At 47.2% G+C, this 57,081-nt stretch carries 54 protein-coding genes, 1 tRNA gene and 1 other RNA gene (1 of these 56 only partly in view); 44 read left to right on the top strand and 12 right to left on the bottom strand.

Annotation, left to right across the window (positions count from 1 at the left end):
* The 3 genes in view from thrA to thrC are tightly spaced (at most 18 nt apart) and all read left to right on the top strand, a layout consistent with a single transcriptional unit that may run on beyond the window.
* On the top strand, positions 1–1,019 hold the 3' portion of the coding sequence (gene thrA / locus LZU85_RS13330) for a bifunctional aspartate kinase/homoserine dehydrogenase I (RefSeq protein ID WP_176298462.1). The gene continues 1,441 nt to the left of window position 1, outside the view; the window shows 1,019 of its 2,460 coding nt (coding positions 1,442–2,460); the start codon falls outside the window, past its left edge; it ends in the stop codon at positions 1,017–1,019.
* A gap of 18 nt (positions 1,020–1,037) precedes the next feature.
* Positions 1,038–1,994 (top strand): homoserine kinase, encoded by a 957-nt coding sequence (thrB, locus tag LZU85_RS13325; RefSeq protein WP_237287295.1) that lies wholly within the window; start codon positions 1,038–1,040, stop codon positions 1,992–1,994.
* On the top strand, positions 1,991–3,280 hold the full coding sequence (thrC, locus tag LZU85_RS13320; protein ID WP_237287254.1) for a threonine synthase: 1,290 nt from the start codon (positions 1,991–1,993) through the stop codon (positions 3,278–3,280). Before thrB ends, thrC begins: the two co-directional genes overlap by 4 nt.
* 78 nt (positions 3,281–3,358) lie before the next feature.
* On the opposite strand, the gene LZU85_RS13315 is transcribed toward thrC, so the two are convergent.
* A complete protein-coding gene (locus LZU85_RS13315; RefSeq protein WP_237287293.1) occupies positions 3,359–3,979 on the bottom strand; it encodes a LysE family transporter in 621 nt (206 codons plus the stop codon).
* A gap of 126 nt (positions 3,980–4,105) precedes the next feature.
* Here LZU85_RS13315 and LZU85_RS13310 point away from each other — a divergent pair, with 126 nt between their 5' ends.
* On the top strand, positions 4,106–5,002 hold the full coding sequence (locus LZU85_RS13310; RefSeq protein WP_237287253.1) for a LysR family transcriptional regulator ArgP: 897 nt from the start codon (positions 4,106–4,108) through the stop codon (positions 5,000–5,002).
* A gap of 110 nt (positions 5,003–5,112) precedes the next feature.
* A complete protein-coding gene (locus tag LZU85_RS13305) occupies positions 5,113–5,805 on the top strand; it encodes an oxidative stress defense protein (RefSeq protein WP_237287252.1) in 693 nt (230 codons plus the stop codon).
* 58 nt (positions 5,806–5,863) lie between these two features.
* Here the strand turns inward: LZU85_RS13305 and serA are convergent, their stop codons facing one another.
* From serA to zapA, 5 genes are all read right to left on the bottom strand, one after another.
* Positions 5,864–7,093 carry a phosphoglycerate dehydrogenase gene (serA, locus tag LZU85_RS13300; protein WP_176298467.1) on the bottom strand — a complete coding sequence of 410 codons (1,230 nt, stop codon included), beginning with the start codon at positions 7,091–7,093 and terminating at the stop codon, positions 5,864–5,866.
* A 259-nt stretch (positions 7,094–7,352) separates the two neighbouring features.
* A complete protein-coding gene (rpiA, locus tag LZU85_RS13295) occupies positions 7,353–8,009 on the bottom strand; it encodes a ribose-5-phosphate isomerase RpiA (protein ID WP_011079483.1) in 657 nt (218 codons plus the stop codon).
* A 52-nt stretch (positions 8,010–8,061) separates the two neighbouring features.
* Complete coding sequence (locus tag LZU85_RS13290) at positions 8,062–8,661, bottom strand: 5-formyltetrahydrofolate cyclo-ligase (RefSeq protein ID WP_011079484.1); 600 nt, start codon at positions 8,659–8,661, stop codon at positions 8,062–8,064.
* 3 nt (positions 8,662–8,664) lie between these two features.
* Positions 8,665–8,849, bottom strand: a non-coding RNA gene (gene ssrS, locus LZU85_RS13285) — 6S RNA.
* Between the two features lie 5 nt (positions 8,850–8,854).
* Positions 8,855–9,166, bottom strand: a complete 312-nt coding sequence (gene zapA, locus LZU85_RS13280) for a cell division protein ZapA (protein WP_176298469.1) — start codon at positions 9,164–9,166, stop codon at positions 8,855–8,857.
* 246 nt (positions 9,167–9,412) lie between these two features.
* On the opposite strand from zapA, the gene LZU85_RS13275 reads away from it, so the two are divergent.
* Genes LZU85_RS13275 through LZU85_RS13265 form a run of 3 tightly spaced genes read left to right on the top strand, consistent with a single transcriptional unit; the run spans position 9,413 to position 12,424 of the window.
* On the top strand, positions 9,413–9,988 hold the full coding sequence (locus LZU85_RS13275) for a YecA/YgfB family protein (protein ID WP_237287251.1): 576 nt from the start codon (positions 9,413–9,415) through the stop codon (positions 9,986–9,988).
* 14 nt (positions 9,989–10,002) lie between these two features.
* Complete coding sequence (gene ubiH, locus LZU85_RS13270) at positions 10,003–11,178, top strand: 2-octaprenyl-6-methoxyphenyl hydroxylase (RefSeq protein WP_237287250.1); 1,176 nt, start codon at positions 10,003–10,005, stop codon at positions 11,176–11,178.
* A gap of 13 nt (positions 11,179–11,191) precedes the next feature.
* The gene (locus LZU85_RS13265) at positions 11,192–12,424 is read left to right on the top strand and encodes an FAD-dependent 2-octaprenylphenol hydroxylase (protein WP_176298472.1); all 1,233 of its coding nucleotides are present in this window, start codon (positions 11,192–11,194) and stop codon (positions 12,422–12,424) included.
* Between the two features lie 80 nt (positions 12,425–12,504).
* On the opposite strand, the gene LZU85_RS13260 is transcribed toward LZU85_RS13265, so the two are convergent.
* The 3 genes from LZU85_RS13260 to ygfZ all read right to left on the bottom strand — a co-directional run bounded on the left by LZU85_RS13260 (position 12,505) and on the right by ygfZ (position 14,776).
* A complete protein-coding gene (locus LZU85_RS13260) occupies positions 12,505–12,711 on the bottom strand; it encodes a DUF1107 domain-containing protein (protein WP_011079489.1) in 207 nt (68 codons plus the stop codon).
* Between the two features lie 588 nt (positions 12,712–13,299).
* Positions 13,300–13,812, bottom strand: a complete 513-nt coding sequence (locus LZU85_RS13255) for an aminoacyl-tRNA deacylase (protein ID WP_053542048.1) — start codon at positions 13,810–13,812, stop codon at positions 13,300–13,302.
* Entirely contained in the window at positions 13,802–14,776 is a 975-nt protein-coding gene (gene ygfZ / locus LZU85_RS13250) for a tRNA-modifying protein YgfZ (protein WP_176298473.1), read from the bottom strand. Before ygfZ ends, LZU85_RS13255 begins: the two co-directional genes overlap by 11 nt.
* 196 nt (positions 14,777–14,972) lie before the next feature.
* Here ygfZ and LZU85_RS13245 point away from each other — a divergent pair, with 196 nt between their 5' ends.
* Both LZU85_RS13245 and LZU85_RS20995 read left to right on the top strand, forming a co-directional pair.
* Positions 14,973–15,233: an FAD assembly factor SdhE gene (locus tag LZU85_RS13245; RefSeq protein WP_011151170.1), complete on the top strand. Its 261-nt coding sequence runs from the start codon at positions 14,973–14,975 to the stop codon at positions 15,231–15,233.
* Positions 15,234–15,276: 43 nt separating this feature from the next.
* Complete coding sequence (locus LZU85_RS20995; protein ID WP_336886310.1) at positions 15,277–15,627, top strand: hypothetical protein; 351 nt, start codon at positions 15,277–15,279, stop codon at positions 15,625–15,627.
* A gap of 12 nt (positions 15,628–15,639) precedes the next feature.
* Here the strand turns inward: LZU85_RS20995 and nadB are convergent, their stop codons facing one another.
* A complete protein-coding gene (gene nadB, locus LZU85_RS13240; RefSeq protein ID WP_176298474.1) occupies positions 15,640–17,247 on the bottom strand; it encodes an L-aspartate oxidase in 1,608 nt (535 codons plus the stop codon).
* A gap of 351 nt (positions 17,248–17,598) precedes the next feature.
* Between nadB and rpoE the strand changes: the two genes are divergently transcribed.
* The 14 genes from rpoE (at position 17,599) to LZU85_RS13170 (ending at position 30,003) form a co-directional block, all read left to right on the top strand.
* A complete protein-coding gene (rpoE, locus tag LZU85_RS13235; RefSeq protein ID WP_038941456.1) occupies positions 17,599–18,177 on the top strand; it encodes an RNA polymerase sigma factor RpoE in 579 nt (192 codons plus the stop codon).
* A 27-nt stretch (positions 18,178–18,204) separates the two neighbouring features.
* On the top strand, positions 18,205–18,825 hold the full coding sequence (locus LZU85_RS13230; RefSeq protein WP_237287249.1) for a sigma-E factor negative regulatory protein: 621 nt from the start codon (positions 18,205–18,207) through the stop codon (positions 18,823–18,825).
* Positions 18,822–19,799, top strand: coding sequence for a sigma-E factor regulatory protein RseB (gene rseB, locus LZU85_RS13225; RefSeq protein ID WP_176298476.1), 978 nt, complete (start codon positions 18,822–18,824; stop codon positions 19,797–19,799). The genes LZU85_RS13230 and rseB overlap by 4 nt, the downstream gene beginning before the upstream one ends.
* The gene (locus LZU85_RS13220; protein ID WP_237287248.1) at positions 19,796–20,266 is read left to right on the top strand and encodes a SoxR reducing system RseC family protein; all 471 of its coding nucleotides are present in this window, start codon (positions 19,796–19,798) and stop codon (positions 20,264–20,266) included. Before rseB ends, LZU85_RS13220 begins: the two co-directional genes overlap by 4 nt.
* 113 nt (positions 20,267–20,379) lie before the next feature.
* Positions 20,380–22,173 carry a translation elongation factor 4 gene (gene lepA, locus LZU85_RS13215; protein ID WP_176298478.1) on the top strand — a complete coding sequence of 598 codons (1,794 nt, stop codon included), beginning with the start codon at positions 20,380–20,382 and terminating at the stop codon, positions 22,171–22,173.
* A gap of 105 nt (positions 22,174–22,278) precedes the next feature.
* Entirely contained in the window at positions 22,279–23,178 is a 900-nt protein-coding gene (lepB, locus tag LZU85_RS13210) for a signal peptidase I (protein ID WP_038969401.1), read from the top strand.
* Between the two features lie 22 nt (positions 23,179–23,200).
* A complete protein-coding gene (gene rnc / locus LZU85_RS13205) occupies positions 23,201–23,878 on the top strand; it encodes a ribonuclease III (protein ID WP_237287247.1) in 678 nt (225 codons plus the stop codon).
* Entirely contained in the window at positions 23,871–24,833 is a 963-nt protein-coding gene (era, locus tag LZU85_RS13200) for a GTPase Era (protein ID WP_176298480.1), read from the top strand. Before rnc ends, era begins: the two co-directional genes overlap by 8 nt.
* An 85-nt stretch (positions 24,834–24,918) precedes the next feature.
* Positions 24,919–25,650, top strand: a complete 732-nt coding sequence (gene recO, locus LZU85_RS13195; RefSeq protein WP_176298481.1) for a DNA repair protein RecO — start codon at positions 24,919–24,921, stop codon at positions 25,648–25,650.
* On the top strand, positions 25,647–26,378 hold the full coding sequence (gene pdxJ, locus LZU85_RS13190; RefSeq protein ID WP_176298482.1) for a pyridoxine 5'-phosphate synthase: 732 nt from the start codon (positions 25,647–25,649) through the stop codon (positions 26,376–26,378). Before recO ends, pdxJ begins: the two co-directional genes overlap by 4 nt.
* 1 nt (position 26,379) lies before the next feature.
* Positions 26,380–26,760 (top strand): holo-ACP synthase, encoded by a 381-nt coding sequence (gene acpS, locus LZU85_RS13185; RefSeq protein WP_176298483.1) that lies wholly within the window; start codon positions 26,380–26,382, stop codon positions 26,758–26,760.
* Positions 26,761–27,053: 293 nt separating this feature from the next.
* Entirely contained in the window at positions 27,054–28,334 is a 1,281-nt protein-coding gene (locus tag LZU85_RS13180) for a hypothetical protein (protein ID WP_176298484.1), read from the top strand.
* A gap of 9 nt (positions 28,335–28,343) precedes the next feature.
* Positions 28,344–28,751, top strand: coding sequence for a type 2 periplasmic-binding domain-containing protein (locus tag LZU85_RS13175; protein ID WP_176298485.1), 408 nt, complete (start codon positions 28,344–28,346; stop codon positions 28,749–28,751).
* Complete coding sequence (locus tag LZU85_RS13170; protein ID WP_176298486.1) at positions 28,744–30,003, top strand: GGDEF domain-containing protein; 1,260 nt, start codon at positions 28,744–28,746, stop codon at positions 30,001–30,003. Before LZU85_RS13175 ends, LZU85_RS13170 begins: the two co-directional genes overlap by 8 nt.
* Positions 30,004–30,058: 55 nt before the next feature.
* Here the strand turns inward: LZU85_RS13170 and barA are convergent, their stop codons facing one another.
* Positions 30,059–32,845 (bottom strand): two-component sensor histidine kinase BarA, encoded by a 2,787-nt coding sequence (gene barA / locus LZU85_RS13165; RefSeq protein ID WP_176298487.1) that lies wholly within the window; start codon positions 32,843–32,845, stop codon positions 30,059–30,061.
* A 171-nt stretch (positions 32,846–33,016) separates the two neighbouring features.
* Between barA and rlmD the strand changes: the two genes are divergently transcribed.
* The 13 genes from rlmD (at position 33,017) to rpoS (ending at position 47,107) form a co-directional block, all read left to right on the top strand.
* The gene (rlmD, locus tag LZU85_RS13160; RefSeq protein ID WP_237287246.1) at positions 33,017–34,333 is read left to right on the top strand and encodes a 23S rRNA (uracil(1939)-C(5))-methyltransferase RlmD; all 1,317 of its coding nucleotides are present in this window, start codon (positions 33,017–33,019) and stop codon (positions 34,331–34,333) included.
* Positions 34,334–34,428: 95 nt separating this feature from the next.
* The gene (gene relA, locus LZU85_RS13155) at positions 34,429–36,654 is read left to right on the top strand and encodes a GTP diphosphokinase (protein ID WP_176298489.1); all 2,226 of its coding nucleotides are present in this window, start codon (positions 34,429–34,431) and stop codon (positions 36,652–36,654) included.
* Positions 36,655–36,886: 232 nt separating this feature from the next.
* The gene (mazG, locus tag LZU85_RS13150) at positions 36,887–37,696 is read left to right on the top strand and encodes a nucleoside triphosphate pyrophosphohydrolase (protein WP_237287245.1); all 810 of its coding nucleotides are present in this window, start codon (positions 36,887–36,889) and stop codon (positions 37,694–37,696) included.
* Positions 37,697–37,887: 191 nt separating this feature from the next.
* The gene (locus LZU85_RS13145) at positions 37,888–39,525 is read left to right on the top strand and encodes a CTP synthase (RefSeq protein ID WP_017422607.1); all 1,638 of its coding nucleotides are present in this window, start codon (positions 37,888–37,890) and stop codon (positions 39,523–39,525) included.
* Between the two features lie 77 nt (positions 39,526–39,602).
* Complete coding sequence (eno, locus tag LZU85_RS13140) at positions 39,603–40,904, top strand: phosphopyruvate hydratase (protein ID WP_026130622.1); 1,302 nt, start codon at positions 39,603–39,605, stop codon at positions 40,902–40,904.
* 242 nt (positions 40,905–41,146) lie between these two features.
* Positions 41,147–41,428 carry a cell division protein FtsB gene (gene ftsB, locus LZU85_RS13135; RefSeq protein WP_011079514.1) on the top strand — a complete coding sequence of 94 codons (282 nt, stop codon included), beginning with the start codon at positions 41,147–41,149 and terminating at the stop codon, positions 41,426–41,428.
* Positions 41,428–42,141 carry a 2-C-methyl-D-erythritol 4-phosphate cytidylyltransferase gene (gene ispD, locus LZU85_RS13130; protein ID WP_060530752.1) on the top strand — a complete coding sequence of 238 codons (714 nt, stop codon included), beginning with the start codon at positions 41,428–41,430 and terminating at the stop codon, positions 42,139–42,141. Before ftsB ends, ispD begins: the two co-directional genes overlap by 1 nt.
* A complete protein-coding gene (gene ispF, locus LZU85_RS13125; protein WP_011151152.1) occupies positions 42,138–42,614 on the top strand; it encodes a 2-C-methyl-D-erythritol 2,4-cyclodiphosphate synthase in 477 nt (158 codons plus the stop codon). The genes ispD and ispF overlap by 4 nt, the downstream gene beginning before the upstream one ends.
* A 35-nt stretch (positions 42,615–42,649) precedes the next feature.
* Positions 42,650–43,693 carry a tRNA pseudouridine(13) synthase TruD gene (truD, locus tag LZU85_RS13120; RefSeq protein ID WP_103277991.1) on the top strand — a complete coding sequence of 348 codons (1,044 nt, stop codon included), beginning with the start codon at positions 42,650–42,652 and terminating at the stop codon, positions 43,691–43,693.
* 5 nt (positions 43,694–43,698) lie between these two features.
* Positions 43,699–44,466, top strand: a complete 768-nt coding sequence (gene surE / locus LZU85_RS13115; RefSeq protein WP_237287244.1) for a 5'/3'-nucleotidase SurE — start codon at positions 43,699–43,701, stop codon at positions 44,464–44,466.
* 2 nt (positions 44,467–44,468) lie between these two features.
* Positions 44,469–45,095 carry a protein-L-isoaspartate(D-aspartate) O-methyltransferase gene (locus tag LZU85_RS13110; protein WP_011079519.1) on the top strand — a complete coding sequence of 209 codons (627 nt, stop codon included), beginning with the start codon at positions 44,469–44,471 and terminating at the stop codon, positions 45,093–45,095.
* 43 nt (positions 45,096–45,138) lie between these two features.
* Positions 45,139–46,035, top strand: coding sequence for a peptidoglycan DD-metalloendopeptidase family protein (locus LZU85_RS13105; RefSeq protein WP_237287291.1), 897 nt, complete (start codon positions 45,139–45,141; stop codon positions 46,033–46,035).
* Positions 46,036–46,114: 79 nt separating this feature from the next.
* The gene (rpoS, locus tag LZU85_RS13100) at positions 46,115–47,107 is read left to right on the top strand and encodes an RNA polymerase sigma factor RpoS (RefSeq protein WP_176298491.1); all 993 of its coding nucleotides are present in this window, start codon (positions 46,115–46,117) and stop codon (positions 47,105–47,107) included.
* A gap of 75 nt (positions 47,108–47,182) precedes the next feature.
* On the opposite strand, the gene mutS is transcribed toward rpoS, so the two are convergent.
* Positions 47,183–49,744, bottom strand: coding sequence for a DNA mismatch repair protein MutS (mutS, locus tag LZU85_RS13095; protein WP_237287243.1), 2,562 nt, complete (start codon positions 49,742–49,744; stop codon positions 47,183–47,185).
* Between the two features lie 83 nt (positions 49,745–49,827).
* Between mutS and pncC the strand changes: the two genes are divergently transcribed.
* From pncC to LZU85_RS13060, 7 genes are all read left to right on the top strand, one after another.
* Positions 49,828–50,331 carry a nicotinamide-nucleotide amidase gene (gene pncC / locus LZU85_RS13090; protein ID WP_237287242.1) on the top strand — a complete coding sequence of 168 codons (504 nt, stop codon included), beginning with the start codon at positions 49,828–49,830 and terminating at the stop codon, positions 50,329–50,331.
* 133 nt (positions 50,332–50,464) lie between these two features.
* The gene (gene recA / locus LZU85_RS13085) at positions 50,465–51,514 is read left to right on the top strand and encodes a recombinase RecA (RefSeq protein WP_026130625.1); all 1,050 of its coding nucleotides are present in this window, start codon (positions 50,465–50,467) and stop codon (positions 51,512–51,514) included.
* A 104-nt stretch (positions 51,515–51,618) separates the two neighbouring features.
* Complete coding sequence (gene recX / locus LZU85_RS13080) at positions 51,619–52,080, top strand: recombination regulator RecX (protein ID WP_237287241.1); 462 nt, start codon at positions 51,619–51,621, stop codon at positions 52,078–52,080.
* A 179-nt stretch (positions 52,081–52,259) separates the two neighbouring features.
* Positions 52,260–54,842 (top strand): alanine--tRNA ligase, encoded by a 2,583-nt coding sequence (alaS, locus tag LZU85_RS13075; RefSeq protein WP_237287240.1) that lies wholly within the window; start codon positions 52,260–52,262, stop codon positions 54,840–54,842.
* 195 nt (positions 54,843–55,037) lie between these two features.
* Positions 55,038–56,225 (top strand): aspartate kinase, encoded by a 1,188-nt coding sequence (locus LZU85_RS13070; protein ID WP_176298494.1) that lies wholly within the window; start codon positions 55,038–55,040, stop codon positions 56,223–56,225.
* Positions 56,226–56,316: 91 nt separating this feature from the next.
* Complete coding sequence (gene csrA, locus LZU85_RS13065) at positions 56,317–56,508, top strand: carbon storage regulator CsrA (protein WP_011079528.1); 192 nt, start codon at positions 56,317–56,319, stop codon at positions 56,506–56,508.
* Between the two features lie 380 nt (positions 56,509–56,888).
* Positions 56,889–56,980, top strand: a tRNA-Ser gene (locus tag LZU85_RS13060).
* Positions 56,981–57,081: the final 101 nt, after the last annotated feature.

Genomic DNA, 57,081 nt, shown 5'->3' with positions numbered 1-57,081 from the left:
TGGATCAGATTCACCGTCAACAAGCTAAGTTGGCAGACAAAGGCATTGTGATTCGTGTGTGTGGGTTAGCCAACAGCAAAGGTTTACTGCTCGACAGCAATGGTCTACCGCTTGAACATTGGCGTGATCGTATGGCCAATGCATCTGAAGCGTTTAGTCTAGCGAGTTTGATTGCGACAGTTCAGCGTAATCACATCATCAACCCCGTGTTGGTGGATTGTACGTCCAGTGACGTCATTGCCAATCAGTATACAGAGTTCCTATCGGCAGGTTTCCACGTCGTTACACCAAACAAAAAAGCCAACACAGCCAGCATGGCTTACTACCATCAATTGCGTGAAGTCGCGCGTAGCTCTCGTCGTAAGTTGATGTATGAGACCACGGTTGGTGCAGGCTTGCCTGTGATCGAGAACTTGCAAAACCTGATTTCTGCCGGAGACGAGTTGGAGCGATTCAGCGGCATTCTCTCTGGTTCACTTTCTTTCATCTTTGGTAAATTAGATGAGGGAATGACCTTGAGTGAAGCGACAAATATCGCCAAACAAAATGGGTTTACAGAGCCGGATCCTCGTGATGATCTGTCCGGAATGGATGTGGCGCGTAAACTGTTGATCTTGGCGCGTGAAGCGGGCATGGCATTAGAGCTGGAAGATGTCGAAGTGGATCAAGCCTTGCCCCCAAGTTTTGATGATTCAGGCAGTGTCGATGAATTTATGGCTCGACTACCGGAAGCCGATGCGTACTTCAAGCAACTTTCTGCGCAAGCGGCCGAAGAAGGCAAGGTACTGCGTTATGTCGGTGAAATCATCGATGGTAAGTGCAAAGTCTCGATCGCTGCGGTAGATGAAAATGATCCGATGTTCAAAATTAAAGATGGTGAAAATGCGTTAGCATTTTACAGCCGTTACTATCAGCCGATTCCGTTAGTATTGAGAGGTTACGGTGCCGGTACTCAAGTGACTGCGGCAGGCGTGTTCTCAGATGTGATGCGTACTTTAGGCTGGAAATTAGGGGTTTAATCGATGAGTTCAAGCGATATGGCGGTTGTAGTGTACGCTCCCGCTTCTATTGGTAATGTCAGTGTTGGTTTTGATGTATTAGGGGCGGCAGTGTCGCCCATTGATGGCACTTTGCTTGGCGATCGAGTCATGGTGAAAGCGGGGAATGAGCCGTTTTCGTTAAAGACGGCGGGTAGTTTTGTCGCAAAGCTGCCAAGCGATCCGAAAGAAAACATTGTTTATGATTGCTGGCGAGTATTCGCTCGCGAACTCGATAAAAAAGGGGTTGAGCTCAAGCCGCTTGAAATGACATTAGAAAAGAACATGCCGATTGGATCTGGGCTTGGCTCTAGTGCTTGTTCTATTGTTGCCGCGTTAGATGCCCTCAATCAGTTCCATGCCAACCCACTGGATGAAATGGAATTGCTCGCACTGATGGGCGAAATGGAAGGTCAAATCTCCGGTGGAGTGCACTATGACAACGTGGCACCCTGCTATTTAGGTGGTTTGCAATTGATGCTCGAAGAGCTCGGCATTATTAGCCAAGAAGTTCCGTGCTTCGATGATTGGTATTGGGTGATGGCCTACCCTGGCATTAAGGTGTCGACGGCAGAAGCGCGTGCGATTTTACCTTCTCAATACCGACGTCAAGATGTGATCGCACATGGCCGCCATTTGGCCGGCTTTATTCACGCTTGTCACTCAGAGCAGCCTGAGCTTGCCGCGAAGATGATCAAAGACGTGATCGCAGAGCCTTATCGTGAGAAACTGCTTCCCGGTTTTGCCGATGCGCGTAAATATGCCGCTTCTGCGGGCGCATTGGCAACGGGCATTTCTGGCAGTGGGCCGACACTGTTTAGTATTTGCAAAGACCAAGATGTTGCACAACGTGTAGCACGCTGGTTAGAACAAAATTACGTACAAAATGAAGAAGGATTCGTCCACATTTGTCGTTTAGACAAAAAGGGCTCAATTGTGACAGGAAGTGAGCTATGAAGCTTTACAACATAAAAGAAAATGACGAACAAGTTTCCTTTGGCCAAGCCGTGCGCCAAGGGTTAGGCCGTAATCAGGGGCTATTTTTCCCAGCAGAATTACCGAAATTTGACGATATCGATGCATTGCTTGCGCAAGATTTTATCTCGCGCAGCACTGCGATTCTTTCCGCGTTGATTGGTGATGAGCTAGCAGAAGACAAAGTTAACTCAATGGTGGATGCGGCATTCCAATTCCCAGCACCGATTAAACAAGTGAAAGAGGGTGTCTACGCGCTTGAACTGTTCCATGGACCGACACTTGCCTTCAAAGACTTCGGTGGCCGTTTTATGGCTCAGTCGTTGGCTGCGGTTTCTGATGGTGGGAAAATCACTATTCTAACGGCGACATCGGGTGATACAGGAGCCGCGGTTGCACACGCTTTTTACGGTATGGAAGACATCAATGTGGTCATTCTTTATCCGAAAGGCAAAATCAGCCCATTGCAAGAAAAGCTGTTCTGCACATTAGGCAAAAATATTCACACGGTAGCGATCAATGGTGACTTTGATGCGTGTCAGGCGCTGGTGAAGCAAGCGTTTGATGATGCAGAACTGCGTGAAGAGATTGGTCTCAACTCCGCAAACTCAATCAACATTAGCCGTTTGATGGCGCAAATCTGCTACTATTTTGAAGCAGCTGCTCAGATGAGTAAGCAAGAGCGCGAGAATCTGGTGGTGTCGGTCCCAAGCGGTAACTTTGGTAACCTTACTGCGGGTTTGCTTGCTAAAGCCCTGGGTTTACCGATTAAGCGCTTTATTGCTGCAACGAACGCCAATGATACCGTGCCTCGTTACCTAGAAACGGGGAAGTGGGATCCAAAACCGACTGTCGCGACGACCTCAAATGCCATGGACGTGAGTCAGCCTAATAACTGGCCGCGCATCGAAGAGCTGTGCCGTGTGAAAGAGTGGGGCTTGGAAACACTGGGCAAAGGTGCTGTGTCTGATGAGCAAAGTGCGCAATCGGTGAAAGATCTCTATTCACTTGGTTACCTGTGTGAACCACATGGTGCTATTGCTTATCGAGTGTTGGAGGAGCAACTGCAAGAAGGTGAAACTGGCTTGTTCCTCTGTACCGCACATCCGGCGAAGTTTAAGGAAGTGGTCGATGACATTCTTGGCAGTGACATCGATTTGCCAGCACCACTAGCAAAACATGCCGTGATGGAGCTGCTTTCGGAAGAGCTAGATGCCGATTTTGACGCATTAAAAGTGGTGCTTCGTCGCGTCCAAGCAGTAGCTTAATGGTTGTTATCTGAAAGAAAAGCTACAGCACACGCTGTAGCTTTTTTATCGAGCGAGCCTTTTACCGATTTTTGAGTATCAAAGGCTGAGAGAGCGAGTCAGTAGAATGGCGATGGTAAACATCATCGCAGCCACCGCAATGTCTATCCCCTTTTTCACTTTTGGTTTTGACAATGTTGGTCCAAGTTTTGCCGCACCGATAGAGAGAGCGTAGAACCAGGTAAAAGAAGCGAGCGTTGTCCCTATGGCGAAGGCAATGCGATCGTTCCCTTCGAATTGCCCACCAATGGATCCCAAAATTACCACCGTATCCAAATACAGGTGTGGATTTAATACTGTAACAGCTAAAGCACCCAAAATGACGGTTCTGCGTCCACGGGCAACCACTTCATGATTTTTTTCTGCTTGTTCTGCGGGCTTGAAGGCGCTTTTTAATGACATTAGTCCGTATACGGTCAGAAATGCAATGCCACCCAGTGTGACAGCGGTAAGCAGCATTTCATTTTGTGAGAGAATGGCACCACCACCGAAAATCCCCAATGAAATAAAAATCATATCTAAAACGCTACAGATCGCGGCGGTTGTTAAATGGTGGTGACGTTTAATTCCTTGATTTAAAACGAACGCATTTTGTGCTCCGATGGGAATGATCATCGTGGCGCCTAAGCCAAAACCTTGTAGCAATACCCAGAAATTCACGGGATACCTCAGCAAAAATAGATGGTGGGGAGAATGTGAGCAAGGTATCGTTTTGATGTTCATAAGTATAATTAATGATTTTAATACTATATAAGCATAACTAATTTGGTGGATAGGGCGAAAACGATGCGTGGCTTGGATTACAAATGGGTAGAGGCTTTAGATTCGGTGGTGGCTCAAGGTGGTTTTGAGCGAGCAGCAGAAGACCTCTATATTTCACAGTCCGCAGTCTCACAACGGATAAAACAGCTAGAAAAGTTTTTGGCACAGCCTGTACTTATTCGTGAGCAACCCCCTAAACCAACGCCTGTCGGGAAAAAACTGTTGGGTTTATATCGGCGTGTACGCATCCTCGAGCATGAGTTGATTCCTGAACTGATGAACGATGATGTGACGCGTCCTATTCAACTTGCTTTGGCAACCAATGCCGATAGTTTGGCGACTTGGTTGTTACCCGCACTAAAGGAAGTCATGACGCAAAGGCAGGTCGAACTGAATCTGACTATTTATGGGGAATCACGTTCAATCGACAAGCTAAAAAGTGGTGAAGTAGCAGGTGCGATCAGTTTAGAAGATCAGCCAATTGCTGGTTGTAAGGCTGATTATCTTGGCCGTATGGATTACGTCTGTGTGGCAAGTCCGGAGTTTTATCAACGTTACTTCTCACAAGGCGTGAATTATCAATCACTGCGTAAAGCACCGGCGGTGTCGTACGATCAATATGATGATCTACACAATCGATTTCTGCACGACCATTTCAACATTTCTCGCGATTCCATCATCAATCATAATGTCGGAAGCTCAGAAGCGTTTGTTCGTTTGGCGCTTTCTGGTATCGCTTACTGTTTAATCCCTAAATTACAAATTGAGAAAGAACTTGCATCGGGAGTGTTGATGGATATTACGCCAGGCTTTTTACTTTCATATCGAATTTATTGGCATCATTGGCAACTTGAGACTGGTGTATTGAAAGAAATTTCTCAAGCGATTGTGAGCTACGCGCAGGCCAACTTACCGCAGTAGTTACCTTTTTATGACAGAGTCAAAGTTGTGTAAGAAATGGCCACAAGATATTGGTTAATTCTGCAAACCTTCTATTATCAAAACAGTTTCTCTAGAGAAAGGTCTATTGCATGAAGTGTTTTCGTACGAGTTTATTGCTTTCAGCTAGTTTAGTGTCGGGTTACGCATTAGCTCAAGCGCCAGACTTTGCCCATCTTTCAACGACTGGCTATGGTGAGGTCGTGGCTAAGCCTGATATGGCCGTATTTAGCGTGCAAGTGGTTGATTCAACCATGACGGCGGAATCTGCCAAGCAGTCGGTAGATGCAACCGTCGATACGTTTTTGGCCGCGCTGGCAAAAGCGGGCGTCGAGAAGCAAAGTATTACCAGCTCTAATCTTTATTTAGCGCCACAGTACCATTACCCGAAAAACGAGAAGCCTGATTTAGTGGGTTATCGTGCCTCACGCAGCGTGACTGTCAAAGTAGCGAATTTGGCGAACCTTAATGCTTATCTCGATCTTGCTTTAAATTCAGGGATCAATCAGGTCGACAATATTCAATTGCTGGTTAGTAATGAAGCGGAATATCAGCAACAAGCGCGTCTAGAAGCGATAAAAGATGCGCAGCAGAAGGCCAGTTTCCTAGCGCAAGGATTTGGTAAATCGCTGGGCGAGGTTTGGCAGATCAACTACAACCAGCCGAATGTTCAGCCTGTGTTGATGCGAACGATGATGATGGACGCTAAATCGGAAAGCAACAGCTATCAAGATTCGAGCTTAATCATTCGTGATCAGGTGGATGTGACCTACAAACTCGATTAGAAAAAATGTGAGTCCATAGCAAAGGGCAGGATAACCTGCCCTTTATTGTCTGTGTGATTTAGTGAAGGATACGAGAGCGGATGGTGCCTTCGATGCCTTTCAATTTCACTAATGCTTCTTCAGAACGCTCAGTTTCGACGTCAATCACCACGTAACCAATATCAGCGGATGTTTGTAGGTACTGACCAGCAATGTTGATCCCTTCTTCAGCAAAAATGGTGTTGATTTGCGTCAGAATGCCCGGGCGGTTTTGGTGAATGTGCAGCAAGCGTGAACAGCTGCGATGTTCTGGCAGTGACACTTCAGGGAAGTTAACGCTAGACAGCGTTGAGCCGTTGTCTGAATACTTCGCTAATTTGCCTGCGACTTCAACACCAATGTTCTCTTGTGCTTCTTGAGTTGACCCTCCAACGTGTGGAGTAAGAATCACGTTGTCGAATTTTTGCAATGGCGACTCGAAAGGATCTGCGTTGGTTGCAGGTTCTACCGGGAACACATCGATTGCTGCACCAGCAATATGACCTGATTCGAGTGAATGGCAAAGCGCTTCGATATCCACAACTGTGCCACGTGCCGCGTTAATGAAGATAGATCCTGGCTTCATGCGCGCAAACTCTTCTGCGCTCATCATGTTTTTTGTGTCTGGAGTCTCAGGTACGTGTAAAGAAATTACGTCACATTTGTTGAGTAGCTCACTCATTGTGTGCACTTGCGTTGCGTTGCCTAATGACAGTTTGTTTTCAATGTCGTAGAAGTAGACACGCATACCCAAGTTTTCAGCAATAATACCGAGCTGAGTACCGATATGGCCGTAACCAATAATACCAAGACGCTTACCACGAGCTTCGTAAGAATTGTCGGCACTCTTTTTCCAAATACCACGGTGTGCCAAGGCATTTTTTTCTGGAATACCACGAAGTAACAGAAGGATTTGCCCCAACACTAATTCCGCTACGCTACGCGTGTTAGAGAATGGGGCATTAAACACGGGAATACCACGTTTTGCCGCCGCATTCAGATCCACTTGGTTGGTGCCAATACAGAAGCAACCAATCGCAACCAGTTTTTGCGCTGCGTTAATGACTTCTTCGGTTAAGTTGGTGCGAGAGCGAATACCGATGAAGTGCGCATCTTTAACCGCTTCTAGAAGATCCGCATCCGACAAGGAACCCTTGTGGTACTCGATATTGGTGTAACCTGCCGCTTGTAGCACTTCTACCGAAGAAGGGTGGAGGCCTTCAAGAAGTAAGATTTTTATTTTCTCTTTTTCCAGTGAAACTTTGGCCATTGTTTTCGTCCTTAAAATGGAAAGGTGGGCTAATTTGGCGCACGTTAAACAAAATCGTTAAGAGCAGTGAAATTAACAGTTTTGGCGGAGGACAAACGTTTCCTTGTGCGTCTTCTGCTCAATAAAGTAACAAAAAATTTTTGTTTTGGGTAAGAAAATTACGGAATAAGAGATAATTTTCTTCAAGAAAGTCATAAAAAACGGCGCCCTTGGGCGCCGTCTGTAATCAAATAACGGAAAATAGCGTAAAACCAGCTATTTATTCCTCAATTTTGGCACCTTCTGGAGTGCCGGTAATGACCACGTCAGCACCGCGATGAGCAAATAGGCCGACAGTGACGACACCTGGGATGCCGTTGATCTGATCTTCCAGTTGTTTTGGATTGGTGATCTTCATACCGTAAACATCAAGGATGACGTTACCGTTGTCAGTAATCACCCCTTCGCGGTAACAAGGATCGCCACCAAGTTTAACCAGTTGACGCGCAACGTATGAGCGAGCCATTGGGATGACTTCAACAGGAAGAGGGAAGGTCCCAAGAACATCGACAGCCTTTGTACCATCAACAATACAGATAAATTTGTCCGCAATCGCCGCAACGATCTTCTCGCGAGTGAGCGCCGCGCCACCGCCTTTGATCATTTCACGATCGGCGTTGATTTCGTCCGCGCCATCAACATAAATGTCTAAAGATGCGACTTCATTGCAGTCGAAAATTTTAATGCCTAGCGCTTCAAGTTTTTCTGTTGATGCAACAGAACTGGATACCGCACCTTTGATCTCTTCACTCATGGTTCCAAGAGCATCGATGAAGTGATTAACCGTTGAGCCCGTTCCTACGCCAACAATGCTGCCTTTTTCCACATACTTGAGCGCTGCCCAACCAGCGGCTTTTTTCATTTCATCTTGAGTCATGCTCATCTCCTGAATTGATGAAGGATAGTTTGTGCCGCGCGATTATAACGAGTTAAACGTCGTTTTCCCATTGCCAGATTTGGCTTGGGGTCACGATCTTAGGCAAAGGAATATCCCAAACTTCGCAAGGTAGCTGCTCAACATGCTGGCAATCATGCGCGATACCGATAGGCTTAGCACCTAAGCCAGTGCGAAACCAACGCTCTAAGGTGCGATCATAGTAGCCGCCGCCCATACCGAGCCTTTGCCCTGTGCTGTCAAAGGCGACCAGTGGCGTACAAATTAAATCAAGCTCTGCGAGTGGGATGATATGACGTTTATCAAGCTTGGGCTCAAGGATACCGTAGCGGTTGTAGATCAAATCGGTGTGGCGATGGTAGTGCAGAAAAAGAAGCTGCCCTTTGGAAAAAGGATGGATGACCGGGAGATACACTTGCTTACCCAGCTCCCAAAGCCATTCAATCAACGGTTTGGTATCGAGCTCTCCGTCAGCAGAAAGATAGAGGGCGATGTGTTGCGCGTCAGTGAGTTCATCGAGCTGGGCAAAGTGGGCTGTCAAATCCAGCGCAGCTTGATATTGAGTATCACTGCATAATTGATTGCGTCTTTGGCGGATAAGTGTGCGGATGTCTTGCCGGGAAAGGTTTTGCATAGAGGATACCCCAGAGTGCCGTTGCGGATTTTGGCCCTTGAACCAGCTGGTTCAAGGCGGATCGGCAATGATTACCGTAGGCTTCTCGGTACGGGCCAAGCTTGCTCAATAGCGATCAAGTACCAACCCTTTGGTGTTGCTTATCGGCTCAGGGACGTCAATCCCGCTGACAAACACTCCAGGGTAAAATTCTTTACTGCGGCGATCCATGCGCGACTTTTGTTAACGCTTGGTCTAGCGACGTGGTTAGCTGCTCCATGCGCTCAACCATCAGTTGTTGTTGCTCATTACTTTGGCTACTTTTGCTATTTAGCTCGTAGCAAATGTTCAAGGCAGCAAAGGTGAGTAACTGAATTTCATTAGTAATTTTAGTTCGCTCACTCATCTCTTTCAAACGGGAGTCAAGATCTTTTGCTGCGGCAACCAATGCATCTTCCTGTCCTGAAGGACAGTTAACACGGGTGATTTTGCCAAGAATTTCAACGTCTACCGCTTGGTTGCTCATGATGGATTAACTCTATAACGCGCGAACTGAGATGCTGTACTCAACAACGACTGAGGAACAAACTATAGGTAAAGCGCTATCAAGATTCAAGCATTTCACAACGTCTTGAGATAAATGTGACAACAAGAAGTCAGTTATTGGACAATTTGCTCATTTGCTATGCAGAAAACGCGTTTATCATCGTTTTCGCTCAAGGCGCTAAATGGTAGGATTACTCCCCACAGATGATCACTATGAAGAAAGACAATGAGTAAAAATCAACTTCCAAGCTACCAAGTCGTTGCTGATGAAATGAAAATGGCCACTCTGGCGGTAACTCCAGCGGAATTGCATGGATTACTTGCAGGTATGATCAGTGGTGGTTTGTCACAGCAAGGTCAAAGTTGGCAGCCAATGTTGTTTGATTATACCAATGATGGCATGGGGTGGCCGAGTGCAGCGTTGGAACAGGCGCAAGTGTTGTTTAACGTGACTTCAGCTCAGTTAACCAGTGATGAAATGGTGTTAAACCTGTTGTTGCCAAACTTTGAAGGTGAAGAAGCCATTTTTGCGCTGGCGGACGCTCTTTCTGATTGGGTAAATCATTATATTTCTGGTTTGGGTTTAGCGGGAGCAGCACTCAACAACGCGTCAGAAGAGGCGAAAGAAGCATTGGCGGATCTCGAGGAGATGGCTCGTCTCGGTGTTGATGAAGACGACGATTTGCAAGAGCAAGCAGAGCTGCTGGAACACGTTATTGAACATGTTAAAGCGTGTGCGTTGCTGATCCATGCAGAGTTTGGCGCCAAAACGTCTTCCTCTGAAACCCCGACCATTCACTAATCTGAGGGGCGGAAATGACGCAATATGATGTTGTAATTGCTGGCGGAGCAATGGCTGGGGCGACGCTCGCTTTAGCTCTTTCGCACCTGACGGATAATAAATTGAACGTCGCGGTTGTCGAACCTTATCAGGTTGATACCAGTCACCCGGGGTTCGATTCTCGCTCAATAGCACTCTCATATGGCACCGTTGATATTTTGCGTCGTTTCCAACTCTGGTCATCGATAGCGCCTTGTGCCACGCCGATTACGGATATTCACGTTTCTGATCGCTCTCATCTGGCAATGACCTATATTTCCGCGCAACAAGTTGGCGTTGACGCACTGGGTTATGTGGTGGAGCTGGCGGATGTTGGGCGTATCTATCAGTCGTTATTGCAGCGTTGTGAGTCCATTTCCCTCTACACCCCTGCCGCAGTGGAACGCGTGGAGCGATTCACGGATAGCGTTGCGGTGCATTTGAATAATGGAGAAACGCTGCAGGCAAAACTGCTGGTGGCCGCTGATGGGGCAGTCTCCAACTGTTGCCAGCAACTGGGCATGCCCCTTGCGCAGCATGATTTTGCACAAACCGCTGTCATTGCTAATGTCGTGACAGAACAGGCGCATCGTGGGCGTGCGTTTGAACGCTTTACTGAGCATGGTCCAGTCGCGTTGCTGCCGATGTCTGACAATCGCATGTCTTTGGTATGGTGTCTGCCTCCGGATTTGGCTGAGCAGGTGATGTTGTTATCTGAAGAGCAATTTTTGGCACGTTTGCAGCGAGAGTTTGGTTGGCGGTTAGGTCAAATGCAAAAAGTGGGTATGCGAGCGAGTTATCCGCTGATATTACGTCATCGAGAACAGAACATCTCTCATCGCTTTGCGGTGGTAGGTAACGCGGCGCAAACCTTACATCCGATTGCAGGACAAGGGTTTAATCTTGGTATTCGCGATGTGGCCTCATTGGCAGAAGAGATCACCAAGCAGCTTGATGATGTTGGGGCGTATTCTTCTCTTATGCGCTTTAAGCAGCGCCGTTGTGGTGACCGACAAAACACCATTTGGATGACGACCAGTTTGGTACACCTTTTCTCTAATGATTACCTTGCACTCAGAGTGGCTCGCAACCTCGGGCTAGTGATGATGGATAATCTTTCTGGGCTGAAACAGCCACTATTACGCCAGACATTAGGTCTGGTGAGCCGATAGCGAGTAAAACAAAATGATACAAAGTGTGGATGTGGCGATCGTTGGCGGTGGCATGGTGGGACTGGCACTGGCGGCGGCATTTAAAGACAGTGATTTGCGTGTAGCAGTGATTGAAGGGCAGGCTCCAAATCTGCAAATGAATGAACTGCCGGATGTGAGAGTTTCCGCGCTCAGTCGTTCCAGCGAACATATCTTAAAAAATCTGGGGGCTTGGCAATCCATTGTGGAAAAACGAGCCTCTCCTTATGTGGCGATGGAAGTGTGGGATCAAGACAGTTTTGGCCACATTGACTTTAGTGCGGATGCGATGGCACAGCCGGATCTGGGCCATATTGTTGAAAATCGCGTCATTCAACTGGCACTTTTGGAGCAGGTCAACAAGCTGGATAATGTGATGGTGCTGATGCCTTGTCAGTGTCAATCGATGAGTGTAGGAGAGAGCGAAGTGTGGTTGTCGCTCGACAATGGTCAGGCGCTCACGGCCAAATTGGTGGTTGGTGCAGATGGCGCCAATTCTTGGGTTCGACGTCAGCAGGATATCCCGCTAACTCATTGGGATTATGGCCATTCTGCGATCGTAGCCAATGTTCGCACCGTCGAGCCACATTGCTCAGTTGCACGTCAAATTTTTACTCCTCAAGGACCTTTGGCCTTTCTGCCAATGTCTGAAGAGAACATGACCTCGATTGTGTGGTCGACTGAATCACTGCGCGCAACGAGTTTGATGGCGATGTCAGACAGTGAGTTCAATAAGGCGCTGAGTGCCGAATTTGATATGCGTTTGGGACTGTGCGAAGTGGTTGGGGAGCGTTTTAGCGTACCACTGAAAATGCGTTTTGCTCGAGATTTTGTCAAAGAGCGTGTCGCCCTGATTGGTGACGCTGCACACACAATCCATCCTTTGGCGGGGCAAGGCGTGAATTTGGGCTTGCTCGACGCTGCCAGTCTGGCGCAAGAGATCCTCGCGCTTTGGCAACGAGGTGAAGACATTGGCGCCAAGCGCAACCTGCGTCGTTTTGAGCGTTGGCGTAAAGCGGAAGCGGCGCAAATGATTGCCGCGATGCAGGGTTTTCGAGAGTTGTTTTCCGGCTCTAATCCATTGAAAAAGTTCTTACGTGGCGTTGGTTTGACAATGGCAGGGCACCTTCCGGGCGCTAAAGATCAAATCATGAGACGTGCGTTGGGATTGGATGGCGAGCTTCCTGAGTTGGCGAAACGTCGTCAACCAGAGCTGAGTCGCTCATAGTGAGAATAAAAAGAAAGGGCTGAAAATTAGCCCTTTCTTTTTTGAATTCAGTTGGTTATCTTGTTTTATCGACAAGACAATTAAGCGTAGGCACAGCGCAGCTTCATGATCTCCTGATTGACTTCTTTCACGGTTTGAAAATGCTTTTGCTCAGCTTTTGCTGGCAGGATCAATTTACCATTATCAAACTCAAATTTTCCTACGCCGTAAATGTAAATTCTTCCCTTAAATAGTCGACTCACGTGTTTAGCAATCATACCTGGTGTATAGCGCTTAAACAGTCTCATACTTACTTTCCTTTTTTCTCAATCAGCTCCGCTAGTCTAACAGTTACTGTGACTTAAATGTGTGACATCTCTGGATTAAAATAGAGCTAAGTCTTTCGTGTTTAGATAATTGTGCTGAGCTAGACAAATTTCCCCATAATTGTCCTCAATTTAGTGAGGTTAAGCTCAAAATGGTCATGCAAACGGAACCTTAACGTTATCTGTCTCTTTTCGAATCATGGTCACTCATGTTTTACGTGACGCATTAAGCAATAGTTTTGTTACAAGAATAAGAATAGTTGGTAATTATTTGTTACGCACTATGAGGTGGCTATTTATGGGGAAAAGATTCACTCGAATAGGTTGGAGCCTAAAAAAAAGCCCGCAACAGCGGGCGAATAGTCACAGATGCATTACACAAAAGTGGATTTCCTGACTAAGGTCAGTGGATTCACTTGGGTCAACTGAACGCTCATTGAGCGGTCAATCAACAAATTCAGGTTATCCTAAAATAATCGCTGTGACTATTTATGTTTTTAATGTGACTAAAAATCCCATTGGGATTTTTCTGTTGATTTGAAGTTGATCACAAATTGTGAGCGCAATCGATTACTTTTGGTGTGTTGGGAATGTGCCTAGCTCACTAGAACGACAAATGTCAGCCCAGATGGGGGTGCTGAGTTGAGCTAGGCTTGTTAACGATAAAGCCACTCCTGCCATATTGTTTCCGCTGCTGATGGTGACCATCGACTCCGCTTGGAGTGCATGGTCAAAGACAATCGGCATAGGGGTTTTCAGTAACAGGGGAGTCACGGTGCCCAGTTGATATCCTGTAATTGCATAAATTTGCGAACTGTCAACACAGGTCATGCGCCGATAATCCATTAATGCTCTGACTTTTTTCGGATCAACAGCGCGATCGCCTGGTGCACACGCCAGTACATAGCGATCACTCATATCACGCAGCAAAATGCATTTGACCATTTGCGCAGGACGAATCCCCCGCTGTTTGGCTGCGTCTTCGATGGTGGTGGCTGGTGTTTGATGAGGCAACAGACGATAGGGCACCTGTTGCTCATCAAGGTAGCGGGTCAATGCTGTGGACAAATCACTATTCGTCATCGAGGGAATACGGTAGGGGCTCTCGTTGCCACAATTGCTCACTTTGACCTGCTAGGCGAAATTGCGTCTCGGGCTCTAGGTCATTTGGTAGCACAAAAAGTCCGGTCGCTCGTCCATCATCAAAGTGATAACTCACCAAGGCTTCACCAGCCGCGCGCCAGTTATCACCCACACTGCGTTCCAAGCTGATCGTTGCCTCTGTGGCTGATGGTGCTATGGCGCCGGAGAGGCGATACAGAGCTCGCTTGTTGATGCCACGATATTTGGCTCGTGCAACGGTCTCTTGGCCTGTGTAGCAGCCCTTTTTAAAGCTGATGCCATTCACCGCCTGCAAATTTACCGCTTGAGGAATGTGCTCATTTTGGGCAAAAGCAGGGATGCGTGGAGCGACTTCTAGGATATCGTAAAGATCCCAAAGAGCGTGGTCACACAACAGTGCTGTCGCCAACATGGCAAGCACTTCATCTTGTTGGTTTGCATCTACGACCAATAACCAGCGCTGTGGTGAGATCTTTACCGCTGTCCCTTGGGCAAAGGTTACCACTGCCGCCTCTGCATTGTTGGTCAGTTTCGCGATGGCTTGTTCCGCTTGTACACCGCAAACGCCCAGCAAGATGGCATCGCTAACATTGATTTCAACCTTGGCAAAGACGGCGTATTTTTTGAGTTCACGCAACTCCACGTCAATGGCTGACTTATCTTGCAACATTGCGTAGCCATCGGCGTAATGAAACAGACGAAAGGCACTCCACAGCTTGCCTTTTGCATCGCAGTGGCCGCCCCAAGTCACTTGATCCGCTTCTAAGGAAACGACGTCGCAAGTCACCTGACCTTGAAGGTACGATTTTTTATCGTTACCTGTCATGGTTATCAGACCAAGATTATCTAATAAGCTGACGGCGAGCTCTGGTAACGCTTGTTGGCTGCCAAGCGCGCATCGTTGGATTGGTTGAGTCGATTGCATGTTATTCGCTATCCATAAAGTCGATTTGTTGAGGTATGTTAATCTGCAAGTGACCATTTGTCAGCAGAGGAAATGTAGGGGCTTCCCTTTGTTGAGATGCGATTGCTACTCAGTTTGTGACATATCTACTAGTGGCAAATCGGTAGCCTTGTTACACTCCGCGCTAAATTATAAATACTTTGGTGGGGAATAGCCGATGTACACTACAGAAGAAAAAGCACGTATCCGCTGGGCATGTCGCCGTGGCATGTTGGAGTTGGACGTGGTTGTTATGCCTTTCTTTGAAGAGTGTTTTGATAAGCTCAGCGAACAAGAACAACGTGATTTTGTCTCTTTATTGGAGTGCGATGATCCCGATTTGTTTACTTGGGTGATGGGGCATGGACGAAGTGAGAATCTTGGTCATGCGTCAATGGTAGATAAAATTGTCGCACACAACCTCAGTAAGGTTCGTTAACCTTAGCCTCAAGATCTCACGGAACGCCCAAATAGTGAACCGCATGCTTTGCGCTTGTTTGGTTTGGGCGTTGCTCTTTTCGCCCCTTCCTTTGGTGCTCTTTTTCCCTCTCACTTGTCTTTTGATGCGGTCCGGTTGGTCTACAGAACTTCTCAATCCGTCACTGACTGGAGTGGTGAGAGTGTATCGCTCTGGTTCGGTGAAACAACACCAAACAACACGTTACCTTACTTCGGTGAATCGACACTTTTTGTGGTGGTTTGTTTCTGTTCGACTGAATGATGGAGAGCGTTTGTTATTGTGGAAAGACAGTTGCGATGATGTCAGTTACCGGCAATTGCAATTAATTTTGACGCAATGGCAACAAAAAAGGGAGCCAAACGACTCCCTGTAATGCCTGGTGCGATTATGACTCTGGCGTCAAAATCGTCGGGCCACTGTTTTCAAGTTGCTCAGGGTAATCCAGAGTATAGTGTAAACCGCGGCTCTCTTTCCTTTGCATCGCACAACGTACCATCAGCTCCGCGACTTGCAGCAAGTTACGCAGTTCGAGCAAATTGTTAGAAACGCGGAAGTTACTGTAGTACTCATGCGTCTCTTGTTGCAACATTTGAATGCGACGCAGTGCGCGCTCAAGACGCTTATCAGTACGAACGATGCCCATGTAGTCCCACATGAACAAACGAAGTTCATGCCAGTTATGTTGAATGATTACTTCTTCATCACTGCAGGTCACTTGGCTCTCATCCCAACTCGGCAAGCTTGGTGGAAGCGTTACTTCTTTGTGCTTTTTCACGATGTCTTTTGCCGCAGACCAAGCATAAACCACGCACTCCAACAAGGAGTTGGACGCCATTCGGTTGGCACCGTGGAGGCCAGTATAGCTCACTTCACCAATGGCATAGAGATTGTCGAGATCCGTTTGTCCTTGAGTATTGACCATGACGCCACCACAGGTGTAGTGCGCAGCGGGCACGATAGGGATTGGCTCTTTGGTCATGTCGATACCTAAATCCATTAGGCGAGAGTGGATCATCGGGAAATGTTTGGTAATGAATTCAGCGGGTTTGTGGCTGATATCGAGGTACATGCAGTCAGCGCCAAGACGTTTCATTTCGAAATCAATTGCGCGAGCCACGACATCTCGGGGAGCCAGTTCTTCGCGCGCATCAAAATCTGGCATAAAACGAGAACCATCCGGACGGCGTAGGTAGGCACCCTCACCACGCAGTGCCTCGGTGAGGAGGAAGTTACGAGCTTCTGGGTGGTATAAACAGGTTGGGTGGAATTGGTTAAACTCCATGTTTGCCACGCGACATCCGGCACGCCAAGCAATGGCAATGCCATCTCCAGAAGAGACGTCTGGGTTAGAGGTGTATTGATACACTTTCGATGAACCGCCTGTCGCGAGCACGACAAATTTGGCTCGGACCGTTTCTACGTGTTCTTCGTTTCGGTTCCAGACATACGCACCGATCACTTTTTTCTTGTCACCGCCGATTTTGTCTTCGGTGATCAAATCAAGGGCATTGTGGCGCTCTAAAACATGAATATTAGGGTGGTTGTGAGCGTTATCTTGCAGCGAGGTCTGCATCGCCATGCCCGTTGCGTCGGCTGCGTGCAAGATGCGTCGATGACTATGACCGCCTTCGCGGGTTAAGTGGTAGCGAGGTTGGTCATCGGAATCGTCTTCCTCACGGTCAAAGGGCACACCTCCATCAATGAGCCACTGCACACACTCTTTGGCGTTTTCAGCGATAAACTTTACCGTCGCTTCTTCACAGATACCGTCTCCGGCAATCAGAGTGTCTTGAACGTGTGATTCAATACTGTCTGACTCATCGAAAACAGCAGCGATGCCACCTTGGGCGTAGTAAGTCGCCCCTTCACTACGTGGTCCTTTACTAAGCACAATCACTTTGCAGTGATTAGCGACGCGCAAGGCCAACGACAAGCCAGCAGCTCCGCTGCCCACCACTAACACATCACATTCATGTTCACGGTTTGCGTTCATAAAATTTTCAAAATCCCGGTCTAAAGTGGCACTGGCCACCTTGTATAAATCCGCACATCATGTGCTTCCAGTACACGCAAAAACACCAGTTTGCACCGGTAAGAAAAGGCTATCTGAAATTAATGCCATTGCTTTTCTTACTCTGTCCCTCCAAAATCAGCGACAGAGAGTGTTTATTACATCACATTGCGCCTAAATTTTTGACAAAAAAATGCACTTAATTGGGAACTTTCTTGACGAGCGCAAGTCACAATAGTGCTCAAGTAAGCAGTGGTGTCAATACTACATTTTGCATAATTATTGCTCATATCTGAAATGTATGGAGCATAACGAATAGGAGTATCCGCTCGAATGAACGAGCAGTTGACCGATCAAGTATTGATTGAGCGAGTTCAGAGTGGCGATAAGCAAGCATTCAATCTTTTGGTGGTGAAATACCAAAACAAAGTCTGCAATCTTATTTCCCGATACGTTAGTAATCCTGGCGATGTCCCTGATGTAGCGCAGGAGGCTTTTATTAAAGCTTACCGAGCTATTCCAAGTTTTCGTGGTGAAAGTGCCTTTTATACTTGGTTGTATCGCATCGCAGTGAATACGGCGAAAAACCACATTGTTGCCCAGAGCCGTAGGCCACCCGCCAGTGATGTGGATGCTGATGAAGCTGAATTATATGAGACAGGTAACGCTTTGAAAGAAATTTCGAACCCTGAGAACCTCACGTTGTCCAATGAGTTGAAGCAAGTGGTTTTTAGTGCGATCGATGCGTTACCAGAAGACTTAAAAACAGCAATGACTCTGCGAGAGCTTGATGGCTTGAGTTATGAGGAAATTGCAGAAGTAATGGATTGCCCTGTAGGAACGGTACGTTCGCGTATCTTCCGTGCTCGTGAGGCGGTGGAAAAGAAAATTCAACCTCTTTTGCAACGCTAGTACCAGTAACAACAATGGTGAATTAGAATGGCTGACAAAGAAAAGCTTTCGGCGCTCATGGATGGCGAAATTGTCGATAAGGCTTTGATCAAAGAGATCGCTCGAGACGATGACGTTTTGGCCTCTTGGCGCAATTACCACTTAATCGGTGATGTTATGCGTGGTGAAGCACCGCAACAGCCCGAGTGGAATATTGCTGAAAGTGTCGCATTAGCGTTGGAAAACGAACCCGCGCACAGTTTACATCAGCAAAAAGTCATCGAGCTTACTCAGATGCCTCCAGAGCCACAACCTTTGCCACAACAGGCAAGAAGGCAGTTACCAGCGTGGTTGTCTCAGTTTGGCCAAGTGGCCGTTGCGGCGTGTGTGTCCCTTGCGGTCATCCTCGGCGTGCAACAATACGGTGGCAGTGATCCCGCGGCGCCTCAAGCGGATCAATTACCTGTGTTGCAGACCATTCCGTTTGCCGGCAGTGCTGAGCCAGTGAGTTTGACACGTGAATCAGTCGAAAAGTCGATGAGCGAATCGTCAATTCAAGAGCAGCGTAAACGCGTTCATGCTATGTTACGTGATTATGAGCTCCAGCTAAGATTAAATAGTGACTCATCTCATATCGCAGGTGAGCAATCTACATCGGAAATTGAATGAAGAAATTCCTGTTCAGTGTCTGTGCTCTGTTCAGTGTGATGACTCCCCAAGCCTTTGCCAGCGATAAGCCGGCGGAGGCTTTATTGCATCAAATGAGCGAAGCCAGCCAAAATTTGAGCTATGAGTTAGCTTATATTCTTATCAAAAAAAACAGCATAGAGCCGTTACTGTATCGACATGCCAGTAAAGAAGCGCAGCAGTATGCGCATCTGATTTATCTTAGTGGGCCTGTACGCGAAGTGATTAAACGTGGCCATGAAGTCAGCTATATAGAGCCTGGTGTGGAGCCGTTTACCATTCAAGCCGGAGAAATGGTTGCCCCGGTCATGCCTATGTTAGGCAGTGACATTGAGCAACTGCACAAGTTTTATGATTACGTACAAGTCGGCCGAGCACGTGAAGCCGGCTCTCCTACGCAAGTGATCCGTATTGTGCCGAAAGATGGGTTACGTTACTCCTACGTGGTTTGGATTGATGAGCAGAGCAAGCTGCCTTTACGCGCAGACCTGGTGGATCGTGACGGGGAAGTGATTGAGCAGTATCGTGCCATTACATACACCGTGAATCAGAAAATTGCCGACCTAATGAGTGGTCTTGAAGATGTGCAGTTACCTGCTGTTTTGACTTTACCGAAAGGGGAAGTGGAGAAGAGCAACTGGCGTGTGTCATGGACTCCGGAAGGATTTGTTGCCAACGACCTAAGTCGTTATCGCTTGGCCTTGACGGATCAAATGGTGGAAAGCCAACTTTTCACGGATGGTTTGTTTAGTTTCTCTGTTTATGTTGCAGAAAAAGACGATCATTCGCTGAAAGGCCAGCTAGTGCGTCAAGGCCGTCGCACGTTACATAGTGTGGTGGTGGGTAAACATGAAATTTCTGTGGTGGGTGATATTCCACCAGCCACCGCTCAGCGTATTGCTCAATCGGTCACCTTTACGGCTGAAGTTAACCAGAGTAAGGCAAAACCGCAATGATGACCGCACTGGCCACCGTTACCCAAGTCACTCAACATGAGAGTGGCTACCAAATTGCGTTAAGTTGTGAGCAGCAAACCAGTTGCAGCAGCTGTTCATCGCAAAAAAGCTGTGGTACTGGGGTTGTCAGTAAAGCCTTTGGTAACAAAAACTTACATTGGCAACTTAAGACCTCTCGAATCTTAAAAGTGGGCCAGGTGGTTGAAATCGGCATTCCGGAGCAAAGCCTTCTACAATCGGCGATGTTGGTTTATCTGTTGCCTATCGTTGCGATGCTGCTGGGGGCTTTGTTTGGCCATCTGGTGCTTTCCCCATGGTTAGATATGGGAGAGGGGGCGGTGGTACTGACCTCGATGCTTTTTGCGTTTATCGGCATCCTCTTAGCCAAAAAACTGGCTCAGCCGCTTGAGCAGAAAAGTGCTGCTCAGGTCGAGTTGATTCGAGTCTTTGGTGAACCTATCGCCTAAATTATGATGCGCCCACAGTTGAAATTGGGTAGAATCTGCCAACTTAACAGAAATGCCGCCAATGAGCGGCGTTTCTATGTCCCAGAATTACAGAGTTTAGTCACCCCAAATCTATGAAGCACATTCGTAATTTTTCGATTATCGCCCACATTGACCACGGCAAATCGACCCTATCAGACCGTTTAATCCAAGTGTGTGGTGGATTAAGCGACCGTGAAATGGCAGAACAAGTCCTAGACTCAATGGAGCTAGAGCGTGAGCGTGGAATTACCATTAAAGCGCAGAGTGTGACTCTCGACTATACAGCCAAAGATGGTGAAACCTACCAACTTAACTTTATCGATACTCCGGGACACGTAGACTTTTCTTACGAAGTATCTCGCTCGCTGGCCGCGTGTGAAGGTGCTTTGTTGGTAGTGGATGCCGGTCAGGGTGTTGAAGCTCAAACGCTTGCGAACTGTTACACCGCGATTGAAATGGATTTGGAAGTCGTTCCAATCCTAAACAAAATTGATTTACCAGCAGCAGAGCCAGAGCGTGTTGCGGAAGAGATTGAAGACATCGTAGGTATCGATGCGATTGATGCGGTTCGCTGTTCAGCCAAAACAGGTCTTGGCGTTGATGATGTGCTAGAGAAGATCGTTTCCGCGATCCCGGCGCCAGAAGGCGATCCGGATGCACCATTGCAAGCGCTGATCATTGACTCGTGGTTTGACAACTACCTTGGCGTTGTCTCTCTTGTGCGTATTAAACACGGCAAGCTGAAGAAAAACGACAAGATCAAAGTGATGAGTACGGGGCAAGTTTGGGGTGTAGACCGTTTAGGTATCTTCACACCAAAACAGATCGATACGACAGAGCTCAACACTGGCGAAGTAGGCTGGGTGGTTTGTGGTATTAAAGACATTCTTGGCGCACCTGTTGGTGATACGTTAACTCTGGCGAAAAATGGTGCAGAGAAAGCGCTGCCAGGTTTTAAGAAAGTGAAACCTCAGGTATATGCTGGTCTATTCCCTGTTTCTTCGGATGACTATGAAGCATTCCGTGATGCGCTAGGTAAATTGAGCCTTAATGACGCCTCGTTATTCTACGAGCCAGAAACTTCTGCGGCGCTCGGTTTTGGTTTCCGCTGTGGCTTCCTTGGAATGCTGCACATGGAGATCATTCAAGAACGTTTAGAGCGTGAGTACGACCTTGATCTCATCACCACGGCGCCAACGGTAGTTTACGAAGTCCTGACCACTGGCAAACAAGTTATCTATGTTGATAGCCCGGCGAAGTTACCAGCCGTGAATGACGTTGCAGAGATTCGCGAACCTATCGCACGTTGTAATATTCTTGTACCAGCGGATTACCTAGGTAACGTGATTACCTTATGTATTGAAAAGCGCGGCACTCAGGTTGACATGGTTTACCACGGTAACCAAGTTGCACTGACGTACGATATTCCTATGGCGGAAGTGGTTCTTGATTTCTTTGACCGTTTGAAATCTACCTCGCGTGGTTATGCGTCGCTTGATTACGGTTTCCAACGTTTTGAAGAATCGAACATGGTGCGTGTGGACGTGTTGCTAAACGGCGACAAAGTGGATGCTTTGGCGATCATTACTCATAAAGATCAGTCACAAACACGTGGCCGTCAGTTGGTAGAGAAGATGAAAGAATTTATTCCTCGCCAAATGTTCGACATCGCTATTCAAGCCGCAATCGGTAACCACATCATTGCTCGCTCTACGGTAAAACAGCTACGTAAAAACGTATTAGCGAAGTGTTACGGTGGTGATGTGAGCCGTAAGAAGAAACTACTGAAGAAGCAGAAAGAAGGTAAGAAACGCATGAAGCAGATCGGTAACGTTGAGCTACCGCAAGAAGCTTTCCTAGCGATTCTCCATGTAGGTAAAGACTAATAGTTTGAACTTACATCTTGCTTACCAGTCATAAGACGGTAGATATCCATTAAGTGAAAGGGTTACGGCTCTTTCACTTTCGTATTTTTTAGATAAGGGAAGTCCATGGCGAATACATTCTCACTGATTTTGGTCATCGTCACGCTGATCACAGGTGTGGTTTGGTTGCTCGAAAAACTGGTTTGGGCCAAGAAACGCCAACAAAAAGTGGCGGAGATTGAAAGCCAAACGGTTAATGGGTTAGATGCACAAACTCTCGCAAAGGCGAAAATGCAGCCTTGGTGGGTGGAAAACAGTGTCTCTATCTTCCCGGTTATCGCCTTTGTTTTGGTGTTACGCTCTTTTATCTATGAACCGTTTCAGATCCCTTCAGGCTCAATGATGCCAACTCTGCTCGTGGGCGATTTTATTCTGGTGGAGAAATACGCTTATGGCCTGAAAGATCCGGTTTGGCGTACTCAATTGGTGGAAACAGGTAAGCCTGAGCGTGGCGATATCGTGGTATTTAAATACCCACCGTCACCGAGTATTGACTACATCAAACGAGTGGTCGGATTGCCGGGCGATACGGTGCGCTACAATCGCCAAAAAGAGATTTGCATTCAACCTAAAGGGCAAAGTGCATGTGAAGTCGTCAAACGCAACAATGTTGTGGAGAGCGAATTTAGCCAAGACGGCATTCCTCTTATTCAAACGGACGAACAGCTTGGCGATGTAAAACATCAAATTTTGGTTAATCCACTGCGTCAAGACCGAGTCGAAGCCTATGCGCCTCGCGCTGGTGTTAACGAGTGGGTTGTACCACAAGGTCAGTACTTTGTGATGGGGGATAACCGTGACAACAGTGCTGATAGCCGTTACTGGGGCTTTGTACCAGAAGCTAACCTAGTCGGTAAGGCGGTAGGTATCTGGATCAGCTTCGAGTTTGACCGAAGCGTAGACAGTGTGCTGCCGTCTTGGATTCCGACTGGGGTGCGTTTTAACCGCATCGGCGGTATTCACTAACTTTGATGATTATCGGAAAAGTATGAATTCTCCAATTGAGAAACTAACCAGACAGCTCGGCTATCAGTTTAAAGATGACGAGCTGCTCAATTTGGCGCTGACTCATCGCAGCGCCAACAGTAAACACAATGAACGTCTTGAATTTCTGGGCGATTCAATTTTAAGTTTTGTCATTGCTGATGAACTTTATCATCGTTTCCCGAAGGTGAATGAGGGAGACATGAGCCGCATGCGAGCGACGTTAGTGCGCGGAAACACATTGGCAGAGCTAGGCCGCGAATTTGGCTTGGGAGATTACTTAAAATTAGGTCCAGGCGAGCTGAAAAGTGGCGGTTTCCGCCGTGATTCTATTTTGGCTGACGCCGTAGAAGCCATTATTGGTGCTGTCTATCTTGATAGTGATCTAGAAGTGGTGCGTGGCATCGTTTTGAGTTGGTATGCTTCTCGTTTGGATGCCATCAAACCTGGTGTTTCGCAGAAAGATCCTAAGACACGTTTGCAGGAATTCTTGCAAGGCAGAAGAAAACCGTTGCCAGTGTATACTGTGACTAATATTAAAGGTGAAGCACACAATCAGGAATTCACGGTTGAGTGTGATATCGCGGGTATGGATAGACCCGTTGTCGGTAGAGGTACCAGCCGCCGCAAGGCAGAACAAGCGGCTGCGGAATTGGCTCTGGAGCAGTTAACCAATGGCTGATAATGAATTTGATATCGATGCGTTTTTCTCGACAGAGAAGAAAAGCACGTCTTCTGAAAACCAGCACTGCGGTTTTATCGCCATTGTTGGTCGTCCTAATGTGGGTAAATCGACCCTACTGAACAAGATTCTTGGTCAGAAAATTTCGATTACCTCCCGTAAGCCGCAAACTACACGTCACCGTATCATGGGTGTCGATACCGATGGCGACTATCAAGCGATTTATGTTGATACTCCGGGATTGCACATCGAAGAGAAACGCGCCATTAACCGTTTGATGAATCGTGCCGCTAACTCGTCGTTAAGTGATGTGAACTTGGTGTTTTTCTTGGTTGATGGTACCCATTGGACTAACGACGATGAAATGGTACTGACCAAGTTGCAGAAAGCGAACTTCCCAGTCGTGTTGTGTGTTAACAAAGTCGACAACGTCCAAGATCGCAATGACGTGATGCAGCACATGATGGAAATGTCGAAGAGAATGAACTTCGTCGATGTGGTGCCCATTTCTGCCAAACAGGGTAAAAATATAGATGTGCTGCGTAAGCACGTTCGTGACCACTTGCCAAAAGCAGTGCACCATTTCCCTGAAGAGTATGTGACGGACCGTTCACAGCGTTTTATGGCGTCTGAAATTGTGCGTGAAAAACTGATGCGTTTCACCGGTGATGAATTGCCATACTCAGTGACCGTAGAGATCGAACGTTTCGATTACAACCCAGAAACCGATGGCTTCCACATTAACGCCTTAATTCTTGTCGAGCGTAGTGGTCAGAAGAAAATGGTGATTGGTAAAGGTGGTGAGAAAATCAAAACCATTGGTCGTGAAGCGCGCCTCGATATGGAAGAACTGTTTGGTCGCAAGGTTTACCTAGAAACTTGGGTGAAAGTGAAATCAGGTTGGGCAGACGACGAACGTGCGTTGCGCTCACTCGGTTACATTGACGACCTCTAACTCGGTTAGCGAGAGTTATCGCTCCGATCGTATCTTGTTAAGGAGCCCAAGTGGCTCCTTATTTTTTGTGGAATAGAAGCACAGCATGAACGCGCCTGACGGTTTACAGCGATGTTTTGTTCTCCATCGTCGCCCTTATAGCGAATCCAGTCTGATCTTGGACGTATTCAGCGAAGAGTTCGGCCGCATCACCTTGATGTCGAAAGGGGCACGCAGTAAGCGTTCCAATTTAAAAGGTGCGTTGCAGCCGTTTACACCACTGTTATTAAAGTGGTCTGGTAAAGGCTCGATGAAAACGTTACGTCAAGCGGAGCCGATCAGCTTAGGTCTTCCTCTAACGGGTATCTACCTCTATTCCGCGATGTATGTGAATGAGTTGGTCGGCCGCGTTTTGATGCAAGAAGTACCTATGCCAGGGTTGTTCCATGACTACCTTTTCGCGCTGACTGAGTTAGCTCAAGCGGATAATCCTGAACCCGCTCTGCGCCGTTTTGAGCTCGCTCTATTGGCTGCGATGGGCTACGGCGTGGATTTTTTGCATTGTGCTGGTACTGGCGAGTCGATTGATCCGCAAATGACTTATCGCTATCGAGATCAAAAAGGCTTCATCGCGTCAGTACGACGCGATAATCTCACTTTTTATGGCAATGAACTGATTGCCATCAGTGAACGTCGCTTCCTCACGAAAGAGCAGCTGCAAGCTGCAAAACGCTTTACACGTATAGCCCTAAAGCCGTATCTTGGCGGCAAACCTTTAAAAAGTCGGGAATTGTTTGTGCAAATGAGGATTCCCCGAACACGGAGTATGGAAAAATGAGTTCAATTTACCTGGGTGTGAACATCGACCACGTTGCAACATTACGTAATGCCCGCGGTACGAAATACCCTGATCCTGTCCACGCTGCTGAAGTGGCAGAGCGAGCAGGTGCGGACGGCATCACCATTCATTTGCGTGAAGATCGCCGCCACATCACTGACCGTGATGTTCGAATTCTGCGTGAGACCTTACAAACCCGCATGAACCTGGAAATGGCAGTGACAGATGAAATGATCGACATTGCACTGAAAACTCAGCCAGAATATGTGTGTTTAGTGCCAGAAAAGCGTGAAGAACTCACTACAGAAGGGGGGTTAGACGTTGCTGGGCATTTAGAGAAAATCAAAGCTGCAACGAAGAAACTGAGTGCCGCAGGCATCAAAGTTTCATTGTTTATTGATGCTGATCGTGAGCAAATTGACGCAGCAAAAGCGTGCGGTGCTCCCTTCATTGAGCTGCACACTGGCCACTACGCTGACGCAGAAACGGAAGAAGATCAGCTCGATGAGTTGAAAAAAATTGCTGCGGGTGCGAGCTACGCAGCCGATCTTGGCATTACGGTGAACGCAGGCCACGGTTTGACTTACCACAACGTGGCACCCATCGCAGCATTGCCTGAAATTTACGAGCTGAATATTGGCCATGCGATCATTGGCCGTGCGGTGTTTGATGGCCTGCATAAAGCGGTGGCGGACATGAAAGCCATTATGGTGGCGGCTCGTCAGTAGTATGGCCATTGTTGGACTGGGTACCGATATTGCGGAAATCGAGCGAGTGGAAAAAGCCCTCGCTCGTACTGGTGAGGCATTTGCGCAACGCATCCTCACCGAGCATGAGATGATGACCTTTCGTGCCTCAAAGCAGCAGGCGCGTTTCCTAGCAAAGCGTTTTGCGGCCAAAGAAGCGGCTTCAAAAGCGCTAGGCACGGGCATTGCACATGGTGTCTCATTTCAAGACTTTGCGATCTGTAATGATGAGAATGGCAAGCCGGTGCTCACTTTGCGCGGTAAATCGGCTGAACTGGCGCAAGCCTACGGCGTTTTGCATACTCATCTTTCTATCTCTGACGAACGTCATTATGCCATTGCAACCGTAATATTAGAAAAGTGATCCCTCAGCCTTCGCGTGTCGTTGTTGCACACGTGAAGGTATTTTATTAAATCCCTCCCAATTACGTATCTTTTTCACAAATTTACAAAATACCCACGTTTAAGGTGATCTTCGTTCCATTTGAGATTGTCGCTTGCTGATTGAATTGCATATACTCTAAATGTGTATTTGTTGTAATTATAAAAATTATAAATGCAAAGTTGGTCAGTTTTTCCTTGCCGTTGCTCTATTTTGACTTTAATGAGGAAGTCGAAATGCGTGTTAGCAATGGATTTGCTTAGAAAGGCGGTGCCATGTTGAGTGATGCTTATTCCACAATTCGACTTTATTCGACTTCCCTAGTGGTTGCTTTGCTCTGTCACTCTTTCCCTGTATCTGCACAAGAGTGGTCAGTATCTGGTTTTGGCTCTTTGGGCTACAGCTACGAAAATGAACCTGATATTGGCTATCTGCGAAATATTTCCCAACCTCCAGATGTGGAACGAAATGGCTCATTTCTTCCGGATTCTAACCTCGGTTTACAACTTGATTTTACCTGGGATTATCGATGGTCTGCGACTGCACAATGGGTTCTAGAAGACCGAGTTGAGCAGGATTTCAACAACGTCACCGAACTGGCTTTTTTACGGTATCTTCCTGATGCTAACTGGGATCTGCGTTTAGGGCGGGTTGGGCTGAATGCATACACTGCGGCTGACAGCCGTCGAATCGATTACGCTCACCTGTGGGTACGCCCTCCTCAAGAGTTGTACGGCAGTATTTTCTATGACTCCATCGATGGTATTGATGTCACTTACCGCTCATCGTTCAACAAACTCAATTGGTCTGCCAGCGTTCAATATGGCCGCATCTCTCAAGTTCTAGAGGATGAACGAACCAATGAGCTATCTAAAGCCAGTTCTGATCATACGCTCGCCGTTGCTTTAACGTTCGACTACCACGAATGGAGTGCGCGTTTTTCTTATGTTGATGTCGCCGATTTGGTCGTGACTCTTGGTGAAAATGGCCTTTCCGCACAGCAGGGTATTTTGCAGTTGGCGAACTCGGGGTTGGGGGCGGTAAGCTCAGAAGCGGCAGAGATCTATGATCAATCTGACATAAATGGCGAATCGGTGAAATATTGGCAATTGGGTCTCGGTTACTTTGATGGTGAATGGCTCATGCAAACTGAGCTGTTTTACGTGGCTGGTATGAAGCAAGCCATTCCACAAGGTAAGGGGGGGTATTTAATGTTGGGTCACAACATAAATCGTGTGACCCCTTATCTGATCGCGGCTTTTTTTCAACCGTCGTCCGAGATCTTTGGTGCGAAAAGTGATTGGGGAATGGTGGATCCTCAGCTGGGACAAATTCAGCAGTTGATCGTTGGTGGTATCAATGCAACCCATATCGACCAAAATTCCTATTCACTGGGACTGCGATGGGACATTCATCCTCAAGTCGCGCTGAAGGGGCAAGTCGACTTTATCCAGATCAGTGAGGTGGGCTACGGATTGTGGGCCGCAGACAACCGATCTTCGATGAAGGAACGCGATGTACAACTTTACACACTTAGTGTGAACTTTATTTTCTAGGGGGCAGAGATGAAATATCTAATACTGCTCCTTATGTTGTGGGGAAGTGGATTGGCGCAAGCGGAAATCTTTGTTGTCGTCAGCCATGACAGTTCGATTCATCAAATGAAACAAAGTGACGTAGCCGACATCTACTTGGGTCGTAAGCGGACCTTTGGCCAAGTAGAGATCACACAAGTGCTTGATCGAGAAGATGACGTACGCGAACGATTTTTTATTAGGATTGCCAATATGCGTGCCAGTCAGATTAACGCCTACTGGGCTAAGCTTAAGTTTTCAGGTCGTATGCGTGCTCCTCACTTGGTCGAAACGGATGAAGAGTTGGTGAGTCATTTACTCAATAACCCCAATGCGATTGGTTACATGCAGACTCCTCCCCCAGACGGACTCAAGGTGGTGGTGACGATTAATGAATAATTTGCCTCGTCAATCCTTAGCGAATCGTCTGCTTAGATTTGTCTCGATTTGCGCGATCATTTATTTGGTGCTGCTATTGGCACTAATGATTCCGTTTGGTTTTAAAAATGCGACGCAGGCTCACATGGAGTTGGAACAAAAACTGGTGCTTTCCTTATCAAACTCTGCCGCCATTGCCCTTTACGTCAATAACCATGAAATCGCGGAAGAGGTGATTGACGCCCTGTTGTTGCATGATGAAATCAATGCGGTGCGGTTAGAAAGTTTAGAAGGGGTCACTTTCGATAAAATTAAACCGGGTCAATTTGAAAAAGACATGTGGGAGCATTCCAACCAGTACCCTTTGCTGTCTCCTGTCGATGCTAAGCCATTGGGGATGCTCTATGTTCACGACAACCATTTGGTCATTCAACGTCAAACATTAGACGAAGTGCTTTATCAGATCCTCTTTGTCTTATTGCAGTTTTTAATGACTTTTATTGTGATCGCTTTGGTGGTGAAGCGTATCATCGGCAAGCCATTACAAGCGCTTTCTATTGCGGTTGCGCGCGCTACGCCAGGGCAAGTGAAAACGGTGGAGATTGATGAGCAGAACCGTAGTAACGAAATTGGCCTCGTGGCCAACAGCATCAATACCTTTATTGAAGCCTCTCACCAAGCCTTGATCCGAGAAAAAGAGCTGCGTTCACAAATCGAGCGTTGGGAGATCTACTACCGTGGTATGGCTGAGCAAGATACCTTAACGGGATTAAAGAATCGCTTGGGGTGTGAAAAACACTTTTCGTACATGAAGCACAGTGGCACCTATCTTTCTTTATTTTTGATCGATTTAGATGGGTTTAAATTGGTCAATGATAACCATGGTCATGCTGTGGGGGATGCAGTGCTGTCTACGATTGCCAGCCGCTATCTAAATTTGACCCAAGAGCATTTTGCGCAAAGTGTGGTTGGCAGAATTGGGGGGGATGAGTTCGTCATCTATCTTTCACACCGCGATGGACCGGAAAAAATGGAGGCATTTTTAATGGCTTTTGCTCAGCAGCTGATTGAGGTGAGTAATACACCAATTGAAGTGAAACAAGTGCAAGTCCACGTAGGATGTAGTATTGGAATTGCGAGCTCTACCGCTACACAGGCGGATATGGAAAAACTGCTATTGCAAGCCGATAGCGCCATGTATGTGGCAAAACAAGATGGAAAGAATGCGGCGCGTTTTTTTCGCCAACCGATGAGCCAATCGATGGGGCATTGATCTTAGTGCTGGGTATGAACAAAGAAAACCGCCGGATGAACAGGCGGTTTTTTATTTATTTGAGATAAAGCTGCGCAGTAGTGGAAACCTTGAGCATCTCATCTTGCAGTTCAAAAAGCTCCGGTTCTACATCCATCAAATCGGCATCGCTGCGTAGGGATTGCTCAATGGTGGCGCACAGTGCCTTTAAGCGTGGCACCCCGCAGTAAGAGCTGCTGCCATGCAGTTTGTGAATCACATCAATCAGCTCTTGTCGTGGATACGCTTCTTGTTCGAGTGCCTGCTCAACCACGGCTTCGACATCTGGCATAAACTCAACCAGCATTTTAAGCATGTCTTTAGCGAGATCTTCTTTATTGGCGGATTGCTTTAGTGCCGCCTGCCAATCAATGATGATATCGCTGCTACGTGCTATGTTCTGCTGAGCTTGCTCCTCCTCAGTGGCTACATAACTTGGTGAGATTTTTTCCACTTTACTGTCACAGGTGTTGGGGTTCCAATGAATTAACACCTGCTGAAGAATGTGTTCCTCAATAGGTTTGGTGAGATAGTCGTCCATCCCCGCTTTTAGCAAGCGGTCTCGTTCACCGCTCATGGCGTGTGCCGTGACCGCGATCACAGGCGTGTTGGCATTGAGTTCGGTTTTTTTGATCAATTTACAAGCCGTTACGCCATCCATCTTCGGCATTTGAATATCCATAAAGATCAGATCGAATTGGCGGCTGGTGGCGATATCGACGGCGTCTTGACCTGAACTGCAAGAGGTGACCGAAACCACTCTTTCGGCAAGGAGCGCGGTGATCAGTTTGAGGTTGGCCGGGTTGTCATCCACAGCCAGTACCGACAGGGAAGAGCGCTCTGCTTGCGCGTTTTCAGGCGCCAGAAGTAAAGGTTGTAAGGTTTGTTTTGCCGCAAGACTTTGCAACAGTTTTCTTCGACCCAGTGGTTTGGTCAAACATTGAATACCAAAGCGTTCAGTAAGCTGATCAGCTAGGGCGAGCTCGGTACTCGGAATCGCCAAAATAGTATTTGCGGAGATATGCAGTGCACGGTTGAGCCAGTTCTCAATGGTTTCCATCTCATGGCTCTGATTCACCGCTAAGCTCAGCAGCACAAAGTCGTAGCCTTTGGCGTTATCGGGCAGTTGCGAGCGGTAAGTGACATTGATGCCTTCTTGCGTCAGTACTTGCTGAGTCACGGCGGCGGCTTGCATGTTTGGTTCCACCAAAAGGAGCTCTTTTCCGTGCAGCAGTTCCGCATCCCTGGATTCTGTCATTGGCATTTGCGTGGAGTGCAGACGCAAGGTGAACCAGAAGGTCGAACCTTGATGTAAACGGCTGGTGAGGCTGATCTCACCGCCCATTTGGCTGACTAGCTTCTGGGTGATAACCAACCCAAGGCCTGTGCCACCATAACGGCGAGAAATACTGGCATCCGCTTGACTAAAGGCTTGGAAAAGCTGTGCTTGTTGACGTTCAGAAATGCCGATACCCGTGTCTTTAACCATGAACTGTAGATCAAGGCTATCACCCGATTGAGCGCGCATCTCCACACTGACATCGATGTTGCCACGCTCGGTAAACTTGATTGAGTTACCCACTAGGTTGGTCAGTACCTGCTGAATACGTAATGGATCGCCCACCACGCCTTCTGGGATACGCGGATCAATCTTCAACGTGATCTCTAACCCTTTTTCGTGCGCGCTGGTGGCTTGAAGGCTGATAACCTCTTCTAGGCTTTCACGGAAATCGAATGGAATGTTTTCCAGTGCCAGCTTACCTGCTTCAAGTTTCGAGAAGTCCAAAATATCGTTGATGATATTGAGTAGGTTGTTGGCTGATTTTTCAATGGTCTGCAGATAGTCGGTTTGGCTGTTGGTAAGCTGCGTTTTGAGCATCTGACGAGTAAAGCCGATCACGCCATTGAGTGGTGTACGCAGCTCATGCGACATATTGGCGAGGAACTCGGATTTGACTCGTGCCGCTTCTTGAGCGCGTTTTTTGGCGATATCCAGTTCAACGTTTTGAATCTCGAGCTGCTCAAGTGTTTCTCGTAAGTCGGAGGTGGCTTGGTCAATGCTGTGCTGCATCTCAACGTGGTATTCCGACAATGAAATCGCCATCGCGTTGATACCGTTTTTCAACGAATCCAATTCCCCGTGCATCTTGCCTTCAATTCGCACATCCAATTGACCACGGCGAATGCGATCGACCACGTTTTTCATATGGGTGATTGGCTGAGTGACGTCCTGCATCAAACGTGAAGCAAATACACTGGCTAAGCCTAAACCGAGGATCAAGACTAAAAATGCCGAGAACACTTCTTGATATTGCTGAAGGCGAAGTGTGGAGAGATCCATTTCGACAGCGATATAACCGATAGCACGAGTCGCTTGACCAGGTTCGGCCAAATCACTCAAATAGTGCCCTTCAGACAACACGGGCACTCTCAAAATCATGGTATCACTGAGAATTTCGGCATTACCTAGCAATGGGATCGGCTTATCTTTTGGGTAGGTGAGTGATTCAAAGTTTGGGTGGAAGTTCGAGGTTACAAACAGTTCATGTTTGCCATCAAAGACCGCAATACTTCTGACGAGCCCTGAATTTTTGCGATGGGCGTAACTGACGAGGCGGCGCACGGCTTCGCGGCTTTCAGAAAGAAGATGAGGCTCGCTGGCGATGGCGATCGGTTCAATAATGCTGTTGCCCGTGGTGATCACCTGACGTTCCAAATCTTGATAGCGATTGAAAGAGAAAAAACTACTGAGCAACAACCCGATGATCAAGGTTGGCGCTAGGGTGAGCGTAATTACACGTGCTCGTAAGCCATATCTGGTCATGTTATCTAATTACATCAAGGTCTGGATATGGGAAAATAGGTGCCACTATATGTCAGTGACCCAGCCGGATAGTCGCTAAGCATAATCACAACCGCTCACAGGCACAACGGCTGCGCAGCAGAATAGTGAAGCGGTAAAACAAATTTGAGTAAATCATTCAGGTAATTGAGCATGGCACGTTTTTTCCAACCGAAAAAGAAACTTCAACCCGAAAGCAAACATCAGCAGGTGTTGGTGGAAAAACTCGACCATCAAGGGGCGGGGATCGCCTATCTCAACAAAAAGCCGCTTTTTATTGATGGCACTTTACCGGGGGAAGAGGTAGTGACGCAGCTGACGGAGAGTAAAAGTAAGTTTGCGCGCGGTAAACTGATCAAATTGCTTAAACCGGCGGCCGAACGTGTTGAACCATTCTGCCCTCATTTTAATCAGTGTGGTGGTTGCGACATGCAGCACATGGATTACCAAGCCCAACTGGCTTATAAGCAGCGCACTCTGCTGCAACTGATGAAGAAATTCTCCGGCAGTGAGATCCTTTTATCACCACCAGTAACGGGGCTTGAGAAGGCGTATCGTCGTCGTGCGCGCGTCAGCCTGATGTGGGACAAAAAATCGCGTCAGTTGCAGTTTGGATTCCGCCGTAAACAGAGCAAGCAAATCGAAAACGTTACTGAGTGCCCGGTATTAGTGGCTGAGCTTGAGTGCTTGCTGCCAGAACTGAAAGCGATCTTGAGCCATTTCCACCATCCTGAACACTTAGGCCATGTTGAACTGGTTGCGGCAGACAACGGTGCGGTCATCACACTTCGACATACAGGCCCATTGTTGGATGAAGACGTGGCTAAGCTACGTCAATGTGCAGAACAACATCAAGCTACGCTTTACCTTATGCCTGCAAGCGATCAGCTCGAACGTATTTCTGGCGAAGCGCCATACTACCAAGAAATTGGCTTTAAAGTGCCATTTGAGCCAAACAACTTTATTCAGGTGAACCAGAAGGTCAACCAACAGATGGTGGTTCAAGCGCTTGAGTGGTTAGACCCGCAAAGCAGCGACCGTGTGTTAGATCTCTTCTGTGGTCTAGGCAATTTTAGCTTGCCGATCGCCAGTAAAGCTAAGTTGGTGACTGGGGTGGAAGGGGTGGATGACATGGTGCAAAAAGCAGCAATCAACGCCTCTTTGAACCAAATCAATAACGCGCAATTTTTCCACGCTAATCTGGAGCAGGATTTTGTCGGGCAGCCTTGGGCGAGCGAGAAGTTTGATAAGATTTTACTCGATCCAGCAAGGGCTGGCGCAAGCGGTATCATCGAGCAGGTTTCCGCACTCGGTGCGAAAAGAGTGGTTTATGTTTCGTGTAATCCTGCTACCCTTGCAAGGGATAGCCAAAGCCTGTTGGAGCAAGGTTATCGCTTAACCAAATTAGGTATGTTGGACATGTTCCCTTATACCAGTCACCTCGAATCGATGGCGCTGTTTGAAAAGTAAACTACATGGTGAGAAAGCCATCGTTTGATTGGGACAAAACGAACTAACTGGGATGCTGTTAGTCGAAACTGAAAAAGCAATATTAGGATAATAAGATGGTTGCGGTAAGAAGCGCACATTTGAATCAAAACGAACAGTTTGAGCTGGAAAGCTGGGTGGCAAGCCTGAAACAAGACGCGGGCGTCTCCAAGCGCCTTATTGAAGTCTATCGCCACTGTCAGACCATTCTGCAAGGTCATGAACACGCCGAACTTCTGTTGTGGCGGGGACGAGAAATGATTGAAATTCTCGTCACCTTATCCATGGATAAGGCCACCTTGGTTGCCGCGCAACTGTTCCCATTAGTCTCAAGTGGTGCTTTTGCACGCGAGCCATTAGAAGAGCACTACAGTAAAGAGATCATCAAGCTGATTGATGGTGTGGATGAAATGGCGGCGATTGGCCAGCTAAACATCACTCTTGAAGGCAGTGCGGCTTCTGCGCAAGTCGACAATGTGCGTCGCATGTTGCTGGCGATGGTGGATGACTTCCGTTGCGTGGTCATCAAATTGGCTGAGCGTATCTGCAATCTGATTGAAGTGAAAAAAGCGCCAGATGAAGTGCGCCGCGCCGCAGCCAAAGAGTGTGCCAATATCTATGCACCACTGGCCAACCGTTTAGGCATTGGTCAGTTAAAGTGGGAAATTGAAGATTACGCTTTCCGCTATCAACAGCCAGATACCTACAAGCAAATTGCTAAGCAGTTATCTGAACGTCGTATTGTGCGCGAACAATACATCAAAGACTTTGTCGATGACCTTTCTGAAGAAATGAAAGAGTGCGGCATTAACGCCGAAGTCAGTGGTCGCCCTAAACACATCTACAGTATTTGGCGCAAAATGCAGAAGAAGAGCTTAGAGTTTGATGAGCTGTTTGACGTGCGTGCGGTGCGGATTATTGCCGATAAACTGCAAGATTGTTACGCCGCATTGGGTGTGGTGCACACCAAATATAAGCATCTGCCAAGTGAGTTCGACGACTATGTCGCCAACCCAAAACCGAATGGTTACCAGTCGATTCATACCGTGGTACTCGGCCCAGAAGGCAAAACCATCGAGATCCAAATCCGCACCAAGCAGATGCATGAAGATTCGGAACTCGGGGTTGCCGCGCACTGGAAATACAAAGAAGGCAGCAGCAGCGGTCGCAGTGGTTACGATGAGAAAATCACCTGGCTACGCAAACTGCTGGATTGGCAAGAAGAGATGTCAGACTCGGGCGAAATGCTCGACGAGCTGCGCAGCCAAGTGTTTGATGACCGCGTTTACGCCTTTACCCCGCGTGGTGATGTTGTTGACTTGCCAATGGGCGCGACACCACTTGATTTTGCCTACCATATTCACTCAGAGGTGGGCCATCGTTGTATCGGTGCCAAGGTGGCTGGGCGCATCGTCCCATTCACCCATAAACTCAACATGGGCGATCAAGTGGAAATTATCACCCAGAAAGAGCCGAACCCGTCCCGCGATTGGTTAAACCCGTCATTGGGGTTTGTGACCTCAGGTCGTGCTCGGGCGAAAATCAACGCTTGGTTCCGCAAACAGAGCCGTGAGAAAAACCTCGAAGCTGGCCGTGAGATCCTTGAAAACGAACTGGCGAAAATTGGTGCAACGCTAAAAGATGCAGAGCAGTACGCCGTAAAACGTTTTAACGTGAAGTCAGCCGATGAGTTGTACGTGGGTGTGGGCAGTGGCGATTTGCGCATTAACCAAATCTTGAATCATATTAATGCCTTAGTGAACAAGCTAACGGCTGAAGAAGAAGATCGTCAAGCACTCGAAAAACTGCAAGAAGCGGGCAATAAAGCGGCAGGTAGTCCAACTCGTCCACGCAAAGATGCCGTGGTTGTGCAAGGGGTCGATAACCTGATGTCTCACTTAGCTCGTTGCTGTCAACCAATACCGGGTGATGAGATCTGTGGTTACATCACGCAAGGTCGTGGCATCTCAGTACACAGAGCCGATTGTGAACAGCTTGAAGAGCTACGTCACCATGCACCAGAACGTATCATAGATACCGTCTGGGGGCGTGATGTTGTCGGCTCCTACATGTTGACCGTTCGTGTCGAGGCGATGGAGCGAAGTGGTTTGCTAAAAGACATCACCACCATGTTGGCGAATGAGAAAATCAAAATCATCAGCATGAAGAGTCGGCTTGATTACCGCACCCATCTCAATGTGATGGATTTCGAACTCGAAGTGACCAACATTGAAGTGCTGACTCGCATCATGAAACGTGTTGAGCAGATCAAGGATGTGATGTTGGTAAAACGCCTAGGCTAACTTTCAAGTCGTACTTGCTGTTTTTACTGCGTTAACTTCGCTTTCTCGCTCAATCACATGGTGAACCATGCTCAGGAGCCTCGAAAGCTTGTTGCCTTGTCAAAACAACAATTACTTAGTGAAAGGCGAGTATTGATAAAAATCCACGCAGTGTTGTAAGCGAAGTAATTTAAGGTGAGTGGTTTTGACTACTCACCTTTTTCTTTAGATAGAAAGGGTTAAGGAACAGAAAATGAGTCATCCAATTGAACAATTAGAGCAAATCATGGCGAAGCTGCGTGACCCGCAAAGTGGTTGCCCTTGGGATTTAAAACAGAGTTTCGACACCATTGTTCCTCACACGATCGAAGAAACGTACGAAGTGGTGGATGCGATTCATAATCGCGATTGGCCTAATTTGCAGGAAGAGTTGGGCGATCTGTTGTTCCAGGTGATTTTCTACAGCCAGTTAGCAAAAGAGCAGGGGTTGTTTGATTTTTCCGCAGTGGTAGAGACCGTGAACGAAAAACTGACCCGCCGTCATCCCCATGTCTTTGGTCAAGTCGAATTTGAGACAGAAGCAGAAATAAAAGCCAATTGGGAAGCGGAAAAGGCCAAAGAGAAGGCGCAAGTAGGCAAAAATGAGCAAAGTATTCTAGACTCAATACCAAACTCTCTACCTGCATTAATGCGTGCTACAAAGATTCAGAAAAAATGCGCTCATTATGGTTTTGATTGGGATTCACTCGGACCTGTGGTCGACAAAGTCAAAGAAGAAATTGAGGAAGTGGTGGAAGAGGCGCTTCAAGTCGATGTCGATGAGGAAAAAGTGGAGCTTGAACTGGGGGATCTGCTGTTCGCCACCGTCAACTTAGCGCGTCATTTGCAGGTCAATCCAGAAGCGGCATTGAGCAAAGCTAATCTCAAGTTTTCTAATCGATTCAAGCAAGTAGAGCAAGGCGTGCACGCAAAAGGTAAGAAGCTTGAAGAGTGCGATTTAGCAGAGTTGGATGCCATTTGGGATCAAGTGAAGCGCGCGGAACGCAGTCAAGCTGCCGAGTAGAAATTTGAGACACATTTGACTCAACTATTTTTTATTCAACTCGATTGGTGTTTATCCACTTTGATTTGAAGCAAAAAATAAAAAATTGGCGTGTGATAGATTTCACGTTGTGGCGGTTAGGGTCTTCTGGTATATTTTCGTCCCGTCCAGAAGAAATCCGTTTCCCTCATTCAACCAATTTCAGGTTAAACATGACGACAAATTACATTTTTGTTACTGGCGGGGTTGTATCCTCTCTAGGTAAAGGTATTGCAGCAGCATCTCTTGCAGCGATTTTAGAAGCTCGTGGTCTTAAAGTGACTATGATGAAGCTTGACCCTTACATCAACGTTGATCCAGGCACAATGAGCCCAACTCAACATGGTGAAGTGTTCGTTACAGAAGATGGCGCCGAAACAGACCTAGACCTTGGTCACTACGAGCGTTTCATCCGCACTAAGATGACTAAGCGCAACAACTTCACTGCAGGTCGTGTTTACTCAGACGTTCTCGCGAAAGAGCGTCGCGGTGACTATCTAGGTGCAACTATCCAAGTTATCCCTCATATCACAAACGATATCAAAGACCGCGTGATCAATGGTTCTCAAGGTCATGACGTTGCGATCGTTGAAGTGGGTGGTACTGTTGGTGATATCGAATCTCTACCATTTATGGAAGCGATTCGTCAGCTAGCCGTTGAAATCGGCCGTGAACGCGCTATGTTCATGCACCTAACACTTGTTCCTTACCTTGCAGCCGCAGGCGAAGTGAAAACAAAACCGACTCAGCACTCTGTTAAAGAGCTGCTATCAATCGGTATCCAGCCAGATATCCTAGTTTGCCGCTCAGATCGCATGATCCCAGCGAACGAGCGTAAGAAGATTGCGCTGTTCTGTAACGTTCCTGAGAAAGCGGTAATCTCCATGAAGGACGTAGATTCTATCTACAAGATCCCTCAACTGATCAAATCTCAAGGTCTTGATGATCTCGTTTGTGCACGTTTCGGCATTTCTGCGCCAGAAGCGGATCTGTCTGAATGGGAACAGGTGATTTACGAAGAAGCGAACCCAACTGGTGAAGTTACTATCGGTATGGTGGGTAAATACATCGAACTACCTGATGCGTATAAATCAGTAAACGAAGCGCTTAAACATGCAGGTTTGAAAAATCGCTTGAGCGTTAACATTAAATATGTAGACTCTCAGGACGTAGAAACCAAAGGCGTTGAAGTTCTGCAAGGACTTGACGCAATCCTTGTACCTGGTGGTTTTGGCGACCGTGGTATCGAAGGCAAGATTCTTGCGGCGAAATACGCTCGTGAGAACAAGGTTCCTTATCTAGGTATTTGCTTAGGTATGCAAGTGGCACTGATTGAATACGCGCGCAACGTTGCGGGTATGGAAGGTGCACATTCAACAGAATTTAACAAAGACACCAAGTACCCTGTGGTAGGTTTGATCACGGAATGGGTGGACAGTGAAGGTAACGTGGAAGAACGTACTGAATCGTCAAATCTTGGTGGTACGATGCGTCTAGGTTCGCAACTATGTCACCTAGCGAAAGGCACTAAAGCTCGTGAGCTATACGGTAGCGATACGATCCATGAACGTCACCGCCACCGTTACGAAGTGAACAACAATCTTCGTCCACAAATTGAAAAAGCAGGCCTAAAAGTATCTGGTCTGTCTGCGGACAAGAAACTGGTTGAGATGATCGAGAACCCGAACCACCCATGGTTTGTGGCTGCTCAGTTCCACCCAGAGTTCACTTCTACGCCACGTGACGGTCACCCACTGTTCTCTGGCTTTATTAAAGCAGCGGGTGAAAACGCGCGCGGCGAACTGAAGTAAAAGGATACGGGCGGTTGCAAAGGTTGTGCTGCCGCCCTTTAAATTTGACATTTATATTTGAACGAGAGGAAACATTAATGTCTAAGATCGTTAAAGTTCTAGGTCGTGAAATCATCGACTCACGTGGTAACCCAACTGTTGAAGCTGAAGTACACCTAGAAGGCGGTTTCGTAGGTATGGCGGCAGCTCCATCTGGCGCATCTACTGGTTCTCGCGAAGCGCTTGAGCTACGTGACGGTGACAAAGCACGTTTCCTAGGTAAAGGTGTTCTTAAAGCGATTGAAGCGGTAAACGGTGCAATCGCTGACGCTCTAGTTGGTAAAGATGCGAAAGATCAAGCAGCGATCGACGCTATCATGATCGAGCTAGACGGTACTGAAAACAAATCTAAGTTTGGTGCGAACGCAATCCTAGCTGTTTCTCTAGCTAACGCTAAAGCAGCGGCTGCTTCTAAAGGCATGCCTCTATACGAGCACATCGCTGAGCTAAACGGTACTGCTGGTCAGTTCTCTATGCCTCTACCAATGATGAACATCATCAACGGTGGTGAGCACGCTGACAACAACGTTGACATCCAAGAGTTCATGATCCAACCAGTTGGCGCAAAAACTCTGAAAGAAGCAGTTCGCATGGGTGCGGAAGTATTCCACAACCTAGCTAAAGTTCTTAAGTCTAAAGGCTACAACACTGCAGTTGGTGACGAAGGTGGTTTCGCTCCTAACCTTAAGTCTAACGCTGAAGCGCTAGAAGTTATCGCAGAAGCAGTTGCAGCTGCGGGTTACGTGCTAGGTAAAGACGTTACTCTTGCTATGGACTGTGCAGCATCTGAGTTCTTCGACAAAGAAGCTGGCATCTACAACTTGAAAGGTGAAGGCAAAACGTTCACTTCTGAAGAGTTCAACCACTACCTAGCTGGTCTAGTTGAGCAATTCCCAATCGTATCTATCGAAGATGGTCTAGACGAGTCTGATTGGGCTGGTTTCGCACACCAAACTCAACTTCTAGGCGACAAGATCCAACTAGTTGGTGACGATCTATTCGTTACAAACACTAAGATCCTAGCTGAAGGTATCGAGAAAGGCATCGCTAACTCTATCCTAATCAAGTTCAACCAAATCGGCTCTCTAACTGAGACTCTAGCTGCAATCAAGATGGCTAAAGACGCAGGTTACACAGCAGTAATCTCTCACCGTTCTGGCGAAACTGAAGATGCAACTATCGCTGATCTAGCGGTAGGTACTGCAGCAGGTCAAATCAAGACTGGTTCTATGAGCCGTTCTGACCGTGTTGCTAAGTACAACCAACTAATCCGTATCGAGGAAGCTCTAGCTGGTCGTGCTCCTTTCAACGGTCTTAAAGAAGTGAAAGGCCAAGCTTAATTCTCAACAGAATTAATCGCTTAGTTTGAAACTTTAAAAGCACCTCGCGTTTGCGGGGTGTTTTTTTATCGCCAATATTTCCGCGAGTCCCCCTATCTTCGATAAATAAAAGTGACCGTGCATAAGGCTCTGTCATTCTCTTCACTTTCTTCTGTCTAACCCTCTCTAGAGCCAATGAGCTAATTGTGCTATAAACAGGGCTTGATCAATCTTTCCTTCTAATAAGTCATAAGTAAATTGCCATGCGACTGTTTATTCTCGTTTTAACCTTACTGTTTGGCTGGCTGCAGTACACCCTGTGGTTTGGTAAAAATGGGGTTTCCGATTACTACACGATTGAAAGTGATATTGAAGCGCAGCAATTGGTGAACACCAAGTTGCAGGCAAGAAACAGTGAAATGTACGCAGAGATAGATGACTTGAAGCAAGGTCTCGATGCCATTGAAGAGCGTGCTCGTCACGAGCTGGGTATGTTGAAAGAAGGTGAGACGTTCTATCGCATTGTCGGTGAGGAGAATCAATAATGGCGCGTAGTATGACGTCATTGGTTGCAGTGGTACCAGCCGCTGGTGTCGGCAGTCGAATGAAGGCAGATCGACCAAAGCAGTATTTGCAGATTCACGGCAAAACCATTTTAGAACATACCATCGAAAGGTTGCTCTCTCACCCGGCCATTACACAAGTCGTCGTTGCCGTGAGTGAAGACGACCCCTATTACTCAGAGCTCGCCATTGCGCAGCATCCCGATATCATTCGTGTCGCTGGTGGGAAAGAGCGTGCAGATTCGGTGTTATCGGCGTTACGTTTCCTTTCGCAGCAGCCACAAAAAACGGATTGGGTTCTCGTGCATGATGCAGCAAGACCTTGTGTTGCTCATCAAGATATTGATGCCTTGATTGAACGCTGCTCCTCGCATGAAACGGGTGGGATTTTGGCGACGCCCGTACGTGACACCATGAAGCGCGCCAACGCACAACAAATGATCGACCATACAGTGGATCGCAATGCACTTTGGCATGCCTTAACGCCGCAAATGTTCAAAGCCGAAGTACTGACAGACGCGCTAAGCGATGCGTTGGCGCAAGGTGTGGCGATTACCGACGAAGCCTCTGCGCTAGAGTGGCGAGGAGAGCTGCCAGCTTTAGTTCAAGGGTGTTCGAGTAACATCAAAGTCACTCAACCTGAAGATCTCGCTTTAGCGGAATTTTATTTGAGCCGAGAAAAGGATAGAAAATGATTAGAATTGGTCACGGTTTCGATGTACACAAATTTGGTGGCGAAGGCCCGGTTATCATCGGTGGTGTTGCGGTTCCTTATGAACAAGGACTCATTGCTCACTCCGATGGTGATGTTGCTTTACATGCGTTAAGCGATGCTCTGCTGGGGGCGATTGCCGCGGGTGATATTGGTCGCCATTTCCCAGATACGGATGACAAATGGAAAGGGGCAGACAGTCGAGAATTGTTGAAAGACGTTTATCGCCGAGTCAAAGAACAAGGTTACAAACTGGGGAATGCGGATGTGACCATCATTGCGCAAGCACCCAAAATGGCCCCTTATATCGATGCCATGCGTGAAGCCATTGCTCACGACTTGGAAACCGATATTCGTAACATTAATGTCAAAGCGACAACAACCGAGCGTTTGGGTTTTACAGGACGCAAAGAAGGTATTGCAACGGAAGCCGTTGTGTTACTGATTAAGCAATAATATTAGCATTAGCAAAACTGGCAGTGGATAGTTCTATGACAGACACTTTGGCTTCTCTGGCCTATTTAGCGGGTAAACCAACCGCACAAGCAAAAATCAAAGCAAAACCAGAACATTTTCAGGTAAGAGAAGACTTAGGTTTTGAGTTCACTGGTTCTGGTGAGCACTTGATGGTGCGCATTCGAAAAACTGGTGAGAACACCTCCTTTGTTGCCAATGAATTGGCGAAAGCATGTGGCGTGAAATCAAAAGACGTCAGCTGGGCTGGCTTGAAAGATCGCCACGCGGTGACGGAACAATGGCTTAGTGTCCATTTGCCTAAAGCGGAAACACCGGATTTTTCCGCTTTCCTCGCACAGTACCCATCGATTGAAATTCTCACGACCGCTCGTCATAACAAGAAATTACGTCCTGGAGACCTTGTTGGGAACGATTTTGTTGTGACGCTATCCGAAGTCTCGGATGTGGACGATGTGCTCAAACGTCTAGAGACGGTTGCAAAACTCGGTGTTCCAAATTACTTCGGTAATCAGCGTTTTGGTAACAATGGCAATAACCTGCAAGAAGCAAAACGTTGGGGTAGAGACAATGTTCGTAGCCGCAATCAAAATCAACGTAGCCTCTACTTGTCTGCTGCGCGTTCGTGGATCTTCAACTTAATTGTCTCGGCGCGACTTGAGCAATCACGGTTTGATAAGGTTTTGCTTGGCGACATCCTGTTTAAGGGGGATGAACAGCTATTGGTGAGTGCAGAAAATCATGCGGATCTCCAGTCTCAATATGATGCTGGCGACTTGGTGATCAGTGGTGCCTTGGCTGGCGATAATGCCTTGCCGACTCAAGATGACGCGTTGGCGCTAGAGCAAGTGTTCTTAGATGCTGAACCCGATCTTATGGCGCTGATTCGCGGCAATCGCATGAGACACGATCGCCGAGCGATCGCATTGAAGCCAGCCAATCTCAGTTGGCAAGTGGATGGCAATAATATCATCCTGACTTTCTCGCTCGATGCAGGCTCTTTTGCTACGTCTATTATCCGCGAGCTAGTGCAAGAAATCGCGTTTGAAAGAGAATTCTAATTATCATGGAAGATAAGCAAGCTAAACCGCTGCGCATTTTGCTGAGTAATGACGATGGCGTTTTCGCAGAAGGTATTCGCACGTTAGCCAGTGAGCTAAGAACATTGGCAGAAGTGATCATCGTTGCTCCGGATCGCAATCGCTCAGGAGCGTCGAATTCGTTAACACTGGAACAGCCATTGCGAGTGACCTGTGTTGAAGAAAATATTTATTCAGTGCAAGGCACGCCGACAGATTGTGTCCATTTTGCTTTAAACGAACTACTGAAAAATGATCTCCCAGACTTAGTGTTAAGTGGCATCAATCATGGCGCCAATCTGGGGGATGACGTGCTTTATTCGGGTACGGTCGCCGCAGCGATGGAAGGACATTTTCTTGGCGTGCAGTCGATCGCTTTTTCTTTGGTTGGCAAAACCCACTTTAAAACCGCGGCAACCATTGCTAAGCGGATCGTTGAGCAACATTTAGCGAAACCTATTCCGACCAATCGTTTATTGAATATCAATATTCCGGATCTGCCGTTCGAACAGCTAAAAGAGATACGAGTGACTCGTTTAGGCGCGCGCCATCATGCAGAGAATATGATCAAGCAGCTTGATCCCCGTGGTCACGAAATCTATTGGTTAGGCCCTCCGGGTAAAGAGCAAGATGCGGGGGAGGGAACCGATTTTCATGCGATTGAACAAGGCTATGTGTCCATTACACCACTGCAAGTTGATTTAACTGCCCATGAATCGCTCCGAGCGATGGATACTTGGCTAAAGGAAAAGTAATCATGAGCAATCCTCAAGCAGAAAGATTGGTTCATTTCTTAGCGGTCAATGGCATCCGTGATAGCGAAGTGCTATCTGCCATCGCTCGTGTACCGAGAGAGTGTTTTTTGTCACAAGCTATGATGCATCAGGCTTATGACAACAACGCATTGCCTATTGGTCAAGGTCAGACGATCTCTCAGCCCTATATTGTGGCCAAAATGACGGAACTTTTGCGTCTCAAAAGAGACAGTAAAGTATTGGAAATTGGCACTGGATCGGGTTATCAAACCGCAGTATTAGCGCTTCTGGTTGAGCATGTATATTCTGTTGAGCGCATCAAGTCTTTACAATGGGATGCAAAACGTCGCTTAAAACAGTTGGATATCTACAATGTCTCGACTAAGCATGGCGACGGCTGGCTTGGCTGGGAAAATAAAGGACCTTTTGACGCGATCATTGTGACCGCCGCAGCAGAAAGTGTTCCACCGGTGTTACTTCAACAATTGAATGATGGTGGCCGCATGGTACTCCCTGTCGGTACGGATGAGCAGCAGTTGATCTTGATTGAGCGTCAAAAAGATCAGTTTGTTTCCCAAGTGATTGAAGCGGTGAACTTTGTGCCGCTGATCGCCGGAGACTTGGCATAATTTGAGATTAGGTGTGAGTAAGCGTCTTTATTTACGTGGGTCAATGATTTTCAGTGCAGCTTTACTGGTAGGCTGCGCTGCGCATACTCCTGCACCGGTAACGGGTTTAGGTAAAGACTATAACGCGGTTGATCGTGGTAGCTATCGTGGTAGTTACTACGAGGTTGAAAAGGGCGACACGCTGTATTTTATTTCCTACGTCACAGATAAAGATGTAAATGAGTTAATCCGTTTCAATAATTTGACCGAGCCTTACACGATTTATCCGGGCCAGAAACTCAAGTTGTGGGCACCTGCTTATGTCGCACCTAATTATGGCCACACGGTAGAAACCCCTGCTACCACTGTGGTTGCTGTGTCAACTGTCGCTGTGACAGCTCCTAAACCAGCCCCTACAACACCACAAAAGTCGAATAAAAACTCTACTTCAAAAAACACTAAATCCGAACCTCAGGTGGTTAAAAAAGATCCAGTTAAGGGGATTGATCAATCCAAACCAAAGGAGTATGTTGGTTCAAAAGGTAAAGAAAATGTTAAACCCGTCACTTCACCACCACCGGCAAATAACCAAAAAATAGCCAAGTGGCAGTGGCCAACAAAAGGGAGAGTAATCAAAAACTTCTCTGCAGGAGAACAAGGAAATAAAGGCATTGATATCGCAGGACAGCGAGGTCAAGCCATCGTATCAACGGCAGAAGGTACGGTTGTTTATTCGGGTAACGCACTAAGAGGTTATGGCAATTTAGTTATTGTCAAACATAACGATAATTACCTCAGTGCCTATGCGCATAACGATCGGTTACTGGTATCGGAAGGTCAATCAGTGAAAGCTGGGCAACAAATCGCCACGATGGGCAGCTCTGGAGCAAAAACAGTGATGTTGCATTTTGAAATCCGATATCAAGGGAAGTCAGTGAATCCAAAGCGCTACTTACCCTAATTCAACTTTGAGCAACTTGCGACACAACTAGCGACATTTAAAGTTGTAATGTCTTGCTAACTCGCCATGGGGAGGCGTTATGAGTATCAGCAACACAGTAACCAAAGTTAAAGACTTCGATGTTAATCAGATGGATGATGATTTTAACGATGATATTGAAGTGAATGAAAAAGAAGAACTTTCCGATGATAAAGTCTCACTCCGTGAGGACTTTGATACCAACAACAAAAGCTTAGATGCGACCCAACTTTATTTGGGTGAGATTGGCTTTTCACCGTTACTAACCGCAGAAGAAGAAGTCCTTTATGCTCGTCGTGCTTTGCGAGGCGATGAAGCCGCGCGTAAACGTATGATTGAAAGTAACTTACGTCTAGTGGTTAAGATTTCTCGCCGTTACAGTAATCGCGGTCTTGCACTGCTTGATTTGATTGAAGAGGGTAACCTTGGTTTGATCCGCGCGGTAGAGAAATTCGATCCAGAGCGTGGTTTCCGCTTCTCGACTTACGCGACATGGTGGATTCGCCAAACCATCGAACGCGCTTTAATGAATCAGACTCGAACCATCCGTTTACCTATCCATGTTGTTAAAGAGCTGAACATTTATCTACGTACGGCGCGTGAACTTTCTCAAAAACTCGATCATGAGCCAACCGCTGAAGAGATCGCTGCACAACTGGAGATTCCGGTTGACGATGTGAGCAAAATGCTACGTTTGAACGAGCGCATTAGTTCTGTCGATACACCGATTGGTGGAGATGGGGAGAAGGCGTTATTGGATATTATTCCTGATGCAAACAACTCTGACCCAGAGGTTTCAACGCAAGATGAAGACATGCGTGTTTCCTTGATTCATTGGTTGGAAGAGCTCAATCCGAAACAAAAAGAAGTGTTGGCACGTCGCTTTGGTTTGTTGGGTTATGAGCCTTCAACGCTGGAAGAGGTTGGGCAAGAGATTGGTTTAACTCGCGAGCGAGTACGCCAGATTCAGGTTGAAGGGTTACGTCGCCTCCGTGAAGTTCTGATCAAACAAGGTTTGAATATGGAAAACTTGTTTGATATCGATATGGATTGAATTTGCATTCTCCAATAGAAAAAAGGCTATGGAATCATAGCCTTTTGTCATTTTAGTGAGGTTCGTTTAAAAACGTTAGAGCATTTTCTTTAAACGATATAGGGCTTCTAACGCTTGGCGTGGGGTCAGATCATCCGGATCGATGCTGGCCAACGCTTGTTCTACTTCACTTGGCTCTGGAATAAGGCTCAATTGGTTAGCGATATCCACTGTTCTTGCTTTCGGCTGCGAACCCTCTGCGCTGAGTAGCTCAAGTTGAGACAATTTTTGACGGGCGTTTTTAATCACCGTTTTTGGAACGCCCGCTAACCCCGCAACCGCCAAACCGTAGGATTTGCTTGCCGCCCCCTCTTGTACGGCGTGCATAAAGGCGATGCTGTCGCCATGCTCAACCGCATCAAGATGCACGTTGGCCAAGTGAGGAAGTTGATTTGGCAGTTCTGTCAGTTCAAAGTAATGCGTCGCAAATAGCGTCATTGCCCCAATCTGAGTCGCAAGCCAGTGTGCGCTTGCCCACGCTAGGGAAAGGCCATCATAGGTACTGGTACCACGGCCAATTTCATCCATCAAAACTAGGCTATTTGCTGTCGCGTTGTGCAAGATATTGGCTGTTTCTGTCATTTCTACCATGAAGGTTGAACGACCTGACGCGAGATCATCCGATGCACCAATTCGAGTAAAGATGCGATCAATAGAGCCAATGGTGGCCGATTCTGCAGGAACGTAAGAACCAATGTGCGCCATTAAAGCAATCAATGCGGTTTGGCGCATGTAGGTGGACTTACCCCCCATGTTTGGACCGGTGATGATCAACATCTTACGTTGGCTGTTCAGTTCAATTGGGTTGGCAATAAAGGGATCGGAAGTGACTTGTTCAACCACAGGGTGACGACCCGCGGTAATGTGAACGACGGGATCTTTGGTTAAATTTGGGCGGCAATAATCCAGCGTATCAGCACGCTCCGCCAAATTTTGCAATACATCCAATTGTGCAACCGCTGCTGCCAACTCTTGCAAACGAGCTAGGTGAGGGAGCAATAAATCAAAGAGCTCTTCCCACAGTTGCTTTTCAATGGCTAATGCTTTTGATTTTGAGTTGAGAACTTTGTCTTCGTGCTCTTTCAGTTCAGGAATGATGTAGCGTTCAGCGTTTTTCAGCGTTTGACGGCGAACATAGTGTGGTGGAACCAAATGGCTTTGACCGCGGCTTACTTGGATGTAGAAGCCGTGGACATTGTTGTATCCCACTTTCAGTGTATCGATACCGTGGCGATCACGCTCTTCCTCTTCGAGTTTTTCCAAGTAGCCCGTGGCACCGTCTGCAAGATCGCGCCATTCATCCAAATCTGCGCTGTACCCTTCGGCAATGACCCCACCATCGCGAATCACAACCGGCGGGTTTTCTTTAATGGCACGCTCGAGCAATTCGCACACATCATCCATTGGAGCGGCTGCCGTGGCCAGTGATTTGAGATGGCTATTGCCCAGTGAAGACAACGTCTGAGCCAATTCGGGTAGCTGCTGCATCGCATGGCGTAATCGCGCGAGATCGCGTGGACGAGCAGAGCGGAGTGCTAAGCGAGCCAAAATACGTTCAATATCGCCGATTTGTTTCACCACAGGATGAATATCGCTAAATAGAGCTTGTTCTTTCAGTTCGGCGATGGCGTCTAGGCGATGCTCTCGCGTGGTAATACAGCGCATTGGTTGATGGATCCAACGTTTCAGCATCCGGCTTCCCATCGGCGTCGCACAACGATCCAAAACCGCAGCAAGCGTGTTGTCACTTCCGCCAGCAAGGTTTTGAGTCAGCTCGAGATTGCGTCTGGTCGCGGCATCAAGGATAACCGAGTCGTCTTGCCGATCATAAGTAAGCGCGCGGATATGAGGCAGTGCTGTACGTTGAGTATCTTTGACATACTGGATCAAGCAACCTGCGGCGCACAATCCTAAAACCGCATTTTCTACGCCAAAACCGACCAAGTCTTTGGTGCCAAATTGCTGGTTGAGCTGTTGTTTGGCCGTTTCGAGTTCGAACTCCCAAACTGGACGACGACGGTTGCCGTTACGGCCTGTCATCAAATGAACGGGCTCAAAATCTTCTGGGAAGAGTAACTCACGCGGAGAGGTGCGTTGTAACTCAGCTGCCATTGCCTCTTCTGACTGAGGTTCAATCAATTGGAAACGACCAGAGGTGACATCCAAGGTGGCGTAGCCGAATTTACCATTGTGGTGATAAATCGCGGCAATTAAGTTATCCAAACGTTCAGACAGTAAAGCTTCATCCGTTACCGTACCTGGCGTGACAATACGAACGACTTTACGCTCTACTGGGCCTTTACTGGTGGCAGGATCGCCAATTTGTTCGCAGATCGCGACCGATTCCCCAAGCTGAACCAATTTGGCTAAATACCCTTCAACGGCATGAAATGGCACACCTGCCATCGGAATGGGTTCTCCTGCCGAAGCGCCGCGCTTGGTGAGAGAAATATCCAGCAACTGCGACGCCTTCTTTGCATCATCGTAAAAAAGTTCGTAGAAGTCGCCCATGCGATAAAACAGCAAAATATCAGGATTTTCAGCCTTCAATCTGAGGTATTGCTGCATCATTGGGGTATGTTGTTGTTCAGCTTTCACGGTTTTTATCTTTAGTTTGGACAGTTTGCGGCTTAGGATACGTGAATCACTGATAGTGTAAAAGAGAGAAAAGGGAAATCGGCATGCAATCACTAATACAATTATCAGAACAACTGGGTGAGCGTCTTTTGCAACAAGGTGAAGTGTTGGCTACCGCCGAATCGTGTACTGGCGGTGGTGTTGCAAACATGGTCACGGAAGTCGCAGGCAGCTCGGGTTGGTTTGATCGTGCATTTGTCACTTACAGCAATGAAGCAAAACAAGAAATGCTGGGGGTGGCAGAAAAAACCTTGGCCGACTTTGGTGCGGTCTCGGAGGCGGTGGTCAAAGAAATGGTACTGGGGGCTTTAGCCCATTCGAATGCAACTATCGCGGTTTCCATTAGCGGCATTGCAGGGCCGAGCGGCGGTAGCCCGGAAAAGCCTGTTGGCACCGTTTGTTTTGGTTTTGCGGATAAGCATGGATGGCTACGGTGTGAGACCTGCTATTTTGCTGGCGATAGAGCAAAAGTTCGCATACAAGCGATTGAATACAGTTTAAAAGTCTTGTGTGATGCGCTACTGAAAAATGGCAGTGAACGTCAATAACAGGCGAAATTTTTTTATACAGGGGTGGACACTGTACAAATCAACAGTATAATGAACCCCAACATGACAAACATTGTCGACCCTATTTCGACATAATTACCTATCACCTGAGAGTGACTATCTGGAGAGAGTAATGGACGAGAACAAACAGAAGGCACTGGCCGCCGCACTAGGTCAAATTGAAAAGCAGTTCGGTAAAGGTTCAATCATGCGCCTAGGTGACAACCGTGCGATGGATGTTGAAACCATCTCGACAGGTTCACTATCTCTGGATATTGCGCTGGGTGCTGGTGGCTTACCAATGGGCCGTATCGTTGAAATTTTTGGTCCAGAATCTTCAGGAAAAACCACGTTGACCCTTGAGCTGATCGCTGCGGCTCAACGTGAAGGCAAAACTTGTGCGTTTATCGATGCCGAGCACGCGTTGGATCCTGTGTATGCGAAGAAGCTTGGCGTTAATATCGACCAGTTGTTGGTATCTCAGCCTGACACCGGTGAACAAGCATTGGAAATCTGTGATGCTCTTGCTCGCTCAGGTGCGGTTGACGTTATTGTTGTCGACTCTGTTGCAGCATTGACGCCAAAGGCAGAAATCGAAGGTGAGATGGGCGACTCGCACATGGGTCTCCAAGCTCGTATGCTCTCTCAAGCGATGCGTAAGCTAACGGGTAACCTAAAGCAGTCTAACTGTATGTGTATCTTCATCAACCAGATCCGTATGAAGATCGGGGTGATGTTTGGTAACCCAGAAACCACAACGGGTGGTAATGCACTGAAATTCTACGCTTCTGTTCGCCTTGATATTCGCCGTACTGGTGCGATCAAAGAAGGTGATGAGGTAGTGGGTAACGAAACGCGTATCAAAGTGGTGAAGAATAAGATCGCTGCGCCGTTTAAAGAAGCCAATACTCAAATTATGTACGGCCAAGGCTTTAACCGCGAAGGTGAACTGATTGACCTAGGCGTGAAATGTAAGCTGATTGAAAAATCAGGCGCTTGGTACAGCTATAACGGCGACAAAATTGGCCAAGGTAAAGCGAACGCTTGTAAGTACCTGAAAGAAAACGTAGATGTAGCAAAAGTATTGGATACGAAATTGCGTGAATTGTTGCTTTCTTCAGCAAACATCAGCGATGAATCGGCAGAGTTAGTCGAAGAAATGCCAGAGCAAGAAGAGTTTTAATTCCAGCCTCTATTTTATTAAGCCCTGCAATGCAGGGCTTTTTTCTTCTCTTTTCCATTTCGGATTCATTGCCATCACTTTATTCCCCGTTTTAAGGAGTTCTGATGCATCATCGTTTTACGCCACCAATGATGGGTTGCAAAGACACGGCGATCCAACTGCTCAGTCGACGAGATCATGGTCAGTATGAGTTGAAGCAAAAGCTCACACTTAAAGGGTATGCAAGTCAAGACATTGAAAGTGCAATGCATTTTTGCTTGGAACATGGTTATCTCGATGATCTTCGTTATGCCAAAAGCCAAATTCGACAACACGTTGGAAAAGGGCATGGCGAAAGACGCATACGGCAGGAGTTATCGCTTAAACAAGTGTCTGATTCTGTCGTTGAAAATGCATTTGCGGAAGAGCCACAAGATTGGTTTGAGTTAGCTAAATCCGTTGCGATGAAAAAGTTCAACGGAGTGAAGACCAAAGAACAAAAAGAGTATGCAAAACAAGTTCGCTTTCTCCAATATCGTGGTTTTTCATTTGAACAGATACGTTATGCTTTGAGCGATGAAGCATAATGTTTCCGTCAGTTCCCTGCCAATTTTCTCTCCTCACATTCGTGAAGAAATCATGATTTCCCGCGATTAAACGATTTTTTCATTTCATCCGCTCTTTTCCATAAGAAAACTAGTCGAAGCTTTAAGCATGATCTACAATACGGCAAAATTCTAACTCGACTATTTTCAGGAAGAGCTGCATGTACATGAGCACTGATGAGGTTCGTAACGCGTTCCTCAAGTTCTTTGAGAGCAAAGGACACCAAATCGTAGACAGTTCATCGTTGGTTCCACATAACGATCCAACCCTGCTATTTACTAACGCAGGTATGAACCAATTTAAAGATTGCTTCTTAGGCGCCGAAAAGCGTGCCTACACTCGAGCAACTACGGCTCAACGTTGCGTACGTGCAGGTGGTAAACACAATGACCTAGAAAACGTAGGTTTTACCGCTCGTCACCATACTTTCTTTGAAATGTTAGGCAACTTCAGCTTTGGTGACTACTTCAAAGAAGAGGCGATTGCTTTTGCTTGGGAATTCCTAACTGAGACGCTAAAACTGCCAAAAGATCGCCTTTTGGTCACGGTTTACGAAACGGATGATGAAGCTTTTGATATCTGGAACCAAAAAGTCGGTGTTCCAGCAGATCGCATCATTCGCATCGGCGATAAAAAAGGTGGCAAGCAGTACGAGTCAGACAACTTCTGGACTATGGGTGACACGGGCCCGTGTGGTCCTTGTACTGAGATCTTTTATGACCACGGTGAACACATTTGGGGCGGTCGTCCTGGCACTCCTGAAGAGGATGGTGACCGTTTCATCGAAATCTGGAACAACGTTTTCATGCAGTTCAACCGCCATGCCGATGGTACGATGGAGCCGCTTCCTAAGCCGTCTGTTGATACCGGTATGGGCATTGAGCGTATTTCTGCCATCATGCAGGGCGTACATTCAAACTATGAAATTGATGTGTTCCAAAAGCTAATCAAAGCGACAGCTGAAATCGTGGGTTGTGAAGACCTATCAAACCAGTCGCTACGCGTTATCGCAGATCACATCCGCTCTTGTTCATTCCTAATCGCGGATGGCGTTATGCCTTCAAACGAAGGTCGTGGTTACGTGCTACGTCGCATCATTCGTCGTGCTGTTCGTCACGGTAACAAGCTAGGTGCACAAGGCGTATTCTTCCACAAACTTGTCGGCGTATTGGCTGAAGCGATGGGCAGTGCCGCGGACGAACTGAAGAAGCAACAAGCGGTTGTTGAAAAAGTACTTCGCATCGAAGAAGAAAACTTTGGCCGCACACTAGAGCGCGGCATGGTTATCCTCAATGAAGCACTCGATGCACTTGAAGGTAAAGAACTTGACGGTGAGACGGTATTCAAGCTTTATGACACTTACGGTTTCCCTGCTGACTTAACGAACGATGTTGCTCGTGAACGAGAGTTCACTATCGACGAAGCTGGTTTCGAGAAAGCGATGGAAGAGCAGCGTCAGCGTGCTCGTGAAGCTGGCCAATTTGGCACCGATTACAACGCGAAAATCAAAGTAGACGCACAATCTGAATTTTGTGGTTACACCTCAACACAAGAGCGTAGCGATGTGGTTGCTCTGTTTGTTGAAGGTGAGGAGACCGCAACGCTTTCTGCAGGCGACAAAGCGATGGTCATTCTGCAAGAAACGCCTTTCTACGCTGAATCAGGTGGCCAATGTGGCGATAGCGGCGTGTTGAAAACAGAATCCGGTCTATTCCAAGTGGAAGACACCCAGAAGTTGGGTAATGCCATTGCGCATCACGGTGTGTTGGTTGAAGGTGTATTGGCAAAAGGTGATCAAGTTACTGCGATCGTGGACGCTGAGCGCCGCGCTGCCATTTCACTTAACCACTCTGCGACGCACTTGCTTCACGCCGCTCTACGCCAAGTGCTTGGTGAGCACGTAGCGCAAAAAGGCTCATTGGTGAAGGCAGAGAACTTACGCTTTGACTTCTCACATCTAGAAGCGGTTACGGCAGCAGAGCTGAAAGAAGTTGAGCGTCTTGTGAATGCTCAGATTCGTCGTAACCATACCATTGAAACCAACATCATGGACATCGAATCGGCGAAGCAGAAAGGGGCTATGGCGCTGTTCGGTGAGAAATACGATGACGAAGTTCGTGTGTTGTCTATGGGTGATTTCTCTACCGAACTTTGTGGTGGCATTCACGCATCAAATACCGGTGATATTGGCTTGTTCAAGATCACTTCAGAAGGTGGTATTGCGGCAGGTATTCGCCGTATTGAAGCGGTAACTGGCGAAGCTGCGTTGGAGACGATTGACGCTCAAGCTCGTAAGTTCGAAGAGAAACTTCAAGATGCAGCGAATAAAGCGAAGTCGCTAGAGAAAGAGATTCAACAGCTTAAAGACAAGTTGGCTTCACAAGCCAGCGCAAACTTGATTGATCAAGTAAAAGAAATTGCGGGTGTGAAAGTCTTAGTAGCGAAGCTTGACGGTGCTGATAACAAAGCACTGCGCGGCATGGTGGATGAGCTGAAAAACCAAATGGGCAGCGGCATCATTATGTTGGGTAACGTTGCTGATGATAAAGTGGGGCTGATCGCGGGTGTGACCCAAGATTTGACTTCAAAAGTGAAAGCGGGCGAGCTCGTTAACATGGTTGCGCAGCAAGTGGGTGGTAAAGGTGGTGGCCGCCCAGATATGGCGCAGGCTGGTGGTACCGATAGCTCAGCTCTACCTTCAGCTCTGGCATCTGTCGACGCGTGGATCGCTGAACGTCTTTAATTTATAAATTATTACGCTCAATCAAAGTTTTTTGATTGAGCGTATTTTTTTTGTGCTAACCAAGTGGTTTAATTGGCGGAAATTTACACAAGCCAATTACGTTGCTTGGTTTTTATTGTAACTACTGCGGAATATCTGTGAGAGCAGCTAGGAAGTGGTCCGAATGAGACTTTGGTCTTGGGAAGGTGAAGACTGGTGAAAAAATCCCTTATCGTGCAAAAGTTCGGCGGAACCTCTATGGGGTCGATTGAAAGAATTCATACAGTGGCTGAACACATCATTAAGGCGAAAAATGATGGTAATCAAGTTGTCGTTGTTGTCTCTGCGATGGCAGGTGAAACCAACCGACTATTGGATTTGGCTAAGCAGGTAGATAGTGTACCTACGGCCCGGGAACTTGATGTTTTGCTCTCTGCTGGTGAGCAAGTGTCTATGGCACTGCTAGCAATGACGCTGAATAAATTAGGCTATGCAGCGCGCTCACTTACCGGAGCACAAGCGAACATTGTGACGGATACTCAGCACAATGACGCAACGATTAAACACATTGATACTAAGCCAATTAACGAGCTGCTTGAACAAGATCAGATCGTGATTGTCGCAGGTTTTCAGGGTGTGAATGAAAATGGGGATATCACCACTTTAGGTCGAGGCGGCTCCGATACGAGTGCTGTGACATTAGCAGGCGCATTGGCTGCCGATGAATGTCAAATCTTTACCGACGTTGATGGTATATATACGTGTGATCCACGTGTGGTTAAAACGGCTCAGAAGCTAGACATCATTGATTTTCCTTCTATGGAAGAGATGGCTAGAAAGGGAGCTAAGGTACTGCATCTACCGTGTGTGCAATATGCATGGAAAAATAAAGTGCCGCTGCGCGTGCTTTCGACCTTCGATATTAACGAAGGGAGTTTGGTCAAGGGAGAGACTGGCACACAAGCTGTCTGCGGTATAGCTCTGCAGCGCGATCTTGCCGTCATTAAAGTCTCTAAAGAGTCTTTGTCCGGTTTGACAAAACAATGCCAAATGTTAGGTATTGAAATTTGGAATGTGATCGAAGAAACAGATTGGGCAGGTATCATGATAAAACAGGATGCTTGTGCTAAGTTGGATCTGGTTTTCAACGATAAAATCCGTAATAGTGAAGCAGTAAGCTTGCTGACCGTCGTCGGTCTGGAAGCGAATTCGTTGATGCAACACGCATGTGATGCGCTAACTACTCGAGGAATTTCGATTCGTCATCAAAGTGTGACGCCGTTGTCCAGTATGTTGGTTGTATCTCCTGAGAGTGTCGATCAGGCAGCAAATATACTGCACGATGCTTATATTAGTTCTAACGAAGCCTTAAATATTCAGCAGAAACAAGCCTTTTTAGGTTAATTTTCACAAACATGGTAGTTTACGAAAATATAACTTTTGTTGGATAATAGCCTCGTAGCTAGAGATTTAGAGATTACTCAAGGAGCAAAGAATGCTAATTTTGACTCGCCGCGTAGGCGAAACACTAATGATTGGTGACGAAGTGACAGTGACGGTACTGGGTGTGAAAGGCAACCAGGTTCGTATTGGTGTGAACGCTCCCAAAGACGTTTCTGTACACCGTGAAGAGATCTACATGCGCATTCAGGCTGAGAAAGGCAACGTTACCCCTGGTAACTACTAAGCTTAATCTTTGAATGATAGAGGCTGGCCATCAAGGTCAGCCTTTTTTTATATTTGCAATTTCTTAAATGCTTTTGTTCCGAGTATTAGAAAGTAAAGGGGTGAAGCAACTTCCAACTTGGCAATTTAAGAAGGGGCAGCTTCGTGTTTAGCACAAGAAAATTTCGTGAGCCATAGCTCAGATAATTTGCTCATTTGGTCGTGCATTTCATCGGGCAGCAATAAGGTCGTTTTCTTGATTAAAGGTTGTTTTTACAGCAATAAAGTTCATTAATCACACGCATTGATTAAATAGCCAACGCTTGAGCGGTATTGCGCTATTTTTTCAAAGAAAATGTTTGACTTATTTTTGGTAAATCGTAATATGTGCCTCCGCAAGACGGTGAGGTGGCCGAGAGGCTGAAGGCGCTCCCCTGCTAAGGGAGTATACGGTTTATCCCGTATCGAGGGTTCGAATCCCTCCTTCACCGCCATTCTTGCGAATCGTTTTACGATAGATTGCGCGCTCGTAGCTCAGCTGGATAGAGTACCTGGCTACGAACCAGGCGGTCAGAGGTTCGAATCCTCTCGAGCG

It is taken from the genome of Vibrio floridensis, from assembly GCF_021852965.1.
In the GTDB taxonomy this organism is placed as follows: Bacteria; Pseudomonadota; Gammaproteobacteria; order Enterobacterales; family Vibrionaceae; genus Vibrio; species Vibrio floridensis.
The sequence above is the reverse complement of the archived record's forward strand: the minus strand, read 5'-3'. Positions and strand labels throughout refer to the sequence as shown.

What these genes read in the sequence shown, in the direction of transcription:
- thrB (WP_237287295.1), top strand. Translation starts at nt 1,038, where the DNA reads ATGGCGGTTGTAGTGTACGCTCCCGCTTCTATTGGTAATGTCAGTGTT.
- thrC (WP_237287254.1), top strand. Translation starts at nt 1,991, where the DNA reads ATGAAGCTTTACAACATAAAAGAAAATGACGAACAAGTTTCCTTTGGC.
- LZU85_RS13310 (WP_237287253.1), top strand. Translation starts at nt 4,106, where the DNA reads ATGCGTGGCTTGGATTACAAATGGGTAGAGGCTTTAGATTCGGTGGTG.
- LZU85_RS13305 (WP_237287252.1), top strand. Translation starts at nt 5,113, where the DNA reads ATGAAGTGTTTTCGTACGAGTTTATTGCTTTCAGCTAGTTTAGTGTCG.
- serA (WP_176298467.1), bottom strand. Translation starts at nt 7,093, where the DNA reads ATGGCCAAAGTTTCACTGGAAAAAGAGAAAATAAAAATCTTACTTCTT.
- rpiA (WP_011079483.1), bottom strand. Translation starts at nt 8,009, where the DNA reads ATGACTCAAGATGAAATGAAAAAAGCCGCTGGTTGGGCAGCGCTCAAG.
- LZU85_RS13290 (WP_011079484.1), bottom strand. Translation starts at nt 8,661, where the DNA reads ATGCAAAACCTTTCCCGGCAAGACATCCGCACACTTATCCGCCAAAGA.
- zapA (WP_176298469.1), bottom strand. Translation starts at nt 9,166, where the DNA reads ATGAGCAACCAAGCGGTAGACGTTGAAATTCTTGGCAAAATCACCCGT.
- LZU85_RS13275 (WP_237287251.1), top strand. Translation starts at nt 9,413, where the DNA reads ATGAGTAAAAATCAACTTCCAAGCTACCAAGTCGTTGCTGATGAAATG.
- ubiH (WP_237287250.1), top strand. Translation starts at nt 10,003, where the DNA reads ATGACGCAATATGATGTTGTAATTGCTGGCGGAGCAATGGCTGGGGCG.
- LZU85_RS13265 (WP_176298472.1), top strand. Translation starts at nt 11,192, where the DNA reads ATGATACAAAGTGTGGATGTGGCGATCGTTGGCGGTGGCATGGTGGGA.
- LZU85_RS13260 (WP_011079489.1), bottom strand. Translation starts at nt 12,711, where the DNA reads ATGAGACTGTTTAAGCGCTATACACCAGGTATGATTGCTAAACACGTG.
- LZU85_RS13255 (WP_053542048.1), bottom strand. Translation starts at nt 13,812, where the DNA reads ATGACGAATAGTGATTTGTCCACAGCATTGACCCGCTACCTTGATGAG.
- ygfZ (WP_176298473.1), bottom strand. Translation starts at nt 14,776, where the DNA reads ATGCAATCGACTCAACCAATCCAACGATGCGCGCTTGGCAGCCAACAA.
- LZU85_RS13245 (WP_011151170.1), top strand. Translation starts at nt 14,973, where the DNA reads ATGTACACTACAGAAGAAAAAGCACGTATCCGCTGGGCATGTCGCCGT.
- LZU85_RS20995 (WP_336886310.1), top strand. Translation starts at nt 15,277, where the DNA reads ATGCTTTGCGCTTGTTTGGTTTGGGCGTTGCTCTTTTCGCCCCTTCCT.
- nadB (WP_176298474.1), bottom strand. Translation starts at nt 17,247, where the DNA reads ATGAACGCAAACCGTGAACATGAATGTGATGTGTTAGTGGTGGGCAGC.
- rpoE (WP_038941456.1), top strand. Translation starts at nt 17,599, where the DNA reads ATGAACGAGCAGTTGACCGATCAAGTATTGATTGAGCGAGTTCAGAGT.
- LZU85_RS13230 (WP_237287249.1), top strand. Translation starts at nt 18,205, where the DNA reads ATGGCTGACAAAGAAAAGCTTTCGGCGCTCATGGATGGCGAAATTGTC.
- rseB (WP_176298476.1), top strand. Translation starts at nt 18,822, where the DNA reads ATGAAGAAATTCCTGTTCAGTGTCTGTGCTCTGTTCAGTGTGATGACT.
- LZU85_RS13220 (WP_237287248.1), top strand. Translation starts at nt 19,796, where the DNA reads ATGATGACCGCACTGGCCACCGTTACCCAAGTCACTCAACATGAGAGT.
- lepA (WP_176298478.1), top strand. Translation starts at nt 20,380, where the DNA reads ATGAAGCACATTCGTAATTTTTCGATTATCGCCCACATTGACCACGGC.
- lepB (WP_038969401.1), top strand. Translation starts at nt 22,279, where the DNA reads ATGGCGAATACATTCTCACTGATTTTGGTCATCGTCACGCTGATCACA.
- rnc (WP_237287247.1), top strand. Translation starts at nt 23,201, where the DNA reads ATGAATTCTCCAATTGAGAAACTAACCAGACAGCTCGGCTATCAGTTT.
- era (WP_176298480.1), top strand. Translation starts at nt 23,871, where the DNA reads ATGGCTGATAATGAATTTGATATCGATGCGTTTTTCTCGACAGAGAAG.
- recO (WP_176298481.1), top strand. Translation starts at nt 24,919, where the DNA reads ATGAACGCGCCTGACGGTTTACAGCGATGTTTTGTTCTCCATCGTCGC.
- pdxJ (WP_176298482.1), top strand. Translation starts at nt 25,647, where the DNA reads ATGAGTTCAATTTACCTGGGTGTGAACATCGACCACGTTGCAACATTA.
- acpS (WP_176298483.1), top strand. Translation starts at nt 26,380, where the DNA reads ATGGCCATTGTTGGACTGGGTACCGATATTGCGGAAATCGAGCGAGTG.
- LZU85_RS13180 (WP_176298484.1), top strand. Translation starts at nt 27,054, where the DNA reads ATGTTGAGTGATGCTTATTCCACAATTCGACTTTATTCGACTTCCCTA.
- LZU85_RS13175 (WP_176298485.1), top strand. Translation starts at nt 28,344, where the DNA reads ATGAAATATCTAATACTGCTCCTTATGTTGTGGGGAAGTGGATTGGCG.
- LZU85_RS13170 (WP_176298486.1), top strand. Translation starts at nt 28,744, where the DNA reads ATGAATAATTTGCCTCGTCAATCCTTAGCGAATCGTCTGCTTAGATTT.
- barA (WP_176298487.1), bottom strand. Translation starts at nt 32,845, where the DNA reads ATGACCAGATATGGCTTACGAGCACGTGTAATTACGCTCACCCTAGCG.
- rlmD (WP_237287246.1), top strand. Translation starts at nt 33,017, where the DNA reads ATGGCACGTTTTTTCCAACCGAAAAAGAAACTTCAACCCGAAAGCAAA.
- relA (WP_176298489.1), top strand. Translation starts at nt 34,429, where the DNA reads ATGGTTGCGGTAAGAAGCGCACATTTGAATCAAAACGAACAGTTTGAG.
- mazG (WP_237287245.1), top strand. Translation starts at nt 36,887, where the DNA reads ATGAGTCATCCAATTGAACAATTAGAGCAAATCATGGCGAAGCTGCGT.
- LZU85_RS13145 (WP_017422607.1), top strand. Translation starts at nt 37,888, where the DNA reads ATGACGACAAATTACATTTTTGTTACTGGCGGGGTTGTATCCTCTCTA.
- eno (WP_026130622.1), top strand. Translation starts at nt 39,603, where the DNA reads ATGTCTAAGATCGTTAAAGTTCTAGGTCGTGAAATCATCGACTCACGT.
- ftsB (WP_011079514.1), top strand. Translation starts at nt 41,147, where the DNA reads ATGCGACTGTTTATTCTCGTTTTAACCTTACTGTTTGGCTGGCTGCAG.
- ispD (WP_060530752.1), top strand. Translation starts at nt 41,428, where the DNA reads ATGGCGCGTAGTATGACGTCATTGGTTGCAGTGGTACCAGCCGCTGGT.
- ispF (WP_011151152.1), top strand. Translation starts at nt 42,138, where the DNA reads ATGATTAGAATTGGTCACGGTTTCGATGTACACAAATTTGGTGGCGAA.
- truD (WP_103277991.1), top strand. Translation starts at nt 42,650, where the DNA reads ATGACAGACACTTTGGCTTCTCTGGCCTATTTAGCGGGTAAACCAACC.
- surE (WP_237287244.1), top strand. Translation starts at nt 43,699, where the DNA reads ATGGAAGATAAGCAAGCTAAACCGCTGCGCATTTTGCTGAGTAATGAC.
- LZU85_RS13110 (WP_011079519.1), top strand. Translation starts at nt 44,469, where the DNA reads ATGAGCAATCCTCAAGCAGAAAGATTGGTTCATTTCTTAGCGGTCAAT.
- LZU85_RS13105 (WP_237287291.1), top strand. Translation starts at nt 45,139, where the DNA reads ATGATTTTCAGTGCAGCTTTACTGGTAGGCTGCGCTGCGCATACTCCT.
- rpoS (WP_176298491.1), top strand. Translation starts at nt 46,115, where the DNA reads ATGAGTATCAGCAACACAGTAACCAAAGTTAAAGACTTCGATGTTAAT.
- pncC (WP_237287242.1), top strand. Translation starts at nt 49,828, where the DNA reads ATGCAATCACTAATACAATTATCAGAACAACTGGGTGAGCGTCTTTTG.
- recA (WP_026130625.1), top strand. Translation starts at nt 50,465, where the DNA reads ATGGACGAGAACAAACAGAAGGCACTGGCCGCCGCACTAGGTCAAATT.
- recX (WP_237287241.1), top strand. Translation starts at nt 51,619, where the DNA reads ATGCATCATCGTTTTACGCCACCAATGATGGGTTGCAAAGACACGGCG.
- alaS (WP_237287240.1), top strand. Translation starts at nt 52,260, where the DNA reads ATGTACATGAGCACTGATGAGGTTCGTAACGCGTTCCTCAAGTTCTTT.
- csrA (WP_011079528.1), top strand. Translation starts at nt 56,317, where the DNA reads ATGCTAATTTTGACTCGCCGCGTAGGCGAAACACTAATGATTGGTGAC.